51 protein-coding genes and 1 pseudogene (1 of these 52 only partly in view) are annotated in these 55,404 nt (G+C 67.0%); 23 read left to right on the forward strand and 29 right to left on the reverse strand.

Annotated elements, in window-relative coordinates; translation table 11 throughout:
* A partial coding sequence (locus ACN0SE_RS08505) for a helix-turn-helix domain-containing protein (RefSeq protein ID WP_417524088.1) occupies positions 1-312 on the reverse strand: 312 nt, incomplete at its 3' end.
* 184 nt (positions 313-496) lie between these two features.
* Positions 497-1,624: a DUF6456 domain-containing protein gene (locus ACN0SE_RS08510; RefSeq protein WP_417524089.1), complete on the reverse strand. Its 1,128-nt coding sequence runs from the start codon at positions 1,622-1,624 to the stop codon at positions 497-499.
* A gap of 206 nt (positions 1,625-1,830) precedes the next feature.
* Here ACN0SE_RS08510 and ACN0SE_RS08515 point away from each other — a divergent pair, with 206 nt between their 5' ends.
* The gene (locus tag ACN0SE_RS08515) at positions 1,831-2,115 is read left to right on the forward strand and encodes a DUF6477 family protein (RefSeq protein ID WP_417524090.1); all 285 of its coding nucleotides are present in this window, start codon (positions 1,831-1,833) and stop codon (positions 2,113-2,115) included.
* Between the two features lie 6 nt (positions 2,116-2,121).
* Here the strand turns inward: ACN0SE_RS08515 and ACN0SE_RS08520 are convergent, their stop codons facing one another.
* The 3 genes from ACN0SE_RS08520 to ACN0SE_RS08530 all read right to left on the reverse strand — a co-directional run bounded on the left by ACN0SE_RS08520 (position 2,122) and on the right by ACN0SE_RS08530 (position 4,516).
* Complete coding sequence (locus ACN0SE_RS08520; protein ID WP_417524091.1) at positions 2,122-3,666, reverse strand: trimethylamine methyltransferase family protein; 1,545 nt, start codon at positions 3,664-3,666, stop codon at positions 2,122-2,124.
* Positions 3,667-3,809: 143 nt separating this feature from the next.
* On the reverse strand, positions 3,810-4,172 hold the full coding sequence (locus ACN0SE_RS08525; RefSeq protein WP_417524092.1) for a Lin0512 family protein: 363 nt from the start codon (positions 4,170-4,172) through the stop codon (positions 3,810-3,812).
* Positions 4,169-4,516 carry a Lin0512 family protein gene (locus ACN0SE_RS08530; RefSeq protein WP_417524093.1) on the reverse strand — a complete coding sequence of 116 codons (348 nt, stop codon included), beginning with the start codon at positions 4,514-4,516 and terminating at the stop codon, positions 4,169-4,171. Before ACN0SE_RS08530 ends, ACN0SE_RS08525 begins: the two co-directional genes overlap by 4 nt.
* Before the next feature lie 137 nt (positions 4,517-4,653).
* Here ACN0SE_RS08530 and ACN0SE_RS08535 point away from each other — a divergent pair, with 137 nt between their 5' ends.
* The gene (locus ACN0SE_RS08535; RefSeq protein ID WP_417524094.1) at positions 4,654-5,352 is read left to right on the forward strand and encodes a DUF2270 domain-containing protein; all 699 of its coding nucleotides are present in this window, start codon (positions 4,654-4,656) and stop codon (positions 5,350-5,352) included.
* A gap of 759 nt (positions 5,353-6,111) precedes the next feature.
* Positions 6,112-7,683 (forward strand): glutamine-hydrolyzing GMP synthase, encoded by a 1,572-nt coding sequence (gene guaA, locus ACN0SE_RS08540; protein ID WP_417524095.1) that lies wholly within the window; start codon positions 6,112-6,114, stop codon positions 7,681-7,683.
* Positions 7,684-8,145: 462 nt separating this feature from the next.
* Here guaA and ACN0SE_RS08545 read toward each other — a convergent pair whose 3' ends face one another.
* Positions 8,146-11,373 carry a DUF3971 domain-containing protein gene (locus ACN0SE_RS08545; protein ID WP_417524096.1) on the reverse strand — a complete coding sequence of 1,076 codons (3,228 nt, stop codon included), beginning with the start codon at positions 11,371-11,373 and terminating at the stop codon, positions 8,146-8,148.
* Positions 11,374-11,600: 227 nt separating this feature from the next.
* On the opposite strand from ACN0SE_RS08545, the gene ACN0SE_RS08550 reads away from it, so the two are divergent.
* The 4 genes from ACN0SE_RS08550 (at position 11,601) to ACN0SE_RS08565 (ending at position 14,928) form a co-directional block, all read left to right on the forward strand.
* The gene (locus ACN0SE_RS08550; protein WP_417524097.1) at positions 11,601-12,074 is read left to right on the forward strand and encodes a peroxiredoxin; all 474 of its coding nucleotides are present in this window, start codon (positions 11,601-11,603) and stop codon (positions 12,072-12,074) included.
* Positions 12,071-12,889: a ferritin-like domain-containing protein gene (locus tag ACN0SE_RS08555; protein WP_417524098.1), complete on the forward strand. Its 819-nt coding sequence runs from the start codon at positions 12,071-12,073 to the stop codon at positions 12,887-12,889. The genes ACN0SE_RS08550 and ACN0SE_RS08555 overlap by 4 nt, the downstream gene beginning before the upstream one ends.
* A gap of 217 nt (positions 12,890-13,106) precedes the next feature.
* On the forward strand, positions 13,107-14,420 hold the full coding sequence (locus ACN0SE_RS08560; protein ID WP_417524099.1) for a DUF5930 domain-containing protein: 1,314 nt from the start codon (positions 13,107-13,109) through the stop codon (positions 14,418-14,420).
* Entirely contained in the window at positions 14,410-14,928 is a 519-nt protein-coding gene (locus ACN0SE_RS08565) for a bactofilin family protein (protein ID WP_417524100.1), read from the forward strand. The genes ACN0SE_RS08560 and ACN0SE_RS08565 overlap by 11 nt, the downstream gene beginning before the upstream one ends.
* Positions 14,929-15,026: 98 nt before the next feature.
* Here ACN0SE_RS08565 and ACN0SE_RS08570 read toward each other — a convergent pair whose 3' ends face one another.
* On the reverse strand, positions 15,027-16,562 hold the full coding sequence (locus ACN0SE_RS08570; RefSeq protein ID WP_417524101.1) for a hypothetical protein: 1,536 nt from the start codon (positions 16,560-16,562) through the stop codon (positions 15,027-15,029).
* Between the two features lie 86 nt (positions 16,563-16,648).
* Positions 16,649-17,233, reverse strand: a complete 585-nt coding sequence (locus tag ACN0SE_RS08575) for an HNH endonuclease (RefSeq protein ID WP_417524102.1) — start codon at positions 17,231-17,233, stop codon at positions 16,649-16,651.
* Between the two features lie 261 nt (positions 17,234-17,494).
* On the opposite strand from ACN0SE_RS08575, the gene ACN0SE_RS08580 reads away from it, so the two are divergent.
* Entirely contained in the window at positions 17,495-17,911 is a 417-nt protein-coding gene (locus ACN0SE_RS08580) for a VOC family protein (protein WP_417524103.1), read from the forward strand.
* Positions 17,912-18,102: 191 nt separating this feature from the next.
* Here ACN0SE_RS08580 and ACN0SE_RS08585 read toward each other — a convergent pair whose 3' ends face one another.
* The 7 genes from ACN0SE_RS08585 to ACN0SE_RS08615 form a co-directional block, all read right to left on the reverse strand.
* Positions 18,103-18,768, reverse strand: coding sequence for an alpha/beta hydrolase (locus ACN0SE_RS08585; protein ID WP_417524104.1), 666 nt, complete (start codon positions 18,766-18,768; stop codon positions 18,103-18,105).
* Positions 18,768-19,400, reverse strand: a complete 633-nt coding sequence (locus ACN0SE_RS08590) for a DNA-3-methyladenine glycosylase family protein (RefSeq protein WP_417524105.1) — start codon at positions 19,398-19,400, stop codon at positions 18,768-18,770. The genes ACN0SE_RS08585 and ACN0SE_RS08590 overlap by 1 nt, the downstream gene beginning before the upstream one ends.
* Positions 19,388-20,119 carry a precorrin-6A/cobalt-precorrin-6A reductase gene (locus ACN0SE_RS08595; protein WP_417524106.1) on the reverse strand — a complete coding sequence of 244 codons (732 nt, stop codon included), beginning with the start codon at positions 20,117-20,119 and terminating at the stop codon, positions 19,388-19,390. Before ACN0SE_RS08595 ends, ACN0SE_RS08590 begins: the two co-directional genes overlap by 13 nt.
* A 120-nt stretch (positions 20,120-20,239) precedes the next feature.
* The gene (locus tag ACN0SE_RS08600) at positions 20,240-21,331 is read right to left on the reverse strand and encodes an alpha/beta hydrolase family esterase (RefSeq protein WP_417524107.1); all 1,092 of its coding nucleotides are present in this window, start codon (positions 21,329-21,331) and stop codon (positions 20,240-20,242) included.
* A gap of 27 nt (positions 21,332-21,358) precedes the next feature.
* Positions 21,359-21,775: a CopG family transcriptional regulator gene (locus ACN0SE_RS08605; protein WP_417524108.1), complete on the reverse strand. Its 417-nt coding sequence runs from the start codon at positions 21,773-21,775 to the stop codon at positions 21,359-21,361.
* A 304-nt stretch (positions 21,776-22,079) separates the two neighbouring features.
* A complete protein-coding gene (locus ACN0SE_RS08610; RefSeq protein ID WP_417524109.1) occupies positions 22,080-23,552 on the reverse strand; it encodes a hypothetical protein in 1,473 nt (490 codons plus the stop codon).
* Between the two features lie 21 nt (positions 23,553-23,573).
* Positions 23,574-25,466 carry a hypothetical protein gene (locus ACN0SE_RS08615; RefSeq protein WP_417524110.1) on the reverse strand — a complete coding sequence of 631 codons (1,893 nt, stop codon included), beginning with the start codon at positions 25,464-25,466 and terminating at the stop codon, positions 23,574-23,576.
* A 210-nt stretch (positions 25,467-25,676) separates the two neighbouring features.
* Between ACN0SE_RS08615 and ACN0SE_RS08620 the strand changes: the two genes are divergently transcribed.
* Entirely contained in the window at positions 25,677-26,906 is a 1,230-nt protein-coding gene (locus tag ACN0SE_RS08620) for an MFS transporter (protein ID WP_417524111.1), read from the forward strand.
* A gap of 4 nt (positions 26,907-26,910) precedes the next feature.
* On the opposite strand, the gene ACN0SE_RS08625 is transcribed toward ACN0SE_RS08620, so the two are convergent.
* The 5 genes from ACN0SE_RS08625 to ACN0SE_RS08645 form a co-directional block, all read right to left on the reverse strand.
* Entirely contained in the window at positions 26,911-27,675 is a 765-nt protein-coding gene (locus tag ACN0SE_RS08625; protein ID WP_417524112.1) for a squalene/phytoene synthase family protein, read from the reverse strand.
* Positions 27,672-29,282 carry a citramalate synthase gene (gene cimA / locus ACN0SE_RS08630; protein WP_417524113.1) on the reverse strand — a complete coding sequence of 537 codons (1,611 nt, stop codon included), beginning with the start codon at positions 29,280-29,282 and terminating at the stop codon, positions 27,672-27,674. Before cimA ends, ACN0SE_RS08625 begins: the two co-directional genes overlap by 4 nt.
* Positions 29,283-29,381: 99 nt before the next feature.
* Positions 29,382-30,743 (reverse strand): cysteine--tRNA ligase, encoded by a 1,362-nt coding sequence (cysS, locus tag ACN0SE_RS08635; RefSeq protein WP_417524114.1) that lies wholly within the window; start codon positions 30,741-30,743, stop codon positions 29,382-29,384.
* A gap of 148 nt (positions 30,744-30,891) precedes the next feature.
* Positions 30,892-31,803 carry a DMT family transporter gene (locus ACN0SE_RS08640; protein ID WP_417524115.1) on the reverse strand — a complete coding sequence of 304 codons (912 nt, stop codon included), beginning with the start codon at positions 31,801-31,803 and terminating at the stop codon, positions 30,892-30,894.
* The gene (locus ACN0SE_RS08645) at positions 31,796-32,170 is read right to left on the reverse strand and encodes a VOC family protein (protein ID WP_417524116.1); all 375 of its coding nucleotides are present in this window, start codon (positions 32,168-32,170) and stop codon (positions 31,796-31,798) included. Before ACN0SE_RS08645 ends, ACN0SE_RS08640 begins: the two co-directional genes overlap by 8 nt.
* Before the next feature lie 93 nt (positions 32,171-32,263).
* Here ACN0SE_RS08645 and soxR point away from each other — a divergent pair, with 93 nt between their 5' ends.
* The 3 genes from soxR to ACN0SE_RS08660 are packed head-to-tail and all read left to right on the forward strand — an operon-like array spanning position 32,264 to position 33,494.
* Entirely contained in the window at positions 32,264-32,722 is a 459-nt protein-coding gene (gene soxR, locus ACN0SE_RS08650) for a redox-sensitive transcriptional activator SoxR (protein WP_417524117.1), read from the forward strand.
* A 36-nt stretch (positions 32,723-32,758) separates the two neighbouring features.
* Positions 32,759-33,127, forward strand: a complete 369-nt coding sequence (locus tag ACN0SE_RS08655; protein ID WP_417524118.1) for an MmcQ/YjbR family DNA-binding protein — start codon at positions 32,759-32,761, stop codon at positions 33,125-33,127.
* Between the two features lie 31 nt (positions 33,128-33,158).
* Entirely contained in the window at positions 33,159-33,494 is a 336-nt protein-coding gene (locus ACN0SE_RS08660; RefSeq protein ID WP_417524119.1) for a TfoX/Sxy family protein, read from the forward strand.
* A 3-nt stretch (positions 33,495-33,497) separates the two neighbouring features.
* Here the strand turns inward: ACN0SE_RS08660 and ACN0SE_RS08665 are convergent.
* The 3 genes and pseudogenes from ACN0SE_RS08665 to ndk form a co-directional block, all read right to left on the reverse strand.
* A pseudogene (locus ACN0SE_RS08665) lies at positions 33,498-33,965 on the reverse strand (VOC family protein).
* The gene (locus tag ACN0SE_RS08670; protein WP_417524120.1) at positions 33,932-34,480 is read right to left on the reverse strand and encodes an NUDIX hydrolase; all 549 of its coding nucleotides are present in this window, start codon (positions 34,478-34,480) and stop codon (positions 33,932-33,934) included. The pseudogene ACN0SE_RS08665 and the gene ACN0SE_RS08670 overlap by 34 nt, the downstream one beginning before the upstream one ends.
* A gap of 98 nt (positions 34,481-34,578) precedes the next feature.
* Positions 34,579-35,001 (reverse strand): nucleoside-diphosphate kinase, encoded by a 423-nt coding sequence (gene ndk / locus ACN0SE_RS08675; protein WP_417524121.1) that lies wholly within the window; start codon positions 34,999-35,001, stop codon positions 34,579-34,581.
* A gap of 208 nt (positions 35,002-35,209) precedes the next feature.
* On the opposite strand from ndk, the gene ACN0SE_RS08680 reads away from it, so the two are divergent.
* The 3 genes from ACN0SE_RS08680 to ACN0SE_RS08690 all read left to right on the forward strand — a co-directional run bounded on the left by ACN0SE_RS08680 (position 35,210) and on the right by ACN0SE_RS08690 (position 38,467).
* Complete coding sequence (locus ACN0SE_RS08680) at positions 35,210-37,075, forward strand: ABC-F family ATP-binding cassette domain-containing protein (RefSeq protein ID WP_417524122.1); 1,866 nt, start codon at positions 35,210-35,212, stop codon at positions 37,073-37,075.
* A gap of 125 nt (positions 37,076-37,200) precedes the next feature.
* The gene (locus ACN0SE_RS08685; RefSeq protein WP_417524123.1) at positions 37,201-37,842 is read left to right on the forward strand and encodes a MarC family protein; all 642 of its coding nucleotides are present in this window, start codon (positions 37,201-37,203) and stop codon (positions 37,840-37,842) included.
* 43 nt (positions 37,843-37,885) lie between these two features.
* The gene (locus ACN0SE_RS08690; RefSeq protein WP_417524124.1) at positions 37,886-38,467 is read left to right on the forward strand and encodes a retropepsin-like aspartic protease family protein; all 582 of its coding nucleotides are present in this window, start codon (positions 37,886-37,888) and stop codon (positions 38,465-38,467) included.
* Here the strand turns inward: ACN0SE_RS08690 and ACN0SE_RS08695 are convergent.
* Complete coding sequence (locus ACN0SE_RS08695) at positions 38,451-41,477, reverse strand: caspase family protein (protein WP_417524125.1); 3,027 nt, start codon at positions 41,475-41,477, stop codon at positions 38,451-38,453. The two genes, ACN0SE_RS08690 and ACN0SE_RS08695, sit on opposite strands and share 17 nt — an antisense overlap.
* Positions 41,478-41,561: 84 nt before the next feature.
* Here ACN0SE_RS08695 and ACN0SE_RS08700 point away from each other — a divergent pair, with 84 nt between their 5' ends.
* On the forward strand, positions 41,562-41,933 hold the full coding sequence (locus ACN0SE_RS08700; RefSeq protein WP_417524126.1) for a VOC family protein: 372 nt from the start codon (positions 41,562-41,564) through the stop codon (positions 41,931-41,933).
* Between the two features lie 767 nt (positions 41,934-42,700).
* Here ACN0SE_RS08700 and ACN0SE_RS08705 read toward each other — a convergent pair.
* Together ACN0SE_RS08705 and ACN0SE_RS08710 are read right to left on the reverse strand one after the other, a co-directional pair.
* Positions 42,701-43,159 carry a DNA polymerase III subunit chi gene (locus ACN0SE_RS08705; protein WP_417524127.1) on the reverse strand — a complete coding sequence of 153 codons (459 nt, stop codon included), beginning with the start codon at positions 43,157-43,159 and terminating at the stop codon, positions 42,701-42,703.
* Positions 43,160-43,163: 4 nt separating this feature from the next.
* Positions 43,164-44,642, reverse strand: a complete 1,479-nt coding sequence (locus ACN0SE_RS08710) for a leucyl aminopeptidase (protein ID WP_417524128.1) — start codon at positions 44,640-44,642, stop codon at positions 43,164-43,166.
* A 164-nt stretch (positions 44,643-44,806) separates the two neighbouring features.
* Here ACN0SE_RS08710 and lptF point away from each other — a divergent pair, with 164 nt between their 5' ends.
* The 7 genes from lptF to ACN0SE_RS08745 all read left to right on the forward strand — a co-directional run bounded on the left by lptF (position 44,807) and on the right by ACN0SE_RS08745 (position 53,056).
* Positions 44,807-45,949, forward strand: coding sequence for an LPS export ABC transporter permease LptF (gene lptF, locus ACN0SE_RS08715; protein WP_417524129.1), 1,143 nt, complete (start codon positions 44,807-44,809; stop codon positions 45,947-45,949).
* Positions 45,946-47,040 (forward strand): LPS export ABC transporter permease LptG, encoded by a 1,095-nt coding sequence (gene lptG / locus ACN0SE_RS08720; RefSeq protein WP_417524130.1) that lies wholly within the window; start codon positions 45,946-45,948, stop codon positions 47,038-47,040. The genes lptF and lptG overlap by 4 nt, the downstream gene beginning before the upstream one ends.
* Positions 47,040-49,166, forward strand: a complete 2,127-nt coding sequence (locus ACN0SE_RS08725) for an LPS-assembly protein LptD (RefSeq protein ID WP_417524131.1) — start codon at positions 47,040-47,042, stop codon at positions 49,164-49,166. The genes lptG and ACN0SE_RS08725 overlap by 1 nt, the downstream gene beginning before the upstream one ends.
* Entirely contained in the window at positions 49,154-50,386 is a 1,233-nt protein-coding gene (locus ACN0SE_RS08730) for a peptidylprolyl isomerase (protein WP_417524132.1), read from the forward strand. Before ACN0SE_RS08725 ends, ACN0SE_RS08730 begins: the two co-directional genes overlap by 13 nt.
* Positions 50,383-51,351 (forward strand): 4-hydroxythreonine-4-phosphate dehydrogenase PdxA, encoded by a 969-nt coding sequence (pdxA, locus tag ACN0SE_RS08735; RefSeq protein WP_417524133.1) that lies wholly within the window; start codon positions 50,383-50,385, stop codon positions 51,349-51,351. Before ACN0SE_RS08730 ends, pdxA begins: the two co-directional genes overlap by 4 nt.
* A gap of 28 nt (positions 51,352-51,379) precedes the next feature.
* The gene (rsmA, locus tag ACN0SE_RS08740; RefSeq protein WP_417524134.1) at positions 51,380-52,228 is read left to right on the forward strand and encodes a 16S rRNA (adenine(1518)-N(6)/adenine(1519)-N(6))-dimethyltransferase RsmA; all 849 of its coding nucleotides are present in this window, start codon (positions 51,380-51,382) and stop codon (positions 52,226-52,228) included.
* Positions 52,229-52,315: 87 nt separating this feature from the next.
* Complete coding sequence (locus ACN0SE_RS08745) at positions 52,316-53,056, forward strand: transglutaminase-like domain-containing protein (protein ID WP_417524135.1); 741 nt, start codon at positions 52,316-52,318, stop codon at positions 53,054-53,056.
* A gap of 75 nt (positions 53,057-53,131) precedes the next feature.
* Here the strand turns inward: ACN0SE_RS08745 and ACN0SE_RS08750 are convergent, their stop codons facing one another.
* From ACN0SE_RS08750 to prfA, 3 genes are all read right to left on the reverse strand, one after another.
* Complete coding sequence (locus ACN0SE_RS08750) at positions 53,132-53,845, reverse strand: DUF4167 domain-containing protein (protein ID WP_417524136.1); 714 nt, start codon at positions 53,843-53,845, stop codon at positions 53,132-53,134.
* Between the two features lie 245 nt (positions 53,846-54,090).
* Positions 54,091-54,921 (reverse strand): peptide chain release factor N(5)-glutamine methyltransferase, encoded by an 831-nt coding sequence (gene prmC, locus ACN0SE_RS08755; RefSeq protein ID WP_417524137.1) that lies wholly within the window; start codon positions 54,919-54,921, stop codon positions 54,091-54,093.
* Positions 54,918-55,404 carry the 3' end of a peptide chain release factor 1 gene (gene prfA, locus ACN0SE_RS08760; RefSeq protein ID WP_417524138.1) on the reverse strand. 566 nt of this gene lie beyond the right edge of the window, so 487 of the gene's 1,053 nt are visible here — the last part of the coding sequence; its start codon lies off the right edge, out of view; the stop codon is at positions 54,918-54,920. Before prfA ends, prmC begins: the two co-directional genes overlap by 4 nt.

The raw sequence follows: 55,404 nt of genomic DNA on the forward strand, positions 1-55,404 counted from the left end.
CGAGGCAAACCCCGAAAGGGGGCCTTGCTTGATCCGAGCCACGACGCTCTTGCAGAGTTCCGGGTGCCGGATCAGCTTGCGCTGAACCGTTCGGCGCCTCTGCGACTGCTGATGAGCGGCGGAGCCGAAGTAGCCCGCGTACTTCCTTGGCAAGGTTTCGTCGGCCCAAAAATTGCGTTTGATCTCGCGGTGGATGGTTGCTTTCGAGCGTCGCAGAACGCGCGCCATCTCACGGACGGGGACCTTTGCATGCCACCAATCCTCGATCCTCCGGCGTTCTTTCAGGCTCAGTTGCGTGTAGACAGCTCCCATGGCACAATCTCCTCATTAGATAACCCATTGGTTTCTAATAGGAGTCGCACTTCAAGGTAGCGCGCGCCTTTTGAAAATAAACCTGAGCCAGCGACCGAGTTATGTAAAGGAATATCTAACCGCCTGCATGTATCACATCCATTGCATGCATCTCAGTGTGCTATACACGCCGGCCTATTGGGCCTCAGCCAATCAGCGTGTCACCGCCCTGCACCTCGTCGTAGAAGCGGCGCAGGCGCTGCAGGGCGATGCGCAGCACGATCTTGCCCGAGCGGGCCGACCAGCCCATGCGTTTCTCGGTCACCTCGAGCCCTTCGAGATAGCAGCAGCAGCGCAGCGCCACGTCGCCGAGGCCGGGGCCGAGATCGCGCAGGGCACCGGCGACGCGGCGGCGCGCCTCGGTACTGGCCAGGGGCCCCTCGCCTGCGCCGTGGCCCTGGGTGCCGCCGGTCAGGAAGCTGTCCCAATTCTGGGTGGTGCGCGGCGCCATGCTGGCGATTTCGAAATCCTCGCGCAGGCGTTCGCCGGCGGCGACCAGATCGTCGCTCAGAAAGCGTTCGCCCTCCTTGTCGCGGCGCCGGGCCAGCAGGGTCAGCGGGGTTTCGTTGGCGCTGTAGCGGATGCGTTTGCGCGGCGGCGCGCTATCGGGCGTGGCGGCGGAAAAGGGCGCCTGCGCCTCGGCCATGCCCGGCCCGCGCGGGGTGCCGGTCTGCAGGCTGCTTTCCTCCTGCGCCAGGAGCTGGCTCAGCGCGGCGCGACCGGCCGGCGTGATGTGATAGCGCGCGATCCGCCCCGGCACCTTGCAGGCAATCCATTCCTTCAGCGCCAGCGCCTCGGCAATGTGAGTATCGACCACCGCCGTCCGCTGGGTGGTGCCAGAGGCGGTGTCGCGGACCACCACGGCTTTTTCCATGTCAGGCACCACCGCCAGCACGGCGCCGCTTTCACTCAGGCGGCGCAGGATGCGCCGAGCCTCGCGGTCGAGCGTTTCGTCATCGGTCTGGGAGCAATCGATCCGTGAGTGAGCCGCCATTGTATCGCCTTTCGCAGAAGACGCCTTTGCGGTGGTGGTCTTTCCGAGCTGTCGCAGCGCGGCATCGACAAGGGGATCGTCCCGACGGCTTTCGAGCCGCCTGACCTGGCGCAGAACGGTGGAGGGATGGCACCCGGAGAGTCGCGCCAGTTCGCGCAGCGAGAGACCATGTTCCACGTGCCGGATGTAATGCGCAGCGGCGTCAGGCACCCAGCCGGGCCAAGCCCGGGCAGCGGGCCAATCGATGATCTGCGAGGATCCGGTCTCGTTCTTGTGCAAGGCACCTATCCCACGTTTTCTTCAAGATATCCACAACCTAAAGGCGACAAGGTTACTCATTGGTTAACAGTTGCCGCATGTAGGACATCATTGTTTCTAAAGGATAAACAAATCTGAGGGCGGCGCACTCTCCGGAGTGGCCGGGCGCAACACCCGTAAAAAGTGTGCAAGCCTTGACGAAACCATGTCGAGCGAGAGGACACGCCATGCAAGACGCCCTGACCCTTCTGCGCAAGCTGCGCCGCCCCCGGTTGCTGATCCGGGCCGCCCGTGCCGGTCTGGCCGATTACCGCCGCGAGGTGCACCTGCGCCGCTCGCTCGGCACCGAGCCGCCGCGCCGTGCCGGCCCCGCGCTGATCCGGCTGATAGAGATCGAGACCGATCTCAACGACGCGCGCCTGCGCAAATGCGCCAGCTACAGCGTGGCGCGCCATGTCGAGGTTCTGGTGGCAATGATGGGCGAGGCGCAGCTGATGCGCCCCGCCGCCTGAGCGCGATCAGGTAAAGGAATCGCGCATCGAGGCCTTCTTGTTGGCGACATAGCCGGCCAGGGCCTCGTTCACGCCGGGATCGATCATCGGTTGCTGATAGTCGTTCAGCATCCGCTCGACCCGTTCGGCGGCCAGCGTCATGGTATCGCGCGCGCCCTCTTCGTCCCAGGTCTCGAAGGGTTTGTAATCGAGCAGCTGGGTCTTCCAGAAGGCATCCTGGAAATTTGCCTGGGTGTGGGCGCAGCCGAGGTAATGGCCGCCGGGGCCGACCTCGCGGATCGCGTCCATCGCCTGGGCATTGTCGTCGATGGCGATGCCGGCGGCCATCTTGTGCAGGGTGCCGAGCTGATCGGCATCCATCACGAATTTCTCGAAGCTCGACACCAGCCCGCCTTCGAGCCAGCCGCAGGCGTGCAGCATGAAGTTGACACCACCGAGCAGCGCGGCGTTGAGCGTATTGGCGCTCTCGTAGGCGGCCTGGGCATCGGGCAGTTTCGAACCGCAGAGCCCGCCGCCAGAGCGATAGGGCAGCCCCATGCGTCGCGCCAGCTGGCCTGCGCCATAGAGGATCTGGCTGGCCTCTGGCGTGCCGAAGGTGGGGGCGCCAGACCCCATGTCGATCGAGGTCACGAAGGTGCCGAAGATGATCGGCGCGCCGGGGCGGACCATCTGCGAATAGGCGATCCCGGCCAGCACCTCGGCCAGCACCTGGGTCAGCGTGCCTACCACCGAAACCGGCGCCATGGCGCCGCCGACGATGAAGGGCGAGATGATGCAGGCCTGGTTGTTTTTCGCATAGACCTCGAGTGCGCCCATCATCACGTCGTCGAACGTCATCGGCGAGTTGACGTTGATGAGCGAGGTCATCACGGTGTTTTCCTGCACGAAATCCTTGCCGAAGAGGATCTCGCACATATCGACCGAATCCTGTGCCCGCGACGGCTCGGTCACCGAGCCCATGAACGGCTTGTCCGAGAGCGTCATATGGGCGTGCAGCATGTCGAGGTGACGCTTGTTCACCGCCACGTCGGTGGGCTCGCAGACCGTGCCGCCGGAATGGTGCAGCCACTTGGACATGTAGCCCAGCTTCACGAACTTGCGGAAATCCTCCATCGTCGCGTAGCGGCGGCCGCCGGCCATGTCGCGCACGAAGGGCGGGCCGTAGACCGGCGCGAGCACGAGATTGCGACCGCCGATCACCACGTTGCGCTCGGGGTTGCGGGCGTGCTGGGTGAATTCGCGCGGCGCGGTGGCGCAGAGCTTGCGCGCCAACCCGCGCGGGATGTGCACCCGCTCGCCCTGAACATCGGCACCGGCCTCTTTCCACAGCGCACAGGCGGCGGGGTTGTTGACGAAGTTGACGCCGATCTCTTCCAGCAGGGTCTCGGCGTTGGTCTCGATGATCTCGAGCGCCTCTTCGGTCAGCACCTCGAAATTCGGGATGTTGCGCTCGATGTATTTCGCGGTCTCGAAGCTCACGGCCGACCGGGCCGCGCGTCGTGCCGCGCCGCCTCCGCCCCGGGCCCGTCTGCGGCCTGCTACGTCTGACATATGCTCACCCTTTCGTCTTTCCCGGGCGTCTGCCGGTGGTTACCCCGGATTTACAGCAGGCTCCTCAACGCGCGTGTGGGGAATCCGCCCTTTGAGGCGGGAAAACGACATGGGGCTCGGGTCAGTCGCGACTCAGGCGTGTCTCACCTGCCCGATTCCCGCAGTCGCCAGCCGCTCTGTTCCGGCAGAAAGACCTCGATCGCGGCGCTGGCCACCACCTGAGTGTCGCCATCGTCATGGATCAGGTCCATGCCACCGGACACGGCGGTGATCGTCACCTTGCCGAAGGGGAACTTCGCCTTGAGCCCCTCGGTCTCTACTACCGTGGGCTGTTGCACGCCCAGCGTCACCTTGATCTGTACATCGTCGGGGGGCAGCTTCAGCGTTTTGACGATATGCAGGCTGGAGTGGCGCAGCGCGTCGTCGATCGCCCGGCCTGCGGCCTTGGTGTAATCCCGCCCGTGCAGGTCGACGCCCTGCCCCATCTCGATGATCAGCCGTCTCATGCCACCCGCTCCATGTCGAACGACACCGTCAACGCCACATGGGCGATCACCGTCGGATTGCCCTCGCCCTCGGGGCGCGGAATGTCGAGCCCGCCCGCCACCACGGTGACCTGCGGCGCGCCATAGGGAAAGACCGCAGCCACCGTCGCCACGTCCACCGCCTCGGGGCGTTGCACGGCGATCTGCACCGCGATCCGCATGTCGCTCTTGTCGAACCCGAAGAGCTCGGCCGCATTGATCGAATTGTGCCACAGCGCGTTTTCCACCGCGCGTTTCGCCGCCTGGGTGTAATCGCCGCGCCGCAGCGAGGTGCCCATGCCGAATTCCGTCAGTATCCGTTCCATGAAGGTCTCCGTGATGATGGCGGCAGGCAGGCACGAAGCGCCGCCCGAGGTCAACGCTGAATCGCCGCAGGACCCTTTGACCCGCACAAGGGCAATGTGCATGATGAGCGCGGGGAGCGGGCAGGAACGGTGGCGCAATGACGACCCAGACCGAGGCCCGGACGACGCGAGACGAACGCAAGACACTGACATCGCCGGAAATCACGGCGGTGGCACACCTTTATCGCGGCGAGGTCTATCGCAGCACGATCTGGCGGACGCGGCTGGACACCACGACCAACTGGTCGGTGGTGACGCTGGGGGTGGCGCTGTCGATCTCCTTCTCCTCGCCAGAGGCCTCGCCCCTGCCACTGGTGCTGGTGGGCGTCTTGATCATGCTGTTCCTGTTTCTGGAGGCGCGGCGCTATCGCTATTTCAACGTCTGGCGGGCGCGGTGCCGCTGGCTCGAGAACCATTTCTACGCGCCGATGCTCTATGACGGCGACCTGCATCTCGAGGAGAACTGGCAGAAGACCCTGGCCGAGGATTACCTGCGGCCGCGCTACCACGTGTCCTTTCTGGTGGCGATCGGGCGGCGCATCCGGTCGAACTACCTGTGGATCCTGCTGATCCAGACGCTGGCCTTTGCCGGCAAGATCGCGGTGCATCCGACGCCGATCACCGGCTGGAGCCAGGCGATCAACCGCGCCGACGTGGGCCCGATCCCCGGCGAGGTCCTGATCGCCGGCGGGATGCTCTACGTGACGACCTGGACCGGACTGGCGATCTGGTCCTACCGCCGCGACGCCAGACGCGCGGCGCAAAGGCGGCGGCCGAGGTCGGATTCCATGGGGTGACAAGCAGCAGGCCGTGGCTCTTGTTCCTGTGCCCTCCCCCCGCCCCACCGCCGTCCCGGACTTGATCCGGGACCTCCCCGCCAGCCATACCACTCAAGCCGCGCCATCTCCGCCCCGGGGGGCGGGTCGGCGATGGCGCAGCGGCCTGCGGCCTTGATGCCGCGCCAAGGACGTGACTCCGTCGTCCCGGACCCCGATCCGGGACCTAACCGCCAGCCCAAACCCCCAAAGCCGCGCCATCGCCGACCCGCGGGGTGGCGTTCCCACCTCTGTTCGACAGCACTTTATCCCAGTCAAGTCCGCAAAAGATCAGATCGAGGCACTCAGCTCAGACAAATCGCCGCCCCGGGGGGCGGGTCGGCGATGGCGCGGCGGCCTGCGGCCTTGATTCCGCGCCTGACCACAATCCCACCGCCGTCCCGGACCCCGATGCGGGACCTCACCGCCAGCCCAAACTCCCAAGCCGCGCGATCGCCGACCCATGGGGTGGCGTTCCCACATCTGTTCGGCAGTACTTCATCCCAGCCAAATCCGGAGATGCTCCGAGCGATGCTCCTACCTCAACCAAATCGCCCCCCTCGGGGGCGGGTCATGCCGAAGGCATGCCTCTGGCATGACGATGGCGCGGCGGCCTGACGGCCTTGATTCCGCGCCGGCCACAATCCCGACGCCGTCCCGGACCCCGATCCGGGACCTCCTCACCGCCCAAAACGCATTGACACTCTTGCCCTCTCCCCCGCAGCCGCCTAAAGCGCTCACATGACACCCGAGACCCATGACCGCCTTCTGATCATCGACTTCGGCAGCCAGGTGACGCAGCTGATTGCGCGCCGCCTGCGAGAGCTGAATGTCTATTGCGAAATCCACCCCTACCAGAACGTGACCGACGGCTTTCTGGCCGACTTCGCGCCCAAGGCCGTGATCTTTTCCGGCGGGCCGGATTCGGTGATGCGCGAGGGCTCGCCCCGGCCGCCGAAATCGGTCTACGAGCTGGGCGTGCCGATCCTTGGCATCTGCTATGGCCAGCAGGTCATGATGCAGGACCTCGGCGGCAAGGTCGAGGCCGGCGAACATGCCACGGCCGAGTTCGGCCGCGCCTGGGTGACCCCCACCGAGACCCGGCCCGATCTGCTGACCGGCTGGTTCATGGATGGCTCCGGCCGCGAGCAGGTCTGGATGAGCCACGGCGACCACGTTTCTGAAATCGCGCCCGGTTTCCAGGTCTACGGCACCTCTCCCGGCGCGCCCTTCGCGGTGACCGCCGATCTCGAGCGGCGGTTCTACGCGGTGCAGTTCCACCCCGAAGTGCACCACACGCCCAACGGCAAGACGCTCTACGAGAACTTCATTCGCGACGCAGGCTTCACCGGCGACTGGACCATGGATGCCTATCGCGACGAGGCGATCCGCAAGATCCGCGAACAGGTCGGCGACAAGAAGGTGATCTGCGGCCTGTCCGGCGGTGTCGACAGTTCGGTCGCGGCGGTGCTGATCCACGAGGCGATCGGCGACCAGCTCACTTGCGTCTTTGTCGACCACGGTCTGCTGCGGCAGAACGAGGCCGACGAAGTCGTGACGATGTTCCGCGACAACTACAACATCCCGCTGATCCATGCCGACGAGGCCGAGCTCTTCCTCGGCGAACTCGAGGGCCAGAGCGATCCCGAGACCAAGCGCAAGATCATCGGCAAGCTCTTCATCGACGTCTTCCAGAAATACGCCGGCGAGATCGAGGGCGCTGAATTCCTCGCTCAGGGCACGCTCTACCCCGACGTGATCGAATCGGTGTCCTTCTCCGGCGGGCCCTCTGTGACGATCAAGTCGCACCACAATGTTGGCGGTCTGCCCGAAAAGATGGGCCTGAAACTGGTCGAGCCGCTGCGCGAGCTCTTCAAGGACGAGGTGCGCGCCCTGGGCCACGAACTGGGCCTGCCCGCGTCCTTCATCGGCCGCCATCCCTTCCCCGGTCCCGGCCTCGCGATCCGCTGCCCCGGCGAGATCACCCGCGAGAAGCTCGAAATCCTGCGCAAGGCGGACGCGGTCTATATCGACCAGATCCGCAAGCACGGTCTCTACGACGAGATCTGGCAGGCTTTCGTGGCGATCCTGCCGGTGCGGACCGTCGGCGTGATGGGCGACGGCCGGACCTATGATTTCGCCTGTGCCTTGCGCGCGGTCACGAGCGTCGACGGGATGACGGCGGATTACTATCCGTTCAGCCATGATTTCCTGGGCGAAACCGCGACGCGGATCATCAACGAGGTCAAGGGGATCAACCGGGTGACCTATGACGTGACCTCGAAGCCACCGGGCACGATCGAGTGGGAATGAGCCTTTAGTCAGGCATTTGCCAACGCCCTCGCGATCCGTCGCGGGGGCGTTTGTCGTTTCAGTACGCGCCGCGCCATCACCGGGCCGCGGCGCGGCGAGCCATCGGCTGGTCTGTGCGCTTTATCCCCACCACTGGCGCGCTTTGAATGAACGGCGCGCCTACGTCACCCAATCGCCGTGCCGTGGGGGCGGGTCATGCCAAAGGCATGCTTTCAGCATGGCGATGGCGCGGCGGCCTTTGGTCTGGCTCCGCGCCTTGCACCAGACCCACCACACAAGCCGCGCCATCGTCGGGCCGCGGCGCGGCGAACCAACGCTGGTTCTGCCCATTTTATATCTGCCACTGGCGCGCTACCAACGTGCGGCGCGCTTACGTCACCCAATCGCCGGGCCATAGGGGCGGCCCGGCGATGGCGCGGCGGCCTGCGGCCTTGTTCCGCGCTTGAAGCGCTCTGACCATCCCTATTCCGGCAGTGTCGGCACCGGCCGCCGGAAGATCTCCCTGAACATCCCCGGCGTCAGAGCCGACAGCGGATTGACCGAGATCTGCGGCGCCGAAGCCTTGCCCCGCAGATTGAAGTTGAACCCGAACAGCCCCTCGCCCTTGCGCGAAAACAGCTGGCCCACGAAATTCACCACGTAGATCGGCGACAGCACGCCCTGCATGTCCATCGTCTGGCTCGCCAGATCGTAATAGCCGTCGAGGGTGATCCCCATCGACGGGCCCACAGCGCTCGACCGGGTCAGGATCACCTGCTTCGGCGTCAGCCGGAACCGCGCCTCGACCTCGGGAAAGGAGATACCCTGGCCGCCCAGCTGCTCGAGCAGGCCGATCACCGAGATCGCGCTCAGCAGCTCGGCCATCACCGGGGCATTGCGCAGCCGTGTGTTGCGGATGTCGAGCTCGCCATCGAAGGTGCCCGTCGCTCCGGTCGGCACCAGCTTGAGGTGAAAGCTGCCGCCGTGCACGTTCTTGACCAGCCCGGCGTCGCGCAGCACCGCGCCGGCGTCGTCGGCCTTGATCACGAAGCGGCTGCCCTTGCTGGTCGGGCTGACGCTGCCGCGCAGCGGCACGCCGCCGTTCAGCCGCGCCTGGAACTCGCCCTGCAACCCACCGCTCAAGGCAAAATCGCCGCGGAAATCCGACAGCACGATGCCATCGGTGATCTGCAGCCGATCGGGCGCCAGCACCAGCGGTCCCGGCGCCGCGCCGCCGGACCCGCCACTGCCCCGTGTCGAGGCAAAGGGCGCGTTGCGCATGTCGATCCGCCCGCCGGAGATCTGCACCGCCGGCGCCGCGCCGCGGCCGCGACCGGTCAGCGTGACCGGCGCATCGAGCCAGTTGCCGGCGCGCAACCGGCTGATCGCCAGCGATTGCAGCCCGCCGCCCTCGCGCAGGGTCAGCCGGCCTTCGAGGTCGAGGCCCGGGCCGTTCAGCGCCAGCCTGTCGATGCGCACCGGTTTGCCCAGGGTCCCCTCCAGCGCCAGCCTGCCGGTGGTCGTCTGCCCCATCGACCAGCCGATGGCATCGAGCCGCAGCCCCAGCCCCGCCAGATCGGAGGTCAGCGTGAACTTCGGCGCCCGCCCCTTGGCCAGCGCCAACTCCAGCCGCCCGCGGCCGCGCCCCGAGACCGAGCCAGGCGGCAGGGCAATGTCGAAAGCGTCGAGCCCCTCTGGCGACAGCGTCACATCTGCCACCACCGTCGACCCGGCCTCGGCCGCGCCGGGGCCAAGGCCGGTCTTCCAGCTGCCATCAAAAGGCACACCGTCCAGCGTGCCCTTGCCGGCGATCTGCAGGTGATCGTTGCTGGCGGTGAAATTGAGCGCGCTGGCCGAGATCACCTTGCCCGGCACGATCTGGCCGCTCGACACGTCGAACCCCCGGCCTTCGACGGCAAACTGCACCTCGCCCGGCGCAGGCTTGCGCTTCAGGGGAAAGTCGATCTGCCCGGTCGCCTGCACCCGCCCTTCGGCCAGGTCCACCGGCCGCCCGGCCTTGTCCAGCGCCGACATCGGCGGCTGGTTGAGCAGCCAGAGTGCCGCGTGCAGCGGCCCGGAGGCGCTCAGCTTCACCTGCGCCGGGCCCTGCCGCACCCGCACGTCGGGAATGGTAAAGACCGTGCCGGCGACATTGACCACGCCGCCCTCCTCGGCCACCAGCTGACCGCGATCGACGCTGACAGAAAGGCGACTGTCCTCGAACTGCAACAGCCCGGCCGCCTCGGTCACCGGCGGCAGGTTCCGCATGAAGCGGACCTTGGCCCCCGCCAGCTCGGCGCTGACGAACAGCTCTGGCGGGCCGCCCTGCGGATAGGCCCTGAGCCGCACCGCGAGGTTGCGCAGGCTGCCTTCGAGCACGTTGTCGGCAATCCAGTTGCGGGTCTTGGGTTTGAACCGCGCGGGCCAGAAGCCCAGCAGCCGCTCGGGCGTGATCGCGTCGAGCTGGCCCATGACCGAGATGTCCCAGCCTTCGGGCGCGGCGGCCACCCGGCCGCGCGCCCGCAGGGTCCGGCGGGTGTCAGACAGCGCCAGCCGCCCGATGCGCAGCACGAAAGGATCAAGCGCCAGGTGGAAATCCAGCGCCGCCGAGGTCAGCTCGTGCGGCGCGTCAAACAGGCCCACCGGGTTGGCGCTGATACCGCCGAGGCTGACCTGCCCCTGCAGTGCCGAGGGCCGGCCGCGGGCGTTCTCTTCAAGGATCGCCGTGCCGTCGCCGCTGGCATTGAGCCAGTCGCTGACCACCGCGATCTCGTTGAAGCGCAGGGTTTCCTCGGAGGGGTCATAGGTGAAATAGGTCCGCGCCGAGGAAAACGGGATCGGCCGCGTCGCATCGCTGGGCTGCACCACGCCTTCGCCAATGCTGAGCGTCGCGCTCAGCCGCCCCAGCGTGCCGTCATCGAGGAACGAGGTCCGCAAGGAACCCGAAATCGGCGCCCGCAGCACCCCCAGCCAGGCCAGCGCGGCGCTCTGGCTGGCGATATCGCCAGAGGCCACGTCGGTGACGCTGACGCCAAGGCTGACGGCATTCGAACCGATGGCGCTTTCGCCAAAGACCTCGAGCGTGGCGGCGTAGGAGCGGCCGCTGAGCAGGGCAAAATCACCGCGCATCTGCAGGATCTCGGATTCCCGCGACAGCGCCAGCCGGCCGCCATCGACGGTCCAGGTGCGGCGCGCGCGGGCGTCCTGATATTGCAGGGTGACGGCGTTGATCTCGACCTCCTGCAGGGCCGAGAAATGCGGCATGTAGAGGATGTCATCGACCGTACCGACCAGCCCGTTCAGCCCGATGCCGGCGCCGCCCAACCCGTCGCCGAAGGCCACGTCAAAGGCCCCATCGGCACCGCGTTTCAACCGCAGGAAAACCCCCGCCACCGAGACGCTGCGCGGCTGGATCTGGCCCTGAAACATGGCGCGGCGCGAGATCTTGACGTCGGCCCGCGACAGCTCGATCAGTCGCCGCCCGGTGCCGGCCTGACGCAATTCGACGTTCGAGAGCGAAATCTCGGGCCGCAGGTCGCGCTGAACGAACAGCGTCATCTCGTCGAAGTTCAGCTCGAACCCCGGCATCTGACGGGCGATCCGCGCCTCGATCTCGGCGCGCAGCCAATCCGGCGCATCCAGCGGCTTGCCCAGCAGTGACAGCACCCCAAGCGCCAGCCCGCCCAGCACCAGCGCCGTCCAGACTACCATGCGCACCGCGGCCCACGCCACGATGACCCGCTTGCGCGGCGCCGGGCGCTTCTCGCGTCCAGCCCGCGTTTCGGCAGGGGCGTCCCCGGACGGAACCGGGGGCGTATCTTCTTGTGCGCTGCTCACCGGCTCTGGCGGCCTCCAGGGATTTGACAAGCGTTTGTTTTTCTGGCCTGCCCCGCCCTAATATTGGGTGTAGGCCCGGCAACCAAGGGAAAGCGGATCACATGAGCACTGGCATCCTTCAAACCGGCGAAATCGTGCCGGACATCACCCTGCCCCGCGACGGTGGCGACGACGTGGCGCTGAGCGCGCTGCGCCCGGCCCCGGTGGTGCTGTTCTTCTACCCCCGCGACCTGACCTCGGGGTGCACGAAAGAGGCGATCGCCTTTTCCCGCCTGAAGCCCGAATTCGAGGCGGCGGGGGCGAAGGTCTTCGGGATTTCCAAGGATTCGGTTCAAAGTCACGACAAGTTCGTTGCGAAACATGAGCTGACTGTACCGCTTCTGTCCGACGAAGCTACGGATATCGCCGAAACTTTCGGCGTCTGGCAGGAAAAGAAGATGTACGGCAAGACCTTCATGGGCATCGTGCGTTCGACCTTCCTGATCGACGGCGAGGGCCGGCTGGCGCGCGAGTGGCGCAATGTCAAGGTCGACGGCCATGCCGTAGAGGTGCTCGAGGCGGTGCGCGCCCTATGAGTAAATGCCTGGCCGAGATGGCGGTCGAGGTGCTGAGCACCGCCGACGGTCGCGAAAAGACCCGTCTGTCGCGCCAGCATGCCGCCACCTGGCTGGCGGCACGGGCCGCGGACACACTTCTGCCGGTCGGTCAGGCCAGCCCGCCACTGCGCCCGGCACGGCCCGACAAACCCGAGCTGCTGTCGCCCCGCGACGTGCCCAAACGCAAGCCCGGCAGCCCTGCCGGGCGCATCGCGCTGCTGCATGCGGTTGCACATATCGAACTTAACGCCGTCGATCTGCACTGGGATATCATCTCGCGCTTTACGGAAACGCACATGCCACCCGGATTCTACGATGACTGGGTCAAGGCGGCGGATGACGAGTCCAAGCACTTCAACCTGATGTGTGATTGCCTTGAATCCGAGGGCAGTTTCTACGGTGCCCTGCCCGCCCATGCCGGCATGTGGCGCGCCGCCGAGGACACCGTCGACGACATCCTCGGCCGGCTGGCGGTGGTGCCCATGGTGCTCGAGGCGCGCGGGCTCGACGTGACGCCGGGCATGATCGCGATCTTCGAAAAGGCCGGCGCGACACAGGCGGTCGAGGCGTTGCAGGTGATCTACCGCGAAGAGGTGGCGCATGTGGCCTATGGCTCGAAGTGGTTCCACTTTCTCTGCGGTCGCCACGACCTCGACCCCAAGGACGTCTTTCACCAGCTTGTCACGAAATACTTCAAGGGCCCGCTGAAGCCACCTTTCAACGAGGAAAAGCGCGCCGAGGCCGGAATCCCGCCGGATTTCTACTGGCCGCTGACCGAAGAAGGCACCGTCTGAGCCGGCAGCTTGCGGTTGCCGGACGGCATGCCTTACGTAACGCAAACCCTTCCGATATCGGCAATTTTTCGCCCATTGGCCCATTTGAGCGCCGCTTTGCCGAGGCAAAAGACTTGCAAACTTGCACGGGTGTAAAGGTCTGGTTAAGGAAGCCTAGGGGCAAGCAAGGTGCTGGGGACAACGCACCGCTTGAAAGAACTATAAAGGGACAGCTGCGGTGCGGACACGGCTAGCAATCAAGACTCATGCGATCCTGGAACGGTATTTTCCGGAACGCCGCCTGTTTTTGCGATCGGACACCGACACCCGGTTCATCCGGCTGAAACCCGAAACCCAGTTCATCGCCTTTGCCGGCTCGGGTCTGGTGATCGCCTGGTCGATCATCGCCACCGCGATCCTGCTGATGGATTCGATCGGTGCCGGCAACTTCCGCGAACAGGCTCGTCGCGACCAGCAGACCTACATGTCCCGCCTCAATTCGCTCAGCCAGGAACGCGACGCCCGCGCCGCTGACGCCCTCGCCGCCCAGGAACGCTTCAATTCCGCGCTCGAACGCATCTCGGTGATGCAATCCGAGCTGCTCGGATCGGAAATTCGCCGCCGCGAGCTGGAAACCGGCATCGAGGTGGTCCAGGCAACCCTGCGCGAAGTGATGACCAACAAGAAGGTGGTCGAATCCGAATATGCCGCGCTGCAGTCGGCGATGGAAAACGGCGGCCCCCTGCCCGGCCAGTCCGGCGGCGCCGACAGCGAGACCGTCGATCTTCTGGCCACCGCGCTGGAACGCACCGCCAAGGAACGGGACCGCGTGGTTGCCGACGCGCAGCAGGCGCTGATCGCCGCCGATGCCATGGCCACCGAACTGCGCAGCATGGAAGAGAAGAACGACGCCATCTTCCGCCAGCTCGAAGAGGCAATGACCATTTCGGTGACGCCGCTCGACAAGATGTTCAAGGCCGCCGGCATGAACCCCGACAACATCCTCAACAAGGTACGCGCCGGCTATTCCGGCCAGGGCGGCCCGCTGATGCCGCTCAGCTTCTCGACCAAGGGCGGCGATCTGACCGAGGACAGCAAGCGCGCCAATCGCATCCTCAACCAGATGGATCGGCTCAACCTCTATCGCATCGCCGCCGCCAAGGCGCCCTTTGCCAATCCGCTCAAGGATTCCTACCGCTTTACCAGTGGCTTCGGCTATCGCTGGGGCCGGCTGCACGCCGGTGCCGATTTCGCCGGCCCGCATGGCACGCCGATCTATTCCACCGCCGATGGCGTGGTCATTCACGCCGGCTGGCAGTCGGGCTATGGCAAGCTGGTCAAGATCCAGCATGAGTTCGGCATCGAGACACGCTATGCGCATATGTCGAAAATCCACGTGAAGAAGGGCCAAAGGGTCTCGCGCGGTGATCGCATCGGTGATATGGGAAACACAGGACGCTCCACCGGCACGCATCTGCACTATGAGGTCCGTGTTGGCGGCAAAGCCGTCAATCCAATGATTTATCTGAAGGCTGCGAAAGATGTTTTCTAAAAGCAAAATCAATGAGCCCGGCCCCAAGGCCGATGACGCTGCAAGACCTGCGGCCGCAGAACAGAAGAAGCCTACAATGCCTCCACAGCCCGAATACAAGCCCTCTTCCGCGCCCAAGGCCAAGCCGCCGGCATCGGTCCTTTCGGCCGATCTGCACGTCGTCGGCAACATGAAGACCACCGGCGACATCCAGGTAGAAGGCACTGTCGAAGGCGATATCCGCGCCCACCTGCTGACCATCGGCGAGACCGCGACCATCAAGGGCGAATGCGTCGCCGATGACGTCGTCGTCAATGGCCGCATCGTCGGCCGCGTGCGCGGCCTCAAGGTCCGCCTGACCGCGACCGCGCGGGTCGAGGGCGACATCATCCACAAGACCATCGCGATCGAGAGCGGCGCCCACTTCGAAGGGTCGGTGCAGCGTCAGGACGATCCGCTGAATGCCAAGGGCAAGGCGCCGGCACAGCCGCAGCAGCAACAGCAGCAGCAGCGCCCCTCCGGCCAGTAAGCTCTTTTCCAGACGTTCGAAGGCCCCGCGATTGCGGGGCCTTTTTCGTTTCAAGGCTTGAGGTTACGCGGCGATCTTGAAGCGACTTTGCGTCCTTCTTAGACGATCTCCGCCACGTCCACCCCGGTCGCCTTGGCCACCTTCTTCAGCCGTTGCAGCACCGCGTCGCTGTCGGGGTTGCTGCGTTGATCGAGGATCCGCAACCGCACCGCATCCGCCTCGATCTCGAGCGTGGCATGGTCGAGGATCTCCGGCACCGCCGCCGAGAACCGATGCCCCAGCTGCATCACCCGCCCCAATATCTCGGCCCGCCGCAGGTCTGCCGGCGCCAGCAGCGCGTCTGTGACCGCGCGCACCTCGTCATCCAGCTTGCCGCCGTAACGACAGAGCAGCACCACCGCCAGAAAGGCGCGCTCGGGATGGGTGATCCCGACAAAGGGAAACTGCAGCAGCCGCTGAAAGCTCTCCTTGGCGCGGACCTTCTCGTGATCGCGCCAGCCGATATCGGTCAGCGCACAGGCCGCCAGCCGCAGCCGCCGCCCCGCCAGCGTCTCGCCCGGGAACAGATCGTCGGTCCAGCGCCCCAGCGCTTCGCTGAATTCCGGCACCCGCGCCACCGGCAGGCCGATCGCCTGGGCACATTCCAGCAGCGGATCGCGGTATTGCTCTTCGGCGTCGAGCTGCCGGTATATCCAGCCCTCGCGCAGCCCGAAGGCAGAAAACACCACCCGCTCCGGCGCCAGCTTCTTGAGCACCCGCGACATCACCAGCGCCGAGGCCGCCAGCGTCTCGATCCGCCGCCCCGGCACGTCGGGCAGCTCGGCCACCTCCTCGGGTGTCATCTTGGCGATGGCCTTGGCGAACTTGCGCAGCTCTTCCGCCGGCATCTCGAAACCATGCACCACGCTGATCGGCAGCCGCTCCTGAGCGATCCGCACCCGCGCCAGCGCCCGCCAGCCGCCGCCGATGGCATGGAACACCGGCTCGGTCAAAAGCGGCGGCAGGCTCTCGGCCAGGATACCGTCAACCCATTGCTTTGCCTCGGAATATCCCTCGTCGAGCCTGGCCTTCACCGGCAGCGCGCCCAGCGGCATGCTGGTCAGCCGGTCGCTCACCCGGTCGCCGATCACCTCGGCCACCTCGAGACTGCCGCCGCCGATGTCGCCAATCATCCCCTTCGGCTGAAAGAACCCGGAAATCACCCCGTAGGCGGTGAAATGCGCCTCTTCCTCGCCGGCCAGCACCCGCGGCTCAAGCCCGGTGGCCTCGCGGATCGCGGCGATCAGGTCATCGCCGTTCTTGGCCTTGCGCGTGGCCTCGGTGGCCAGCACGTCGATCCGCGTCACCTCCATCGCCTTGGCAATGGCGCTCATCCTGCTCACCGCGTCGACGGCGCGGGCGATGGTCTTGTCGGAAAACCGCCCGTCCTCGCCGATCCCGGCCCCCAGCGCCACCAGTGATTTTTCGTTGAACCTCGGGAACGGCGCGCGGCTCAGGTCGTCATAGACCACCAGCCGGATCGAGTTGGAGCCGACGTCAATCACGCCGTAATGCTCCTGTCTGCGGTTCAGAATTCGTCGGGTCTCGATCTCGATCACCCGGTCGTCGAAATCGCCGCCTGCCGCACGTTGCATGATCCTGCCCACCTCCCTCGCCGATCTGTCCCGGCAAGGGTGGCATTTGCGCCCGGCCATTGTCTACAGGCTTGGTCGTCCAGCGATCAGGCCTCGAGCTCGGCATCCCAGTAGAGGAAATCCACCCAGCTTTCATGCAGGTGGTTGGGCGGAAACTTCCGCCCCATGTTGCGAAGCTCTTCCGCTGCCGGCTGGCGCGGCGGCTTGCGCAGGCTCATCCCGGCGCGAGCCAGCGATTTCGAGCCCTTCTTAAGATTGCAGGGCGCACAGGCCGCCACCACGTTCTGCCAGGACGTCACCCCGCCGGCGGCGCGCGGCACCACGTGGTCGAATGTCAGCTCGCGCTTGGTGCCGCAGTACTGGCAGCGGAATTCGTCCCTCAGAAAAAGATTAAAGCGCGTGAAGGCCACGCGCTTTTGGGGTTTAACGTAATCTTTCAGGACAACGACCGAGGGTATCCGGATCACCGTCGAGGGGCTTCGGACCTCGTGGTCGTATTCCGCCACGATGTCCACCCGGTCGAGCCAGGCCGCCTTGATCGCGTCCTGCCAGGGCCAGAGTGACAGGGGATAATACGACAGAGGCCGGTAATCCGCGTTGAGCACCAGTGCGGGGTATTGTCTCAGCGCCGATGGCTCGCGCACAAAATCCGTCCTGAAATCACCGTCCATGGGTCGTCACATCCTCTTGCTCGCTCCAATATGCCTCATGTTCGCGCTTCTTGAGATCGCTTCTGTGAGATCGACTATATCTCGCGTTTCCGATCAGGCAAGCGCCTAAACATGGCAAGTGCCCCAAGGGATAGGCCAGAGGCGTAACACCGCCATGACAGCATCCTCGCACCGCCCGCCCCGCCGAAAAAACCGGCAAACCCCGGCTTGGCGACTTGCACCCTCTCTTGCTAGGCTCCCCCCATGCAGACACCTCCCCCCATGCAGACACCTCCCCCGATCAGCGGCGTTCTCGAAGCCGCGCTCTATGCCGAGGATCTCGTCGCGGCCGAGGCCTTCTACGCCGGAAGCCTCGGTCGCGAGGTGGTGCTGCGCCTGCCAGGCCGCCACGTCTTCTTTCGCGCGGGTCCCACGATCCTGCTGGTCTTCGACCCCGGGGCCACCGCCAAACCCTCGCAGAACACCCGGATGCCGGTCCCGCCCCACGGCGCCCATGGCCCGGGCCATGTCTGCTTCCGCGCCTCCCGCGCCGAGATCACTGCCTGGCGCGCCCACTTCCAGGCACAAGACATCCCCATAGACGCCGAGTTCGACTGGCCCAATGGCGCCCGCTCGCTCTACATCCGCGACCCCGCCGGCAATTCCGTGGAATTCGCAGAACCCCACCTCTGGTCCTGAGCCAGCCCCCCCCCTGCTTCTTCTGTTCACAAATACCCTTGGGGGGAGGCCACAGGCCGGGGGGCAAAGCCCCCCTTCACATCAGCCGCCAAAAACCCCCGCCAACCATTCAGGCAGATGGGGGGTCTGGGGGGCGCAAGCCCCCCAGCCTGTCGACACGCGCAGGCGTGGCGAAACTCAAGGCTTTGAGATCAGAACCCGCATTTGTCCCGCAGAAAGGCCAGCGCCACGCCCAGACCGTCCGGCGCGATGCCATGCGCCGTGCCCTTCATGATATGGGCGAACACTTCCTTGAAACCCGCCTTCTGCAGTGCCTCGGCGGCCTCCGGCATTGATTGCACCGGCACCACGTCGTCCTGGTCGCCATGCACCAGCAGCACCGGCGGAAAGCTCACCGCCTCGTCCTCGAGCAGCTCGGGCGCCAGCAGCCGGCCGGAAAAGCCCACCACGCCCGCCACCGCATCCTCGCGCCGGGGCGCGACATGCAGGCTGATCATCGTGCCCTGCGAAAAGCCGAAGAGCGCCACCTGTTCCGGCAGCACGTCCTCGTCAACCATCACCGAATCGAGATAGGCGTTCAGGTCTTCCGCCGCCCGCGCCATGCCGGCCTCGGCCTCTTCCTGCGAAGAGCCGTCGATCCAGGGGATCGGGAACCACTGGAACCCCATCGGCGCGCCGGCACAGGCCTCGGGCGCGTCGGGCGACAGGAACAGCGTGTCGGGCAGATGTTCGCTCAGCGGGTCGGCCAGCCCCAGAAGATCGGCGCCATTGGCGCCGTAGCCGTGCAGGAAAATCACCACCGAGCGCACCTCGCCCGAAACAGGCTCCTTGCGGCCGGATGTCAGAACGCGAGTCATCAAATACCTTCCCTCGATTTAACATGCCTGTAGTAGGCCCAGAGCGCCCGGGCCGCAACAGAGCGCCAGGGCGACCAGGCCACGGCCATCTGTCGCAGGGCGCCGGCGCTGGGGCGTTCCGGCAGGTCGAAAAGCTGCCGCGCCGCCTCCTGCAGGGCCAGATCGCCGGTGGCAAGGACATCCGCCCGCCCGAGCGAGAACATCGCGTAGATCTCGGCGGTCCAGAGGCCGATGCCCTTGACCGCCACCAGGGTCTCGATCACCTCGGTGTCGCTGGCCTCGCGCAGCGCGGCAAAGTCGATCTCCGCCGCCGCCAGTGCCTGGGCATAAGCCGCCTTCTGCCGGCTCAGCCCGAGGTCGCGCAGGGCCTGTTCGTCGACGCCCAGAATGGCCTCTGGCGTCACCATGCCCGCCGCCTGCAGCCGCGCCTTGATCGCATTGGCCGAGGCGACCGAGACCTGCTGGCTGATGATCGCCCCCAGCAGTTCGGCAAACCCGTCGGGGCGCAGGCGCAGCGGCAGCGGGCCGCAGACATCAAGCGCCGGGGCAAAGCGCGGATCGGCTTCGCGCAGCCAGGCCGCGCCTTCGGCCACGCAGGCGTCGCTGGTGATGATCCGGCCTAGTCCAGCCATTCGGAAATCCTTGCCTTTGCCGCCGCCACATCGCGCACCACCGTCACCGCCGGTCGGGGCGGACGGTCGATCATCCCGACCCTGAGGCCCAGTTTCCGCGCCGCCTCCAGCTTGGGCCAGCCCCCCGGCCCGCCGGCATTGCGCAGGATCAGCCAGTCGATGCCCAGCCGGCGAAACAACGCCACTTCGCCCGCCACCGAAAACGGCGAGGCGCCGCGCAGGAACCGCCCGCGCGGCAGGGGAAAGGGATCGTGATGTTCCGAGAGCTGTCGGCTGATCACGTAGCAGTCGCGCAGGCAGGCAAAGCGCATCAGCCCCTCGCGCCCGGTGGCGAGAAACACCCGCGCGCCCCGCTCCACATGCTGCGCCGCCGCGGCCTCGTCGCGCAGGCGCACCCATCGGTCGCGCCGACCCGGCCGCCACGCCGGGCGTTCGAGACGAAAATGCGCAACGCCCAGAATTTGCGCAGCACTGGCGGCAATTTCAGCGCTTTGCCAATCGTTGGGATGGCTCGCATCGACGATCAGCCGCAGCCCGGCGCCCCGCCCGGTCAGCGCCGCGCGGCTCAAAGGCTCCGGCAGCAGAGGCAGAGGCCAGTCATGGACGCGCCGTTCCGGTCCCGGCAGGATCACCCGCGCGCGTCCGACGAGCGCATCGGCCAGCGCCCGCGCCTCGGCCGAGCCGCCGATCAGCAGAATGTCAGGGCCGGGCCGCTGCATGGCAGGTCAGGTCTCGCTCTTTGCGCCCGCCTTGGGACGGGATGTCAGGGGGTGAGGATTGGCCCGATCCCCGCCCCCCGTCAAGCGCAAGGCCCGGAAGAGCCTTGCGCCTTTGCTCGCTCACTCGCCGCGGCGCGGCAGATCGAGGAAGAAGCGCACCATCTCGGCGCTGGCATCGGGGCCTTGGGGGTCGGTATGGCTGCCGGAGCTGTCACCGCCGGACCAGGCATGGCCCAGCCCCTCGACGCGCCAGAATTCCATCATCGGCTTGTCGGCCTCGGACAACACCGAAGTGCGGGTGAAGCTGCGGCCGCCGGCATTGCCGCCGTCGATCACCTCGGCCCCGCCGGGGCGCGCCTCTTCGGCAATGCGACTGCCGTTGACCACGTCGACGGTGCGGTCGTCGCTGCCGTGAAAGACGATGGTCGGCAGCGGCCGCGCCGGCGTGGGCTGTGCCGCTGCCGGGCTGCCGCCCATGGCGGCAAAGGCCGCAGGCGCGGTGTTGGCCGCCTTGTAGGGCAGCCCGGAATGCACACCCACGCCGGCAAAGAGCTCGGGATAGGTCCGCCCGAGGATCACGGCCATCGCCGCCCCGGCCGAGAGCCCGGCGACAAAGACCTGCGAGCTGGGCACCTGGTGCCTGTCGCGCAGCTCTCGTGCCATTCCGGCAAGGATCGCCGGCTCGCCCGCGTCACGCTCCTGGTCGCCGGACTGGAACCAGTTCCAGCAGGCGTTCATGTTGGCGCTGCGCGGTTGCGCCGGGTAGACCACGATAAGCCCGTGTTGATCGGCCAGCCGGTTCATACCGGTGCCATTGGCAAAATCCACCGGGGATTGCGTGCAGCCGTGCAGCATCAGGATCATCCCCTTGGGCGCGCCCGACATCTGCGGCACGTAGACCCGGTAATCCCGGCTGCCGGCGGCGCAGGCAAAGGTGCCGGCGTCGAAGCTTGCGCCCTCTGGCAGCGGCGCTTCCTCTGCCGGGCTGCCCGGCATGCCCTTGGGCATCCGCGCCGCGAGGTCGGAGAGCGTCTGGCCCAGGCCCCGGCGCGGGCTCTTGCGCGCGGCGCCGGGGGTCGGCGCGGCGGTGGCGCCTGCGGTCTCGGGCGCGCTGCTCAGCGACGACCGGATCAGGTCTGTCGCGGCCGAGAGATCGCCCGAGCGCACAAGCTCGGTCGCACGGCGCATGGCCGCGTTGAATTGCGTTTTCATGTCTGTGTCCCTTTCAGGGGTTACTGCTCAGCCGATCCTGTCGCCCAAGGCTGTCTTTACCGCCGCGCTGGCCTGCAAGGCGCCCAGCACGGTGATAGAACCGATCGTGGCCCGTGCGAGTTCCGGTGTGACGTCATTTGCGATGCGCGCGAGGCCCACCACCTTGATATGCAGCACTTCGCCTGCGGCCTGCACCGCTTCGAGGTCGGCCGCGCGGTAGTCGCGCAGCCCGAGGTCCATGGTGTGACGCTCGATCGATTTCGTCACCGCGTCCGACTGGGTGTCGAGCTGGCGGCGGATCGCGGTGCGGATGAAATCGCTGCGGTTGGCATAGAAGCCCTCCTGCACCAGCAGATCGATGCGGCCGAGGTCGACATAGCCGAGGTTGATGGTGATCTTTTCGTTGTCCGGGGTCTTGTCGCGCAGGCGAGTTACGGTGGTCATGTGGTTTCTCCATCCATACGGATGGTATATGGATGGAATGCTGCACCTGCAAGGGTGACGTAGGGGTGCGCGGGGACCGACGTTATCGCAAGCCGCGCATCTCCGGCGCGCGCGGTGGCGATCCACCGACGTTCGGCAGCACTTTATCTCTGACGTTTCCGAATGAACTCCGAGCGAAGCGTGTACGTCAAATTATCGCCGCCGCGTGGGGGCGCGCCGGCGATGCGCGGCGGCCTGTGGCCTTGATTCCGCGCGGGGGCATTGTTCAGGCGATGGGAGCGATCTTCCGAGATCGGTGCTCCCCCTACGGTCCCGCGAAACTGAACAGGAAGCTGTAATCCGAGGCATACCCCCCGCCGGAAATCGCTGCGTTGGAATGGCACTCGACGCAGGCGGTCGACTGCACATAGGTCTCGAGCACCGGGTTCGAAACGGGGAATGCCGCCGGGTCAGGACGGAACGCCGTCTTCGACAGGGGCGCTTTCGGGCCGTCCTCGGGCCCTCCGGCGACCTTCACGTTCTCGTCCACCGGCGAATCCGACCACATCACGTTGATCAGCTGGTAGTACTGGAACACCGAGTCCGGATTGGCCGCCGCGATCATCTGCTGCGCTGCCGTGTTGGTTCGGACGATCGGGTTCTCGCCGGTGTCGGGCAGCGGATAGACCCGCGTCGCCTGGATCGGATAGGGCTGACAGGGCCCCTCGACCCGGCTGCCGACGAACTTGCTCAGCGCATAGGCGGGCGGCTGGTTGGGCGTGCAGGTGGTGCTGGCTGCGCTTTTGCCGGGGGCGAGGCAGGCCTGGGGCACCTCCTGCTCCTTGCAGGACGGGCTGTAGAACCGATAGTCACGCTCGGGCACCTGCCCCTGTGCCACGTCCGCCGCATCAGGCACGTTGTCGACATGGTCAAAAGTGGCCCAGGTCCAGGAGGCCTGCGAGGCGCTCTTGTGCAGGATATGCATCCCGACCAGCGCCAGAACCCGGCCCTCGCAAACCTCGTCAGCCTTGCCGACATCCGAGCAGAAGAACCCCTCGCTCAGCTTGTAGCGGCTCCAATCCTCAAGATTCGCGCCAACGGGCAGGCTCAGCCAGGCGGCCTTGATCTCGACCGCCCCGGACCCGCCCTCGACCGAGCCCTTGGGCAGGTCGATCCGACCGCCAGAGGCCATCAGCGCCTTCTGCGCCTCGGAGTTGTAGAGCTCGTGGTCGGTGAAATAGGTGTATTCCGCCTCGTTCACCACGATCTCGAAGAACACCAGGTTGCTCTTGGTATCCGCCAGCCAGGCCACATGCGGCGAGGCTTCGTTGATGTCCTTGTCGGGGATGAAGTTGCCGCCCAGCTTGGAGGCGCGGCTGATGATCCGGGCATTGGTCTGCGAGGTCAGCTCGGCCACCGTGGCCGGCGCCGAACCGGACTGGCCCCAGGGAGGCGGCGGCGTGCCATCGGCGTTCAGAAGGTCATGTATGTTCATGTAGCCCTCCCATGTCACCGGGGCCAGATCGTGCGGCGTGCCGAAGTTCTCGGCCCCGCCGGTCTTGGGCCAGTTGGCCGCAATGAACTCCGACCAGGCAAAGCAGTTGAACGAGGGCTGGTCGCTCAGCACCGTGTCGCCGGGAAACTCCGGCGACAGGCTTGGCGGGTTGAGGCAGGGGAAATCGGGCTTGGCTGCATGTTCGGCGGCGGGCGCCTTGCCTCCGGGGCCGAACACGCCAGCAAACAGGACGATGACAAGCACCGAAGCGGCGGCAAGAGCGAGGTAAAGGGTCTTTTTCATGATCTTTGTCCTGCTTCGGGGTCAGTTGACGTCGAGAACGATGAGGTTTGCGGGGGCTGGCACCTGCTCGGGCACGCCGGGATTGCTTACCCGTACGCCATAGCGCCCCGGCGGCACGTCGCTCTTGACGAAGATCTTCAGCTCATAGGTGATGTCTTCGTAGATGCCGAAGTCGTCGGGCTTGCTGTCGGCCGCCGGCGTGGCCGCCACCACCTCGACCCTGATGCCCTCGACCTTGGTGCCCGCGGCATCGGCATAGGTGATCTCGGCCGCCTCGGCGCCGTTCTCGACCATCAGCATCACCTCGGTCAGCTCGTGCCCCGGCGCCACCACCATCGGCAAGAGCGGGATGGTCGCGGCCGAGAGCGCGGGCGTGTCCTGCACCGCGGCCAGCACTGCCTTGGCCACCAGCGGCTGCGCCGCGCCATTGGTCGGCCCCGGTTTGCCGTCGACCGGCACTGGCGGATATAGCGTGTCATCGACGACCGGCAGATCGGCAAAGGCGGTGGCCGCCAGCGCCTGGTTGAAGGTCTCGGCGATCTGGCTGCCCCAGAGGATCGGCGTGCCGTTGATCTTGATGTCGCTCACCGTATAGCCCTTGTCCGCCGGCACCTCGAAACGGGCGTGCAGGATCTGGTCATAGGCCTGTCCCGCCTCCTCGGCGGTGCGGCCGCGCAGGATGTGAAAGAACTCGCGCGCGTCGGTGCCGTCCGGGGTGACATAGTTGGAGAAATCCGGCGTCTGCATGTAGAGCCCGATCGGGTTGGTCAGGGTCAGCCGCAGCTTGATGTTGCGGGTCACCTGATTGGCCTGCATTCCGATATTGGGGTCGGAGTTGCGGAACGAGCCGCCGTAGCGCGAGGCGCAGATGGTGTTGGCCGGGCTGTAGTCCTGATCGCCGAGGTCGCGCAGGATGGTCGCCGCGCCACCAAGGTAGATCTCGGCGCCGACGGTATTGGGCGGGCTGGTCAGATGGATGGCACCGCCGCCCTCGTCACTGGCGTGGTTGCCATAGTTCCACTTGTTCAAGGGGTTGTAGGCCGGCTTGCCATTGGCATCGGCGATGGGAAAGCCCGCCTTGTCCTGCAGTTGAAGGTCCTCGATCTGCACGTCGCGGCCGGTCAGCTCGCGGTAGAGCGCCAGCACCTTCTGCGGATCGACCTCCCAGAGGGTGAACCAGTATTCCGGGTTCTCGGCGGTGAAATTGGCGGCGATGATGTCGCCCTCGGCGTTCCGCTCGACCACCCATTCGTTGTATTCGTCCTTCCAGCCGCGCGGGCCGGAGACGCGCTCGCTGTAGAGCTGCCAGCCGTCGGCGTCCTGCGCCCAGTTCACCAGAGGGCAGATGTCGGTCGGGATCTTGACCGGGGCAAAGACGCTGAGATCGGTGCTGGCAAACTCCGGGTGCAGGTCAAGCACCTCGTCGAGGTTCTTGCGCGTTGCCTCGCCGCTGATGTCGAGCCAGCGCTGCATCGGCAGGCTGTCACGCAGCAGCCGCCCCTCGTCGGCCAGCGGATAGACCAGCGCGCCATCCAGCTTGAAGGGGTTGTTCTGGCTGGTGTGGAAATACCAGGTCACCTTGTTGGGAAAGGCGGTCCAGGTGATCGGCTGCACCACCTCCTGTGCATCGTCGGGAATGCTGGCGTAATCGACGAAGTTCGGCCGCGGCGCGTCATGCTCGCTGGTCCAGGGATTGCCGGTGATCGCCATGTCGACAAAGGCCGGCATGAACTGGTTCCACAGGGTCAGCAGCTGCGCCTGCTTGTCCGGTGCCTCGGGGAAATCATCGATCGCCGCCGGGGTCTGGTAGAGAAACTCGGCCTGCTGGGCCATGCCCGGCAGCGGCAGCGCAAGCGCCGCGAGACAGGCCAGAAGGCGCGGCGCGGGAAGGACGGTGAAGGGAACGACTGGCACGGGGGCACCTCCTGTGAGACCGCGTCGCAACGCGTGCTGGCTGGCAGGCTGGCGGGGGCCTGAGCCGCCCTCGACCCTGCCCGGAAACCAACACACAACCCTGAATTGCTCGACGCTACCCTAAATCGCGCAAATCATGTGTGACGTTGATCACCATGGCGCAGGCATTCAGCGCTTGCCGCTCCCCGCCGCTCGGATTACCGATTGGCCATGACCGATCTCTCCGCCCCTGCCCCCGCTTCCGACAGCCGCGCCCGGCGCAATGTCATCGTGCTGGTCCTCGCCCAGGCGATCCTCGGCGCGCAGATGCCGATGATCTTTACCATCGGCGGGTTGGCCGGTCAGTCGCTGGCCTCGAACATCTGTTTCGCCACGCTGCCGATCTCGCTGATCGTGATCGGCTCGATGGTGACGGCGACGCCGATCTCGGCCTTCATGCAGCGCTATGGCCGCCGCGCCGGTTTCTTTGTCGGCGCGCTCGGCGGCGCGCTCGGCGGTCTGATCGGCGCCTACGGGCTCTATCTGCAGAGCTTTCCGATCTTCCTGCTGGGGTCGTTCTGCACCGGTATCTACATGTCGGCGCAGGGCTTCTACCGCTTTGCCGCCGCCGATACCGCCTCTGACAGCTTCCGCCCCAAGGCGATTTCCTACGTCATGGCCGGCGGTCTGGCCTCGGCGATCTTTGGCCCGCAGCTGGTCAAGGTCACCGCCGACGCCTATGTCATCCCCTTCATCGGCACCTATGCGGCGGTGATCGCGGTCAATTTGCTGGGCGCGCTGCTGTTTCTCTTCCTCGACATCCCCAGACCGCCGAAACCCGCCGCCGATGCGCCCAAGGGCCGCTCGCGCTGGGAGCTGCTGACCACCCCGCGCATCGCCGTCGCGGTGATCTGCGCCATGGTCTCCTACGCCCTGATGAACCTGGTGATGACCTCGACACCGCTGGCAGTGGTGGGCTGCGGCTTTGACAAGAACAACGCCGCCGATGTGGTCACCGGCCACGTGCTGGCAATGTTCGCGCCGTCGTTCTTTACCGGCCACCTGATCGCCCGCTTCGGGGTCGAGCGGATCGTGGGCCTCGGCCTGCTGATCCTCGCCGTCGCCGGTGGCGTCGGCCTCGCCGGTGTCGCGCTCGAGAACTTCTTTATCGCGCTGATACTGCTGGGGCTCGGCTGGAACTTCGGCTTCATCGGCGCCACCACCATGCTGGCCGGGGCCCATGCGCCCGAGGAGCGCGGCAAGATGCAGGGGCTCAACGACCTGATCGTCTTTGGCGGCGTCTCGGTGGCCTCGCTGGCCTCCGGCGGGCTGATGAACTGTTCGGGCGGCACACCCCAGGCCGGCTGGACCGCCGTCAACATGGCAATGGTGCCCTTCCTCGTGCTGGCCGGCGGCGCGCTGCTCTGGCTGATGCTGCGGCCAAAGCCCGAGATGGCCTGAGCCCTCAGACCCGGCGCGTGAGCGCCCGCCAGATCAGCCTGGCCCGCTTGCCGGCATCCGAGAGGCCCAGGCTGCCCCGCGCCACCCGCCCCGGGTCGGCCACGACCTGTTTCAACAGCGTCTCGGCCTGCCAGGTGCTGCGCAAGGGCTCAGACAGCCCCGGTTTCAGCGCCCCGCGCCCGCGCCTGAACCGCGCCAGCGCCGCCTCTGCCAGCTCGCGCACCGCCTCTGGCCGCCCATCCATCAACGGCATCCGCCCCCGCGCCTCGAGCTCCGGCACCGCGCAGAGGTACTGCGCCACACCGGCGCCAAAGCCAATGTCGCGCACCGCCGTCTCCTGAGAGGCCCCGAACCAGAGCGTCGCCGCATAGAGCAGATTGCCCGAGGTCGCGTCGATATAGCGCTCGAACGCCGCCTGGTCTTCGAACCCCTCACGGCTGATATCCTGCCGCCGCGCCTCGATCAGCCCGTCCAGCAGACCCACCTGCTCGGCCAGAAGCACACCGGCCAGAGGTGTCACCACCTCGTGCCGCCGCACCAGGCCGCCTTGGGCAATCTCGCCCAGCGCATCGCGCCACCATTGCAGCCGCATCTCGGCGATCATCGGCTCCTGGGTCAGCCAGGGCGCCCGCGCCACCTCGAGGTTGAAGGCAAAAAGCGGAAACAGCCGCGCCCGCGCCGGCAGGGCACAGGACATCACCGCCATGAACCGGTCGGGATCGCCCTTCTCCACCAGCGCGGCGCAGGCCTGCCAATCCAGCGCGCTCATCCGGCGTCGCGGATCAGCTTCCAGCGGATCGCATCGAGCAGCGCCTCCATCGAGGCGTCAACGATATTGGGCGAAACCCCCACCGTCGACCAGCGCCGCCCCTTGCCATCCTCGCTGTCGATGATGACCCGGGTCACCGCCTCGGTGCCACCTTGGGTGATCCGCACCTTGAAATCCACCAGGTGCATGTCGTCGATCGAAGCCTGGTACTTGCCCAGATCGCGCTTCAGCGCCTGGCTCAGCGCGTTCACCGGCCCGCGGTCATTGCCCTCGGCATCATGGCTTTCGCTGACCGAGAGGATCTGCTCGCCGTCGATGGTCACCGCCACCACCGCCTCGGAGGCGCTGACGATCTGGCCCAGCGCATTGCGCCGCCGTTCCACCGTCACCCGGTAGCGGTCCAGCTCGAAGAACCGCCGGGCCTGCCCCAGTTCCTCGCGCGCCAGCAGCTCGAAAGAGGCCTGCGCCCCGTCGTAGGAATAGCCCTCGCTCTCGCGCTCCTTGACCCGGTCGAGAATGCGGCTCAGCGCCGGATCGCCCTTCTCCACCGCCAGCCCGGCCTCTGACAGGCGCCGGCGCAGGTTCGACTGGCCGGCCTGGTTCGACATCGGGATGATCCGCACGTTGCCGACAACCTCGGGGTCGATATGCTCATAGGTCGTCGGGTCCTTGAGGATGGCACTGGCATGCAGCCCGGCCTTGTGAGCAAAGGCCGAAGCGCCGACATAGGCCGCCTGCCGCATCGGCACCCGGTTGAGGATCTCGTCAAGCATCCGGCTGGTCTGCAACAGGGTCGAGAGCGCCTCCTGCGGCACGCCGATCTCGAAACGGCCGGCATAGGGTTCCTTGAGCATCAGCGTCGGGATCAGCGTCGTCAGGTTGGCATTGCCGCAGCGCTCGCCCAACCCGTTGAGCGTGCCCTGCACCTGCCGTGCTCCGGCCATCACCGCCGCCAGCGCGCCGGCCACCGCCGTCTCGGTGTCATTATGCGTGTGGATGCCCAGCTTCTCGCCCGGAATACCGGCGGCAATCACCTCGCCGACGATCTGCCCGATCTCCTCGGGCAGCGTGCCGCCATTGGTGTCACACAGCACCACCCAGCGCGCCCCGGCCTCCAGCGCCGCGCGACAGGCCTCCAGCGCATAGTCCGGGTCGGATTTATAGCCGTCAAAGAAATGCTCGGCATCAAACAGCGCCTCGCGCCCCTGGGCCACGATATGCGCTACGGATTTCGCGATATTCTCGGTGTTTTCCGCCTTGCTGATCCCCAGCGCCGCCTCGACGTGATAAGTGTGGCTCTTGCCCACCAGGCAGACCGCCCCGGTGCCGGCATTCATCACCGCCGCCAGCACGTCGTCGTTCTCGGCCGAAATCCCCGCCCGCTTGGTCATGCCAAAGGCGGTGATCCGCGCCCGTGTCTCCGGCGCCACCTCGAAGAACGCGCTGTCCGTCGGGTTCGCCCCCGGCCAGCCGCCTTCGATGTAATCCACCCCCAGCCGGTCCAGCGCCTCGGCAATCCGCACCTTTTCTGGCGTCGAGAACTGCACCCCTTGCGTCTGCTGCCCGTCGCGCAGGGTGGTGTCATAGATATAAAGCCGCTCAACCATGACAGCCCCCCATGCTTCTTCTGTTCAAAAATACCCTTCGGGGGGAGTCCGCATCTGCGGACGGGGGGCAGACAGCCCCCCAGCAACGCCGATCCAACATCACAACCCCTCCAGCCTCGCGGCATCAAACCCCGGCCCCGGCACCAGCTCGACACCGGATTTGCTCATCCGCACCTCGACCCCGGCCGCGATCAACCCCTGTTTCAGCGCATCGACGCCGGAGAAATCCTTGCTCTCCATCGCCCTGGCGCGGGTCTCGTTGAGCCGGGTCACGTATTTCGACAGGTCCACCTCGACCTTGTCCCAGCCGCCCAGCGCCTTGCCCAGCAAACCGAGCAACGCCGCCCCGGCCTTCAGAGCCGGGGCCTCCCCCGCTGCCGCGAGGCGATGCAGCTCGGCAATCGCGCCGGCGGTGTTGAGGTCATCGGCCACCGCCCGCAGCACCGCCTCGGGCACCGGGCCCGGCTCGACACCCTCGCAGAGCCCGCGCCACTTGCGCAGCACCGCCTCGGCCTCGTCGCGCTTCTTCGCGGTCCAGTCCATCGGCTTGCCGTAATGCGTGCTCAGGAAGACAAAGCGGATCACTTCGCCCGGCACGCCCTCGTCAAGCAGGTCACGGACGGTGAAGAAGTTGCCCAGCGACTTGGACATCTTCCTGCCCTCGACCTGCAGCATCTCGTTGTGCAGCCAGACCTTGGCGAAATCGCCCTCGGGATGCGCGCAGCAGCTCTGGGCGATCTCGTTCTCATGGTGCGGAAACATCAGGTCGTTGCCGCCACCGTGGATGTCGAAACTCGCGCCAAGCAGCGCATAGGACATTGCCGAGCACTCGATATGCCAGCCCGGGCGGCCGCGGCCCCAGGGGCTCTCCCATCCCGGCAGATCGTCGGAAGAGGGCTTCCACAGCACGAAATCCATCGGATTTCGTTTGTAGGGCGCCACCTCCACCCGGGCGCCGGCGATCATGTCATCGACCGACCGGCCGGACAGCGCGCCGTAGTCCTTGTAGCTCTCCACGGCAAAGAGCGCATGCCCCTCGGCCGCATAGGCGTGCCCCTTGGCGATCAGCCCCTCGATCATCTCGATCATCTGCGGGATGTATTGCGTCGCCCGCGGCATGTTCGTCGGCTCCAGCGTTCCCAGCGCAGCCATGTCGTCGAGATACCATTGCGTGGTTTCGGCGGTGATCTCGGCGATCGACCGCCCGCTTTCGGCGGCGCGGGCGTTGATCTTGTCATCGACGTCGGTGAAGTTGCGCACGTAGGTCACGTGACCCGGCCCATAGACATGGCGCAGCAGCCGGAACAGCACGTCGAACATGATCACGTTGCGCGCATTGCCCAGGTGAGCGCGGTCATAAACCGTTGGCCCGCATAGATAAATCCGCACGTTGGCCGGATCGATCGGGTCCAGGACCTCCTTTCGGCGGGTCCTAGTATTGTGCAGTCTGATCTCGGTCATAACCTCTCCTCACGGGCGTGGCGTCTGGTCCACGGACGCTCGCGGCGGGCTTAGCAAGATCGGTTCACAAAGGAAAGAAGAGCAGGCCCGCCGACATGTGTCAGCGGATAATGCAGCAAATGATGATTGCCTTGGTGCTCATGCCCTCTCAGGTAGCACAGGGTTTGCCCTGCGCCAAGCGCGCTTTTGCCGGTGTGCGCTGGTCGAGCAGGGTAAAGCCCACGCCCAGCGCGATCAGCCCGGCGCCGGCCCAGGTCAGCGGACCATAGCGCTCGCCCAGCAGCAGCACCGCCGCCGCCATGCCGGTGGCCGCCGCCACATAGCCGATCTGGCTCAGCATCACCGGCCCGCCCATGCGTTGCAGCCGGAAGAAGGCCGGAAAGGTCACCCCCGCCACCAGCATCTGCACCAACGCTACCGAGGGGATCTCGGCCACCGCGGCAAACGGGATGTGACCCCGGGTGACCAGCAGGATGCCGACAAAGGTCACGGCCGAGGTGACATGGCTCCAGAAGGCCAGCACCACCGGCTCGGCCCCCTCGGGCCAGTCGAGCGTGCGATAGACATTGCCCACCGCCAGGATCACCGGGATTGCCACCGCCGCCAGCGCCCAGAGCGAGATGCCGGCGACATCGCCACGCCCCAGCGCCACCAGCATCGCCCCGCCCATGCCGAGCGCGATGCCCACCAGCCCCAGCACCCGGGGCGCGCGCAGGCCAAAGACCAGCGACAGCCCCAGCGTGAAGACCGGCGAGAGCGCGAACATCATGCCCACCTGCCCCGCACCCACATGCGGGATGGCGGCAAAGACCAAGAGGTTGGCCCCGACAAAGGTGATCAACCCGGCCAGCACCACGTACCGCAGGGTAGCGCCGCGCGGCACGAACAGCGCCCGCCGCGCCAGCAGCCCCGGCAAGAGCGCAATGGCCGCCCCGAGCGAGATCAGCAGCGCCCAGAGCGCCGGCGGCACCTCGGCCGCGCCGGCGAGTTTGCCCAAGGGAAAGTTCAGACCGGTCATCACGCCCACGTAGACCAGCAGGAAAGGCACCGAATTAAGCATAGCTGACCACCTCGTATTCCACGCCATCGGGACCGTCGAAATAGAACCGCCGTCCCGGTTCGTAATCGCCGTGATTGCCCGGCGCATAGCCGGCGGCGATCACCTTGTCCTCGGCCGCGTCGATATCCTCGACCACGATGCCGATGTGATTGAGCGCGCCCAGCTGGCTGTAGCGCTTGCTCTGCCCCTCGGACCGATCGCTCGGCGCATAGAGTGCCAGATAGCTGGTCTCGGTGCCCACATGCAACGCGCGGCCCTTGGGGCCCTCGCCTTGCCAGCGGATGCGCCAGCCAAAGAGCTCCTGCAGGACCGCGGCCGTGGCCTGCGGGTCGTCGACGGTTATGTTCACATGCTCAAGATAGGCCATGCCTGCCTCCTTTGTTGATCATGGTCACAGGCTAATGTCTCAACTATACTTAAGCACAACAGGCAAGTTTCATTTAAATTCAAGAGGTAACCCATGGTGAAACGCGGATTGAGCATCGGATTCGTGGCCGAGCGCACCGGTCTCGCGGTCTCGGCGGTGCGCTATTACGAGGAACAGGGGCTGGTCCATCCCGATCGCAACGCCGGCGGGCAGCGCAGTTTCGAGCGCTCGGACATCCGCCGGCTGAGCTTTGTGCGCATCGCGCAAGGCCTCGGGTTTTCCATCGCCGAGATCCGCGCGGCGCTGGCCTCGCTGCCGGAAAACCGCACGCCCACCAAGGCCGACTGGGAGCGGATTTCCAACGAATTTGGCCGGGTGCTCGACGCGCGGATCGCGCAGATGCAGGCGCTGCGGGCCAATCTCGACGGCTGTATCGGCTGCGGCTGTCTCTCGCTGGAGCGCTGCAAGCTCTACAACCCGGACGATCGCGCTGCCAGGCTGGGCGACGGCCCGCGATTCCTGCTGGGCGACCGACCGTCGGACGCGGAATGACTTGCGCGGCGGGCGGCCAGCGGCCAGTCTGATCCCATGTCACGCGAGTTGGTAAATGCGATCTGTGCCACCCTGCCCGGCGCCGAGGTCTCTGACCCCTGGGGCGGCGGCCATGACGCGTGGAAGGTCGGCGGCAAGATGTTTGCCAATACCGGCGCCATGGGCGATGGCGTTTCGCTCAAGACCGCCGACACCGAGACCGCGCAGGCGCTGATCGAGATGGGCCGCGCGATCAAGGCGCCCTATTTCCACCGCTCGTGGGTGAAGTTGCCCTTCGATCAATTCGGCCCCGAGGGCATTACCGAAGACGAGCTGCGCGACAGGATCGTCACCTCCTATCACCTGGTCCGGTCGAAGCTGCCCAAGAAGGTGCAGGCCACACTGGCAGAGGCCGACGAGACATGAGCGCGTTCTGCGACATGCGGGCGATGGCGCCATGAGCGATCCGGTCAGTTCGATCCGCAATCTCGGCCCGGCGATGGAGACCGCCTGCGCCCGCGTCGGCATCAACAGCGCCGAGGAGCTGCGCGCACTGGGGGCGGATGCGGCCTATGGCAAGTTGATCGCCAGCGGCATGCGGCCGCATTTCATCGGCTACTACGTACTGGTCATGGCGCTGCAGGGCCGGCCGTGGAACGATTGCCAGGGCGAGGAGAAGAAGGCGCTGCGCAAACGCTTCGACGCGCTGAAGAAGGCCCATGCGCCGGCCAAGGCGCCCGACAGCGGCATCGAGCGCATCCTGAACGAGATCGGCGTGATCGAACGACGCTGAGGCTTAGCCCGCCGGCCAGATCAGCTCCAGCCGGATGCCGCCGGGTTCGGCGAACATCATGTGGCGGCGCGGACCGCTGCCCATGAGCTCCGGCATGAATTCGACCTCGACGCCTGGATAGGCGCTGACCTTTTCCGCCAGAGCATCGAGCTTTTCCGAGCTCTCGACCTCCAGCGCCAGGTGATGCAGACCGATGTTGTGGCGCCGGTCGAAGGCGGTGATCTCGGACGTGGAGTCGACCTGCCAGAGGGTCAGGCGCAGATGCCCATCGGTCACCTAATTGCGCGGATAGCTATCGTCGCGGGCGACCTCCTGCCAGCCCAGCACCGAGGTCAGGAAATCGGTGGTTCTGTCGAGGTCCCTGACCGCGAGGCCGAGGTGGTTGAGCCCTGAAGTGTCTGCCATCTGCCGCTGTCCTTGCCTGGGGTCGGCACAGGTTAGCGGGGAAGCTTCATTCGTGCAAAGGCCCATGCGGCGGCCATGTGGGTGATGGCAAAGCGCGGCGTGCCGAGGGCGGCGTCGAGCTCCTCGGGGCTGGCAAAGCTGACCTCCATCTCCTCGAGGTCGCCGGGGTCTGCCTCGGCCACCTTTTCGCAGTCGAGCGCGAGGAAGTAGGTCCCCGAACAGCCGCGCTGGTTGCCGTTGTCGACGTAGCTGCCCATCGGAACGAAGGCGCCGGCGCGGTAGCCGGTCTCTTCCATCAACTCGCGGCGCCCGGCCTCCTCGGGCGCTTCGCCCTCGTCGACAAAGCCACCGGGGAAGGTGATCGAGACGCAGCGCGGCCCGTGCTTGTATTGCTCGAGGATCAGGATGCGGCCCTCCGGCGTGACCGGCACGACCGAGACGAAGGGGCGCAGGTGGACCTGGTAGAAATCATCGATCACCCGTCCATCGGGCAGTTCGACGCTCTCGCGCGCGACCTGCAGATAGGGCTCCGCCGCATAGACGATGTCCTTCTGAAGGGTCTTCCAGTGCCTGTCTGCCATTGTCCCACCTCACCTTGTCACTTGCATCTGTCTTGGAAACGGAAAACGCCGCCCCGCTGCCGGGGCGGCGCCTGTCGCGGGACCCGGGGTCTGCCGGCTCAGCCGACCAGTTCGAGACCCGAGAAGAAGTAGGCGATCTCGACAGCGGCGGTTTCCGGCGCGTCGGAGCCGTGGACAGAGTTCTCACCCACGGATTCGGCAAACTCGGCGCGGATGGTGCCGGCGGCCGCATCGGCGGGGTTGGTGGCGCCCATCACTTCGCGGTTCTTCTGGATCGCGTCCTCGCCTTCGAGAACCTGCACCACCACCGGCTCGGAGGCCATGAATTCGCAGAGCTCGTCATAGAAGGGACGCTCGGCGTGCACTTCGTAGAACTTGCCGGCCTGTGCCTTGGTCAGCTGGATGCGCTTTTGCGCGACGATGCGCAGGCCTGCGTCCTCGAACTTGGCATTGATCTTGCCGGTGAGGTTGCGGCGGGTGGCGTCGGGTTTGATGATGCTGAGCGTGCGTTGAACTGCCATGGGGGCGGTCTCCTGTTGAAACGCCGGGATGCGCCCCGGCCGGTCTGAAATCGGGCGTGCGATAACACGGGTCTCCCGGCTTGGGAAGGGGGGCTCTGGCGTGAGACGGGGATGGGGGCTTTGCCCCCTTGCCCCCCAAGGTATTTTTAAACAGAAGAAGCTCGGGGCGTGGCTGGTGTGTGGGTCGCGGCTCTGCTAGAGCGCGGCCATGCTGACGATTGATGACATCACCTACTCGGTAGAAGGGCGCCTGCTGCTTGACGGCGCCAGCGCGCGGATTCCGGCGGGCCACAAGGTCGGCCTGATCGGCCGCAACGGCACCGGCAAGACCACCCTGTTCCGGCTGATCCGCGGCGAGCTCGCGCTCGAGGGCGGGGCGATCACCCTGCCCCAGCGCGCCCGCATCGGCGGCGTGGCGCAGGAGGTGCCGGCCAACGAGGTGTCCCTGCTCGACACCGTGCTGGCCGCCGACACCGAGCGCGCCGCGCTGATGGCCGAGGCCGAACACGCCCAGGACGCCACCCGGATCGCCGAGATCCAGACCCGGCTGGCGGATATTGACGCCTGGAGCGCCGAGGCGCGGGCCTCGTCGATCCTCAAGGGCCTGGGGTTCGACGATGCCGAGCAGCTGATGCCCTGCTCTGCCTTTTCCGGTGGCTGGCGGATGCGGGTGGCCTTGGCGGGCGTGCTGTTCGCGCAGCCCGACTTGCTGCTGCTCGACGAGCCGACCAACTATCTCGACCTCGAAGGCGCGCTCTGGCTGGAAAGCTACCTGGCGAAATATCCCCATACGGTGATCATCATCAGCCACGACCGCGGGCTGTTGAACCGGGCGGTGGGCGCGATCCTGCATCTCGAGGAGCGCAAGCTCACCTTCTACCAGGGCCCCTACGACCAGTTCGCCCGCCAGCGCGCCGAACAGCGCGCGGTGCAGGCCTCGATGGCCAAGAAGCAGCAGGCCCGGGTGGCGCATCTGCAAAGCTTCGTCGACCGCTTCCGCGCCAAGGCCTCGAAGGCCAAGCAGGCGCAGGCGCGGTTGAAGATGATCGAGAAGATCGACCTGGTGGCCGCGCCCGAGGAAGTGGCGCGCCGGGTCTTCACCTTTCCGCAGCCCGAAGAGCTGTCGCCGCCGATCATCTCGATCGAGGGCGGCGAGACCGGTTATGACGGCAAGCCGGTGCTGCGCGGGCTGAACCTGCGGATCGACCATGATGACCGCATCGCGCTGCTGGGCAAGAACGGCCAGGGCAAGTCGACGCTGTCGAAGCTGCTGTCTGACCGGCTGCCGCTGATGTCGGGCAAGATGACCCGGTCTGCCAAGCTGCGGATCGGCTATTTCGCCCAGCACCAAGTGGACGAGCTGCATATTGACGAGACGCCACTGCAGCACTTGCAGCGTGAACGGCCCGACACGATGCAGTCGAAGCTGCGCGCCCAGCTCGCGGGCTTCGGCCTGGGTGCCGATCAGGCCGAGACCGAGGTCGGCCGGCTGTCCGGCGGCCAGAAGGCGCGGCTCTCGCTGCTGCTGGCAACGCTCGATGCGCCGCACCTGCTGATCCTCGACGAGCCGACCAACCACCTAGATATCGAGAGCCGCGAGGCGCTGGTCGAGGCGCTGACCGCCTATGGCGGCGCGGTGATCCTCGTCAGCCACGACATGCACCTGCTGTCGATGGTGGCCGACCGGCTCTGGCTGGTTTCGAACGGCGGGGTCAAACCCTTCGAGGACGATCTCGAGGCCTATCGCCGCCTGCTGCTGTCCTCAGACAAGCCGGCAAAATCCGACAAGCCCAAGGCTGCCAAACCCAAGGACGACAAGCCCCGCCGCGCCACCCGGGAAAAGCTGATGGCACTGCGCGCCGAGGTGCGCAAATGCGAGGACCGGGTCGAAAAGATCACCGACATGCACGGCAAGCTGCAGCGCAAGCTGGCCGATCCGGCGATCTACGACGACGCCAAGACCGCCGAGCTGGCCGAGTGGAACCGCAAGTTCGCCGAGGTCGAGGAAGGGCTGAAGCGCGCCGAGGCGCTGTGGATGGCGGCGCTGGAAAAGCTGGAGAAGGCGGGCGGGTAAGGCGCGCGCCGCCCCGGGCCTGACCCGGGGCCTCACCACAAAGCTGCAACAAACGTGTCGCGGCAACCGCTTCGTCTGTCGTCTTCGCCCCTTGCCGAATCCCGCCTGCCGTGGTGCCTAGGGCCATGGACAGCGCCTTTCTCATCTCCGCCTTCGTCACTCTTTTTGTTGTGGTCGATCCCATAGGTCTCACGCCACTTTTCGTGGCGATGACCTCGGGCATGTCGTCCCGCGCACGCCGGGCCATTGCCATCCGCGCCTGCGTGGTGGCCGTGGCGATCCTCGCGCTCTTCGGCGCGCTGGGGGAATCGGTGCTGGGCTTTATCGGCATATCCATGCCGGCCTTCCGCATTGCCGGCGGGCTGCTGTTGTTTCTCACCGCGCTCGACATGCTGTTCGAGCGCCGCACCAAGCGGCGCGAGGACCGTGCCGAGGAGGCCGAGGAAGAGGACGACGGCCATGATCCTTCGGTCTTTCCGCTAGCCATTCCGCTCTTGGCCGGGCCCGGCTCGATCGCCTCGATGATCCTGCTGACCGGCGCGCGGCCGGGGATCGAGGGCTATCTCTGGGTGACCGGCGTGATGCTGGCGGTGGTGGCCATCGCCTTTCTGCTGTTCCTGATCTCGGGCTTCCTGGAACGGGGCCTCGGGCGCACCGGCATCGTCGTGGTGACGCGGCTTCTGGGCATGTTGCTGGCGGCGCTGGCGGTGCAATTCGTGCTCGACGGGCTGCGCGATTACGGATTGGCCTCGGGGCTGGCCTCGTAAAGCCGCGCACCCCGCCCTATGTCATGGACAAAGGAGCGCGCGCATGTCGGCCATGGACACCGGACACCTGATCTATCTCGTGATGCTGCTGGCGGCGGTGGTCTTCTGGTTCGTGGTGGCGAACCGCAATTCGCTGGGCAAGATGTTGCAGCACGCCGCGCTCTGGGGGCTGATCTTTCTGGGCGCGATTGCCGCGGTCGGGCTCTGGGGTGACATCCGCCAGACGGTGATGCCACGGCAGGCGGTGTTTTCCGACCAGGGCCGGATCGAGGTGCCGCGCAGCCCCGACGGGCATTACTACCTGACGCTCGAGGTCAACGGCCATCCGACGCGCTTTGTCGTCGACACCGGCGCGTCGTCGATTGTCCTGCTCGAGGAAGACGCCCGCGCCGCAGGGATCGATCCTGCGCGCCTGCGCTATTCCGGCACCGCGATGACCGCCAATGGCGCGGTGCGCACTGCCCGGGTGGTGCTGGACGAGATCGGTCTGGAGGACATGATCGACCGGCGGGTGACCGCCTTTGTCAACGAGGGCGAGATGGCCGAGAGCCTGCTCGGCATGTCCTACCTGCAGCGCTTCGACCGGCTCGAGATCACCGGAGGCAGGCTCATTCTGGAGCGTTGAGCGCGGCCAGCGCCTCTTCGAGATAGGCGCTCCAGCCGTCGGCCATCGGCAGCAGCTGCCCTTCGCGGCGCAGGGTGCTGACGATTTCCATGGCCTCGGTCAGATGCGCCTCGGCGTTGTCGCCGCTCAGCGCCAAATTAGACAGGGTCAGCGCCAGGTCGTGGCGCCACCTGGCATTGGCCGGATCACGCGCCACCAGCGCCCGCTGCAGCGCCAGCGCCTCGGCAAAGGCCGCCTGCGCCGCCGGGGCATCGCCCTGCGCCACCGCCACCGTCCCGAGATTGCCGAGGCTGTAGGCCACGTCCTGCTGCCAGAGCGTGTTGCCGGGGTTTGTCGCCAGCAGCCCCGCCCGCAGGTCATGCGCGGCGCCAAAGGCCGTGGCGGCCGCTGCAAGATCGCCCCCCGCCTGCGCCAGCCCGCCCAGCCGGTCATGGCTCAGCGCCAGGCTGCGCTGCCAGGTGCGGTTGCCGGGATCGCGCGCCAGCAGATCCTGCAGCAGCGCCAGCGCTTCTTCAAACGCCCCCCGCGCCGCCTCCAGATCGCCGGTCTGCCAGAGCGCGATGCCCAGCAGATCGTGGCTGATCGCAAGATCGCTCTGCCAGACCGTATGCGCCGGGTTGCGCGCCACCAGCGCCTGCATCGGCGCGAGACCCGCGCGAAAGGCATCGCGCGCCGCCTCCGGGTCGCCCTGCGCCAGCGCCGCCTGGCCGATCTTGTTGTAGGTGATCGAGACGTCGCGCTCGAGCCCCGGGGTGGCCTCTGACAGAGGCAGGATGATGCTCTGCGAGCGTTCATAGGCCGCGCGCGCTGCCGCCGCATCGCCCAGCGCCAGCGCCACGTCGCCGGTCAGGTTGTGGCCGATCGACAGGTCGCGCTGCCATTGCGCATTGGCCGGATCGCGCGCCGCCAGTTGTTCGCGCACCGCCAGCGAGGCGGCGATGGCCGCTTGCCCCGCCCGCAAATCGCCCACCTGCTGCAGCACGCTGCCGGATTTCTCGTAGGCGATGGCAAGGTCGCGCTGCCATTCGGTCTGGCCGGGATCGCTCTGCGCCAGCGCGCGAGAGACCGCGAGAGCGGCGGCGAAATGCGCCTGCGCCGCGCTGAGGTCTCCCTGCGCCAGCGCCATCTCGCCCAGCTTGGTGCGGATGATCGACAGGTCACGCTGCCAGAGCGGCTCGTCGGGTTGCGCGGCGGCCAGCGTCTCGAAGACGCCGAGCGCGCGCTCGTAGCCCGCCTGCCCCGCCGCGACCTCGCCCAGCCCCACCGCCACATCCGCCAGCCGCCGGTACGACAGGGCAAGCCCGCGCTGCCAGTCGGTATTGCCCGGGTCCGCTGCCACCAGAACCTCCGACAGCGCCAGCGCTGCCTGATAGGAGGCGCGCGCCTCAGCCAGTGCGCCGAGATCGAGATGCACCAGCCCCAGGCGTTCGTGGCTGATCGCCAGATCGCTCTGATAGGCCAGGGTCTCGGGGTCGGCAGCGGCAACCTCGGCAATCACCGCCAGTGCCGCCTGAAAGAAGCCGGCCGCCCCGTCCACGTCACCCGCCAGCCGCGCCACATCGCCCAGCGCAGTTTGCGCCACCCAGACCGCGCGCCGCCGCAGGATGTCGTCCGGCGCCTCCGCCAGTCGCGCCTGTGAGGCCGCAAGGCCTTGGCCAAAGGCCTGTTCCGCCGCCGTGAGGTCGCCGGTGGTCATCAGCACCCGCCCCAGCTGGTCGGTCACCAGCCGCAACTGCTCGGGCGTCTCGCCGCCCAGCGCCGCGACCTCGGCAAAGAGTTCCGCTGCCCGGCGGTAGTCGGCAATCGCCAGATCGCGGCGCAGGTCGGCCTCTGCGGCGCGGGCGTTGAGGCTGTGGGTCTCGGCCTCTGACAGGGTGCGCGCGAGGTAGTTTTCCTTCAACGTCTCGCGAGAGCCACGGTCGATCCCGGCGGCCTCGGTCAGCCGCGCGCGGGCGGTGTCAAAGGCACCAAGCTCGAGATGGCGCTCGGCCTCCTGCCGCAGGGCGGTCACTGCCGGATCGTCAGAGGCCAGCGTCGTCATGTCCCGGCGCAGCTCGGTAAAGGCCCGGGCGGCGGCGGTCAGCTCGGCGGTCTGGTCCGGCGGCGTGCGGCTGGCGAGATCGGCCGACAGGAAGGCACCGAAGAGCGGAGCCAGCGGCATGTCGTTTTCCGCCGCGATGCGCTCGATCAAGCCCCGGTGAGCCGGCTGCAACCCGGCCATGGCCAAAAGCAGCGACTCGCGTTCCGGCAGCTCCGAGAGGCCGCCGGCAAAGACCAGTGCCGGCAGGCCGCTTTCCACATAAGGCAGCTGGCGGCCACGGGTGCGGTCGTAGACGTCCTGCTGCACCAGGGTCAGCACCTGCCGGATCTCCAGCCCCGGGGTGGCGAGATGCCGGGCCAGCGCCTCGGTGAAGGGCGAGTTGTCGCCGCTGCCGTCCAGCGCCGCCTGGCCGGGCGCGGCGGCGAAGGCATAGAGCAGGTTGTCGGACCGTCCGAGCCGCGCCAGCCCCGGCCTGACCTCGGCACGCTTGCCGAGCACGCTGGCGCCGCGCCCCTCGTCGCCGAAGGGATCGGAGCGGCAGGCATCGACGATCAACAGCCCCACCGGCGCCACCTGCTGCAGCACCTCTGCCACCTCGTCGAGCGCCAGGGCACCTTCCTGAAGCTCGGCCACCGAGCCTGTGGGCGCATCCACGGGCAAGAGCAGGTTGCGCCCGCCCACCTCCATCCCGTGGCCGGCAAAGAACACCAGCGCCACATCGGCGCCTTCGGCGTCATAGGCGAAATCCTCGAGCGCGCGGCGCATCCGGCGCAGGTCGCGGTTGGTCTCGACAAAGACCTCGAAGCCCAGCGCCGTGAGCCTGTCCTCGAGCACGCGGGCGTCATTGACCGGGTTGGCCAGCGGGCGCAGCGCCTCGTAGCGCTCGGCCGCGAGGATCAGCGCGGCGCGGGTTTCGCCGAGGGCAAACCCCGGCAGGAGCAGCAGGAGAATCGACAAAAGAACGCGCATGCCGCAGGGTAACCCGGGGGGCTGGCCGCTCAAATGATTTCTGCCGTCATGTCGGGACGGCCGTGCTACGGGAAAGGAAAGATCATGAAACTGGGTGCGTTTTCGGTAAGCCTCGCGGTCAAGGACCTCGAGGCTTCGCGGGCGTTCTATGAAAAGCTCGGGTTTTCGGTGATGGCCGGAGAGGCCGAGCGCGGCTACCTCATCCTGAAGAACGACGCGGTGGTCATCGGGCTGTTCCAGGGGATGTTCGAGCGCAACATGCTGACGTTCAATCCCGGCTGGGACCAGAGCGCGCAGCCGGTCGAAGGGTTCACCGACGTGCGGGATCTGCAGGCGGCGCTGAAGGCCGAAGGGGTGGCGTTTGCCCAGGAGGCCGATCCCGAGGGGGCGGGTCCGGCGAGCTTCGTGGTGATCGATCCGGACGGCAACCCGGTGCTGGTGGATCAGCACGTGTGAATGCGGCTTGGGTTGGGTGCCGCGTGCTCCGGAGCGGGTCGCTCGCCGGGCCAGCGGCTGCCCGCGGGGTGCCGCAGCGACCTTTGTTCAGAAGCACTTTATCTCAGCCAGATCCGGGAGTCCTTCGAGCGGAGCATCAAGTTTAGCCAAAGCGGCAGCCCGGTCGGGCGGGCAGCCGCTGGCCCGGCGGGCTGACGCCCGTGATTCCGGGCCGGGGCACCGATCAGCTGCAGTCAGCCACCCAGCGCCACATGCGTCGGGACTGCGGCTGCCTGCGGGGTGCCGCTGCGGCGGAAGTTCTGCAGCGCTTTATCTCGGACAAGTCCGGAAGACATCAGAGTGAGGCGCATACGTGAACCAAAGCGGCAGCCCGGTGGGGCGGGCAGCCGCTGGCCCGGCGGGCTTGCGCCCTTGATTCCGGGCCCGGGTACCAATCAACTGCACTCAGCCATTTGGCGCCACATGCGTCGGGCCAGCGGCTGCCCGCGGGGTGCCGCAGTTACGGGCGTTCAGCAGCGCTTTATCCCAGCCAGCTCCGGAAAACCTCCGAGCGAAGCGCCAAACCCAGCCGAAGCGGCAGCCCGGTGGGGCGGGCAGCCGCTGGCCCGGCGGGCTGAAGCCCTTGATTCCGGGCCTCGGCACCAATCAATCGTTGCCAGCCACCCAGCGGCCCGTGGTTCAGGGCTGCGGCTGCCCAGGAGGCCGCTTGCCCGGCGGGCTGAAGCCCTTGTTCCGGGCAGGGGCAATGACCGCCCGTAACTCCGACCTTACCCCGTCTCCGCCTTCTTCTCCCAGCGGCCGCTCTCTTCGGACCAGTATTGCGCGGCGCAGCCTGCCGCGGTCAGGGCCTTCCACTGCGCCCGGGCGCGGTCCACGGCCTCGGGGTCGCTGCCGTCGAACAGCACGCAGACCCGCTCAAGCGCGCTCACCTCTTCGGGCGTCACCAGGGCGCCGTCCACCAGCATCAGGCACTGCGGGTCATTGCCCGCCGCCCCTGAGGTCAGCAACACCGGCTGCAGCGCATCATGCGGCCCGCCGGCGCGGCCATGTGGCAGGAAACTGTCCTCGGGCCCCTGCCACAGCTTTTCGTCCAGCCAATCGAGCCGGCCTTCGTCCACGCCGCGCACCGCGACGCGCCAGCCGGCGCCGCGGGCTTTCTCCAGCAGCATCGGCAGGGTCGCCTCGAGCGGCCTCTGCGTCAGGTGATAGAAGAACGCGGCGCCCAAGGTCTCAGCCCTGCTCGAAACGGTCGCGCACCAGACGGTCAAGCGCCATGACGCCCCAACCCGTCGCCCCCTTGGGCGCCAGGTCGGTGTCCTTGGAGACCTGCGCCACGCCGGCGATGTCGAGGTGAATCCAGGGCGTCTCTTCCTTGACGAACCGCTGCAGGAACTGCGCCGCGGTGATCGAGCCCGCGGGCCGGCCGCCGACGTTCTTCATGTCGGCCTTCTGGCTCTTGAGCTGCTCGTCGTAGCTCGGGCCCAGCGGCAGACGCCAGGCGCCCTCGCCCTCGGCCTCGGCGGACTTCAGGAAATCGTTGCAAAGCCCGTCGTTGTTGGAAAACACCCCGGCGTTGTCATGGCCCAGCGCGATGATCACCGCGCCGGTCAGCGTCGCCAGATCGATCATCCCGGCGGGCTGGAAGGTCTCCTGCGCGTACCACATCACGTCGCAGAGCACGAGCCGGCCCTCGGCGTCGGTGTTGATCACCTCGACGGTGTCGCCCTTCATGCTCTTGACGATATCGCCGGGCCGGGTGGCATTGCCCGAGGGCATGTTCTCGACCAGACCGACAAGGCCGACGACATTGGCCGGTGCCTTGCGCAGGGCCAGCGTCTTCATCACGCCCGACACCACGCCGGCACCGCCCATGTCCATGGTCATGTCTTCCATGCCGGCGGCGGGCTTGAGCGAGATGCCACCGGTGTCGAAGACCACACCCTTGCCGACCAGCGCCAGCGGCGCCTCGCCGCCTTGCGTGCCGCCCAGCCATTTCATCACCACCACCTTGGAGGGGCTGTCAGAGCCCTGCCCCACGGCCAGAAGCGCGCCCATGCCGAGCTCGGCCAGCCTGTCCTCTTCCAGCACCTCGACCTCGACACCGAGATCGCGCAGCGCCTCGAGCCGGTTGGCAAATTCGGTGGTGGTCAGCACGTTGGCGGGCTCGCTCACCAAATCGCGGGTGAAGAACACGCCCTCGGCCACGGCGGCCATCGGCGCGAACTCGGCCTCGAGCTCTTCGGGCTTGGAGCACATCACGGTGACCTTGGTCTCTTTCGGCGCGTCGCGGCCGGTCTTGTGATCGGCGAATTCATAGCCGCGCAGGGCGATGCCCATGGCCAGATCGGTGATCTTGGCCCGGCCCCCGGCCAGCAGCAGCAGATCGGCCTCGCCACGCGCCTTGGCCAGCGCCGCGCCAGCCTTGCGGGCGGTCACCACGTCGGGGCGGCGCGGCAGCTTTACCACGTCGAGCGCATCGGCCGCCATGCCGGTGGGCGAGGCCAGCGTCGCCATCTCGCCGAATTTGAGATCGGCAAACGCCTTGCTCTCGGCAAAACGGTTCAGCGCCTGCCGGGTCAGCCGGTTGACGCGCCGCGCCCCGGGGTCGAGCCGGCCCTCCTCATCGATGATCACGGCCACCCGCCCGGGCGCTTCGGCCACGAGGTCCAACTCGGTCTCGGCAAAGGTGATCTTGGCGGGGGTGGTCATTGTCAGGTCTCCGGTACGAGGAACATTACGGTGAGTGCCACTAGTCCTAGTGCGCGGACCCCCGCTGAACCACCCCTTTATGTGTGGGCGCCGGCAATATCCAGTTTTCCCTTGGGGAGAAATCTTTTAGGGTCGCGGAAAAGGTAAGAGGTTGGGGAAACCTGTTGGCCAGATTCGACAGATACATGCTGTCGCAGCTCTTCATGCTCTTCGGCTTCTTCGCGCTGGTCTTGGTCGCGGTCTACTGGGTCAACCGGGCGGTGATCCTGTTCGACCAGCTGATCGCCGACGGCCACTCGGCCTTTGTCTTTCTCGAATTCACCGCCCTGTCGCTGCCGCAGGTGATCGGCATGGTGCTGCCGATGGCGGGCTTTGCCGCCTCGATCTATGTCACCAACCGGCTCTCGGCTGACAGCGAACTGACGGTGATGCAGGCCACCGGCTTTTCGCCCTGGCGGCTGGCGCGGCCGGTGCTGGTCTACGGGCTGCTGCTGGCGGTGATGATGTCGGTGCTGACCCATCTGCTGATCCCCGCCAGCCTCGAGCAGCTCAAGGAGCGCGAGCGCGAGATCGCCGGCTCGATCAGCGCCCGACTGCTGCGCGAGGGCGTCTTCCTGCACCCCGCCGATGGCGTGACCTTCTACATCCGCGAGATCTCGCCCCAGGGCGAGCTGGCCGATGTCTTCCTGTCGGATGTGCGCAACGACAAGCGCCACATCACCTATACCGCCGAACGCGCCTACCTGCTGCGCGACGACGAGGGCCCCAAGCTGATCATGCGCGATGGCATGGCGCAGGTGCTGAGCCCGGATACCGGCCAGCTCTCGACCACCAATTTCGCCCAGTTCTCGCGTGATATCAGCGGGTTGATCGCCCAGGGCGGGCAAGGCTCGCGCAAGCTGCGCTACATTCCGACGCTGGAGACCCTGTTCGACACTCTGGCGGTGTCGGAAGAGGTCAACGACCCGCCGGGCGAGGTGCTGCTCGAAGGGCATCAGCGCATCTCCTCGGCGCTGGTCTGCATCGTCGCGGCGCTGATCGGCCATTCGGCGCTGCTGGCGGGCGGCTTCAGCCGCTTCGGCGTCACCCGGCAGATCGTGCTGGCAATCTTCCTGCTGGTGGTGGTGCAGCTGATCGAAGGCGCGATGACCGAGCCGGTGCGCGGTGACATGACGCTCTGGCCGCTGGCCTATGTGCATGTGCTGATCGGTCTGGTGATCGCCCTTGCGCTTTACTGGCGGGCCGATCATCCGGCGGCCTTTCGGCGCAAGCCCCCGGGCAGCCCGGCGGCGGAGGGTCTGGCATGACGCTGCACGCCTATTTCGCCCGCCGCTATGCCACGATCTTCGGCGGCATGCTGGCGATCTTCTTTCTCTTCGTCATGCTGCTCGATCTTGTCGAGCAGCTGCGCAATCTCGGCAACGAGGTGAGCTTTGGCCAGGTGCTGCAGGTGACCCTGCTCAACACCCCCGAGGGGCTCTACCAGATGCTGCCACTGGTGATGATCCTGTCGTCGATCGCGCTCTGCCTGGCGCTGGCGCGCTCGTCAGAGCTGGTGGTCAGCCGCGCCGCCGGGCGCTCGGGCCTGTCGGCACTGACCGGCCCGGTGCTGGTGGCGGCGCTGATCGGCGGCATCGCGGTGGCGGCCTTCAACCCGATCGTCGCCGCGACGTCGCAGCGCTACCACGACCTGCGCGAGCTTTATGACAGCGGCGGCACCTCGACCCTGTCGATCGGCCGCGAGGGGCTCTGGCTGCGGCAGGGTGATGTCATGGGACAGACGGTGATCCATGCTGCCCGCTCGAACCCGACGGCAACGGTGCTGCATGACGTGACCTTTACCGCCTATGCCGCCAGCGGCGGGCCGGTGCGCCGGATCGCGGCCGAGGAAGCGGCGCTGATGACCGGGCAATGGGTGCTGACCAACGTCAAGGTCTGGCCGCTGGTGGCCGGGCTCAACCCCGAGACCAATTCCTCCACCCACCCCGAGCTGCGCGTGCCCTCGACCCTGACGCAGGAGCGCATCCGCGACAGTTTCGGCAAGCCTTCGGCGGTGTCGATCTGGGACCTGCCGGATTTCATCGCCCAGCTCGAAAAGGCCGGCTTCTCGGCGCAGCGCCACGCGGTCTGGTTCCAGATGGAGCTGGCGCGGCCGGTGTTTCTGGTGTCGATGGTGCTGGTGGGCGCGGCCTTTACCATGCGCCACGCCCGTTTCGGCGGCACCGGTCTGGCGGTGCTGATGGCGCTGATGCTGGGCTTCGGCCTCTACTACCTGCGCAACTTCGCGCAGATCCTTGGCGAAAACGGCCAGGTCCCGGCCCTGCTGGCCGCCTGGGCGCCGCCGGTCGCGGCGGTGATGATCGGCCTCGGCCTCATACTTCAGATGGAGGACGGCTGATGCTGCGCCGCCTGACTTTCGCGCTGTATCTGATGCTCTCGCCGCTGGCGATCTCGGCGCAGGGCACCGACGCCGACCCGGCGCTGCTGGTGGCCGATACCGTGGTGGTGACGCCCGATGAACGGCTGATCGCCGAGGGCAATGTCGAGGCGCTTTACGACGGCACCCGCATCTGGGCCAGCCGGATCATCTATGTCAGAGAGACCGACAGCCTGATCATCGAAGGCCCGATCCGCATCGACGATGGCGAAAGCTCTGTCGTGCTGGCCGACCGGGCCGAGCTGGACAGCGATCTGGAAAACGGGCTGATCAGCGGCGCGCGGCTGGTGCTCGACCAGCAGCTGCAACTGGCGGCAGTGCAGCTGGCCCGCGTCGAGGGACGCTACACCCAGCTTTCCAAGGTCACCGTCACCTCCTGCCAGATCTGCGGGCCGCAGGGCGTGGCGCTCTGGTCGATCCGGGCGCGGCGGGCAATCCACGACGTCGAGGAACAGCAGCTCTACTTCGACGGCGCGACCTTTCGCGTGCTCGACGTGCCGATCATGTACATCCCGCGCCTGCGCCTGCCCGATCCGACGCTGGAACGCGCCCGGGGCTTCCTGTTTCCCTCGATCCGAACCACCACCGAGCTCGGCACCGGCATCAAGCTGCCCTACTTCATTCCGCTGGGCGATCACGCCGACCTGACGGTCACGCCTTACCTGTCGCAGGAGACCCGCACCGTCGAGCTGCGCTATCGTCAGGCGTTCCGCACCGGCGATATCGAGCTGAACGGCGCCGTCACCAACGACACGCTGCTGCCCGACGAGACGCGCGGCTATCTCTTCGGCGAAGGTGCCTTCGATCTGGGCAACCGCTACAAGCTGAGCTTCAACTTCGAGGTGACCACCGACGAATCCTACCTTTCGGAATACGATTATTCCGGCAAGGACCGGCTCGACAGCGAGGTCACCCTGGCCCGCACCACCCGGCAGAGCAACCTGCTGGCCCAGCTGGTGCATTACAACACCCTGCGCGACAACGAACTGAACTCGACCCAGCCGACCATCATCCCCGACCTGCGCTACGAGCGGCGTTACCAGTTGGACAATGCGCTTGGCGGCGAGTTCCGACTGGGTCTGCTGGGCCACAGCCACATCCGTTATTCCAGCTCTGACGTCAGCGGCCGTGACGTGGGCCGCGCCGGCGTCGAGGGCAGCTGGCTGAACCAGTGGACCTTCGGGTCCGGCCTGCAGGTCGCGGCCCAGGCCGGGCTGGCGTTGGATCACTTCTCGACCGGCGACGATTCCACGGTGGCGGACTACGACAGTTCCGTCACCCCCTCGGCCGCGGTGACCCTGCGCTATCCCTTCCTGCGGCGCGGGGCTGGCGGCGCGCGGCAACTGCTGGAACCGGTGGCGCAGATCGGCTGGGTCGGCGGCGCCGATGCCGATGTCGCCAATGACGAAAGCACCCGCCAGGAGCTGGACGAAGGCAACCTGCTCTCGCTCTCGCGCTTTCCGGCCGAGGATCGGCGCGAACGCGGTCTGGCCACGGTGCTGGGGCTGCGTTTCCTTCACAAGGCGGCCAGCGGCTGGGAGGCCGGGCTGGCGGTGGGCCGGGTCTACCGCGCCACCGACAACAGCGACTTCACCGCCACCTCGGGGCTGGGCGAGGCCACGTCGGACTGGCTGCTGGCCAGTCACTTCCGCAACACCGACGGGCTCTACATCCAGTCGCGCACGCTGGTGAAGGAAACCGGCGAGGTCAGCCGCTCGGCGGCGCGCGGCGCCTGGTCGAACGACCGGCTCGATGTCGGGGCGTCCTTCATCCTGTTGCCGTCCGATTCCGACGAGGACCGCAACGAGAAGGTGGCGGAATGGTCGGTCGACGGCTCCTACCGGTTCAACACCCATTGGACCGTCTCAACCGATGCGCAATACGACATCGCCGACAATCGCGCCGTCGAGGCCGGGATCGGCCTCGCCTATCGCAACGAATGCGTCGAGGCGGCCTTTACCGCCGACCGCACCTTCGCGGATTCATCCAATCTGGACCCATTCACCACTTTCGGGCTAACTATATCGCTAAAAGGGTTCAGCACCGGCGGCGACGCAGGCAGCTACAGCAGGACATGCAGACAATGATTTCACGATTCCTCAGAACCGCGGCCGCGGCGCTTCTGCTTGCGCCGATGGCGCCCCTGACCGCACCGGCCCAGGGGCTGTTCTCGCCGGCCGTCAAGGTCGACGAGATGGTCATCACCAACTACGAGATCAACCAGCGGCTGGCCTTCCTTCAGGTGCTGCGCGCGCCCGGCGATGCCCGCAAGCTGGCGCGCGAGCAGCTGATTGACGATCGGCTGAAGATGCGCGCGGCGCAGGAGCTTGGCATCACCGTCACGCCGGAACAGATCGCCGCCGGAATGGAGGAATTCGCCGGTCGCGCCAACCTGACCGCCGATCAGCTGATCGGCGAGCTGTCCAAGCTCGGGATCGCCACCGAGACCTTCCGCGACTTCGTCGAGGCCGGCATGGCCTGGCGCGAGGTGGTGCGGGTGCGTTTTGCCGGACAGGCCCAGGTCAGCGAAGCCGAGATCGACCGCGCGGTCAGCGCTGGCGGCGGCGGCTCTTCGGTGCGGGTGCTGCTGTCGGAGATCATCATGCCGGCCCCGCCGCCAGAGGCAGAGGCCGTGCTGGCCCGGGCGCAGCGGATTGCCCAGACCACGTCGGAGGCCGAGTTCTCTGCCGCGGCGCGGCAGTATTCCGCCACCGCCACCGCCCGCGCCGGCGGCAAGCTGCCTTGGCAGAAGATCGAGGACCTGCCGCCGGTGCTGCGGCCCTTGGTGCTGGCGCTCTCGCCCGGCCAGGTGACCGATCCGCTGACCATTCCCAATGCCGTGGCGCTGTTCCAGTTGCGCGCGCTCGAAGAGACCGCGTTCACCCGTCCGAGCTATTCGGCGGTGGAATATGCCGCCTATTACATGGCCGGCGGTCGCAGCCCGCAGACCCTGGCCCAGGCGGCCGAGATCGAGGCGCGGGTCGACACCTGTGACGACCTCTACGGCGTGGCCAAGGGCCAGCCCGAGGAAGTGCTCGACCGCAACGCGCTGCCGCCAGAGCAGATCCCCACCGATATCGCGCTGGAACTGGCCAAGCTCGATCCCGGCGAGACCTCGACCGCGCTGACCCGCGCCGGCGGCCAGACGCTGGTGCTGCTGATGCTCTGCGGCCGCAGCCCGGCCACCGACGAGGCGCCCGACCGCGAGGCCGTGGCCACCGGGTTGCGCAATCGCCGCGTCGGCGGGCTGACCGAGAGCTACCTCGAGCAGCTGCGCGCCAATGCGCGGATCGTGACCGTGGAATGAGCCTGTCCGTTGCGCTGAGCTGCGGCGAGCCGGCGGGCGTGGGCCCCGAGCTGGCGGTCAAGGCCTGGGAGGCGCTGCGCGAAGAGCTGCCGTTCTTCCTGATCGGCGATGCCAGGCACCTGCCGGAGGGCGCGCCGCATCTGCGCATCGACGACCCGTCAGAGGCCGCGGTGGCGATGGCCCATGGCCTGCCAGTGCTGCACCGCGATTTCGGCCCCCCGGCAACGCCGGGCCAGGCACAGGCCGCCCATGCCCAGCCGGTGATCGACGCCATTGCCGAGGGTGTCTCGCTGGTGATGGCGGGACAGGCGTGGGCGCTGTGCACAGCGCCGATCCACAAGCAGGCCCTGGCCGAGGGGGCGGGCTTTGCCTATCCCGGCCATACCGAATACCTGGCCGCGCTGGCGGGTGTCGAGCGGGTGGTAATGATGCTGGCCGCGCCGGCGCTGCGCGTCGTGCCGGTAACCATCCACCTGTCGCTGGCCGAGGTGCCCGCCGCGCTGACACCGGCGCTGCTGGAAGAGACCCTGCGCATCACCCACGCCGGGCTTGTCGAGCGCTTCTCGCTCTCCGCGCCGCGGATCGCCGTGGCTGGCCTCAACCCGCATGCCGGCGAAGGCGGGCGGATGGGGCGCGAGGAGATCGAGGTGATCACCCCGGTGCTCGACCGGCTGCGGGCCGAGGGGCTGACGATTGCCGGGCCGCTCTCGGCCGACACGATGTTCCACCCGCCGGCGCGGGCGCGCTATGACGTGGCGGTCTGCATGTACCACGACCAGGCGCTGATCCCGATCAAGACGCTGGATTTCGACGGCGGAGTCAATGTGACGCTGGGCCTGCCCTTTCTGCGCACCTCGCCGGACCACGGCACCGCCTTTGACATTGCCGGTCGCGGGGTGGCCAGCCCGGCCTCGCTGATCGCGGCGCTGAAGATGGCGGGTGCCGCGCGGGCGCCGAGGGCGTGAGGCGTATTTTGGAAAGAGAAGAAGCCTGATGGGGACGATTGACGATCTGCCGCCGCTGCGAGAGGTGATCACCGATCACGGGCTGGTGGCCAAGAAGGCGCTTGGGCAGAACTTCCTGCTCGACCTCAACCTGACCGCCAAGATCGCGCGGCTGGCGGGCGAGCTGTCGAATTGCGACGTGCTGGAGATCGGTCCCGGGCCCGGTGGTCTGACCCGGGGGCTGCTGGCCGAGGGCGCGCGCAAGGTGCTGGCGATCGAGAAGGATGCGCGCTGCCTGCCGGCGCTGGCCGAGATCGCGGCGCGCTATCCCGGGCAGCTCGAGGTGATCAACGGCGACGCGCTGGAGGTCGACCCCGGGCAATATCTGATGCCGCCGATCCGCATTGCCGCCAACCTGCCCTACAACGTCGGGACCGAGCTCCTGGTGCGCTGGCTGACGCCGCCAGCGTGGCCGCCGTTCTGGCAATCGCTGACGCTGATGTTCCAGCGCGAGGTGGCGCAGCGCATCGTCGCCGAGCCAGGCTCGAAGACCTATGGCCGGCTGGCGATCCTGTCGCAGTGGCGCAGCGATCCGCGAATCGTCATGCATCTGCCGCCAGAGGCCTTCTCGCCGCCGCCCAAGGTATCCTCGGCCGTGGTGCATCTGACCGCCCTGCCAGAGCCGCGCTTTCCGGCCGATGCCAAGGTGCTGCAGGAGGTGGTGGCCGCCGGCTTCAACCAGCGGCGCAAGATGCTGCGCGCCAGCCTCAAGGGGCTGCATCCGGCGGTCGAGGACCTGTTGCGTGCCGCCGGGATCAAGCCCACCGATCGCGCCGAACAGGTGCCGCTCGAGGCCTTCTGTGCGCTGGCGCGAGAGCTGGTGGCGGCGCGCCGCTGATCGCGGGTCACGGCCGGAAATAGCGCTTGAGTATACAGCGGGGGTGGCCTCTAGAAAAAGAGGCCATTGTCCTGGACGAGTCTCTTGATGCAGCGATTTGACCCTCTGACCGCCCCGACCCCCCTGCTCGATTTCACCACGCCCGCGCTGACCAGGCTGATCGCCGAGCGCGGCTGGACCCGCCTGCCCGCCACCGCGCGGCTGGCTGCGGCCTATGACTTCGTGCGCAACGACATCGCCTTTGGCTATAACCGCGCCGATGACATTCCGGCCAGCGCCGTGCTGCGCGACGGCTATGGCCAGTGCAACACCAAGGGCACGCTGCTGATGGCGCTGTTGCGGGCGCTGGGGCTGCGCTGTCGGTTGCACGGCTTCACCATCCGCAAGGCCCTGCAGCGCGGCGTGGTGCCCGAGTTGGTCTATCCGCTGGCGCCGCGCGAGATCGTGCATTCCTGGGTCGAGGTCGAACACGAGGGCCGCTGGATCACGCTCGAGGGGTTCATCCTCGACCAGGCCTTTCTGAGCGCCCTTCAGAGCGCCTTTGCCGGGCGGCGGGCGCTGTGCGGCTATGGCGTCGGCACCGACCGGCTGGATGCGCCGCCGGTGGTCTTCGAGGGCGGCGATACCTTCATCCAGAAGACCGGGATCGCGCGGGATTTCGGCATTTTCGACACGCCGGACCAATTCTATGGCCGGCACCGGCAGCAGCTGGGCTGGTTTCGCGAGCGGGCCTATCGCGGGGTGATCCGGCACTGGATGAACGCCAGGGTCAGGGCGATCCGGCGGGGGCATGTGCCACAGGTGCCGGGACTGGCGCAGAACCGCTAACGGACAAGGAAAAGGGCCGACCGGAGGATCCGGTCAGCCCTTGAAAGTCTGGGTCAGAGAGCCTGCGAGGCCGGCCTACTCGGCGGCCTGCGACGGCTCGTCAGAGGCCGGGGTGTCAGACGGTGCCGCCTCGGGTGCGGGCGCCTGGGCCTTGGGCTTGCGCGGGCGTTTGGCCTTGGGCTCGGGCTGGGCGTCGGACTGGGCCTCATTGGCAGAGGCCTCGCCCCCCTCGCCCTTGTCAGCAGCCTCGTCACCCTGGGCGGGCGCGTCGGACTTCTTGCGCGCAGGCTTGCGGCGCGGACGCTTGGGCTTGTCTTCCTCGACGCGGCTTTCCGGCGTTTCCACCAGGTTGTCCGAGGAATCGTCGTCAAGGTCGAGCACGTCGGGCTGCGGCGCATCGGCCGGATCGGAGCTGTCCTGCGGTGCCGGACTGTCCTGACCGCCGGAGGAATCGCGTTCCTGCCGTTCGGCCCGCTCGCGGTCACGCTGCGCCTGGCGCTCGCGGTTCTGGCGTTCCTGCTCTTCGCGCTTGGAGTCCTGCTCCTTCTGGGCCTCGCCCAGAAGCCTCAGGTAGTGCTCGGCGTGCTGCTGAAAGTTCTCGGTTGCCACCCGGTCACCGGCCAGTTGGGCATCACGTGCCAGCTGGTTGTACTTGTCGATGATCTGCTGCGGCGTCCCGCGCACCTTGCCCTCGGGACCGGAGCTGTCGAAGACCCGGTTGATGATGTTGCCACCAGAAGGCTTGTTGCGGTTCGATCGCGACCGCGACCGTGACTTGGATGATCTCATTATACTGTTATCCAGCCCGTTTTTGGATAGTCTCTAGCCGGTGTGCCAAACGCGGTGCAGAGGCGCGATGCATTCGACAATCATGCTCTTGTGCGGCGAGTGTCTCGCGGGGCGCGGAGCGCGACCCATCTGCGACGACACCCAAGCACTAACCACGACAAGACCGTCCTTACAAGGGGGTAATTGTCGCACAAGCGGTCCGAAACCGGCAAAAGCGGCACTTTTGCACCGATTCTGACGCAAACTCACTGAATGTTGCGAGCGCTAACGGCCCTGTCGCGGCCATCGAGATCCTGCACCACCACGACCTCGGACAAGCCGCCCTCGGTCGTCAGGGCCGAGACGGCGGCGGCCTGCTGCCAGCCGATCTCGACCAGAAGCCGCCCGCCGGGTTCGAGAAACTGCCGCGCCCCGGCGGTGATCGCGCGATAGGCCGAGAGGCCGTCGGCCTCGTCGGTGAGCGCCAGCCGAGGTTCGTGCGCAAGCTCGGGCGCCAGGGCTGCCATCTCGTGATCGGCGATATAAGGCGGGTTCGAGACGATCAGGTCGAAGCTGCCGTCGACCTGGGTGAACCAGTCGCTCTGCCGCAGCAGCGCGCATTCCGAAAGCCCCAGCGCCGCGCGGTTGCGGGCCGCCACGTCGAGTGCTGCGGGCGAGAGATCGACGCCGAGCCCCCAGGCGCCCTGGCTCTCGGCCAGGAGCGTCAGCAGGATGCAGCCGGTGCCGGTGCCAAGGTCGAGCACCCGCTCGAAGGGCTGCGCCAGCGCCGCCTCGATAAGCGTTTCGGTTTCCGGCCGCGGGTCGAGCACATCCGGCGTCACCTCGAACTCGCGGCCGTAAAACGCCCGCTTTCCAGTAAGATGCGAGACAGGTTCGCGGGCCACGCGGCGCGCGATCAGCGCCTCGAAGCGACTGGCGATCTCCGGGTCGACCGGTTCCGGCAGCACCAACGTCAGCCGCCCGGCGTCCTCTCCCAGCGCGTGGGCCAGAAGCCTGCGGGCATCGCGCCCGGCCCCGTCGATCCCGGCGGTCTTGAGCGCACGGGTGGCCCGCGCCAGCAGTTCAGAGCCGGTCATGTCATCGCCGCCAGCAGCGTCGCCTGGGCATCGGCGGTCAGCGCATCGACGATCTCGTCAAGATCGCCCTGCATCACCTGGTCGAGCTTGTAGAGCGTCAGGTTGATGCGGTGATCGGTCATGCGACCTTGCGGAAAGTTGTAGGTGCGGATGCGTTCGCTGCGGTCGCCCGATCCCACCTGCGCCTTGCGGTCGGCCGAGCGTTCGCTGTCGACGCGGCTGCGTTCCAGATCGAAAAGCCGTGATTTGAGCACCTGCATGGCGATCTCGCGGTTGCGGTGCTGCGACTTCTCGGAGCTGGTGACCACGAGGCCCGTGGGGATGTGGGTGATGCGCACCGCCGAATCGGTGGTGTTGACGTGCTGGCCGCCGGCACCGGAGGCGCGCATGGTGTCGATGCGGATGTCGCCCGGGTCGATCTGGATATCGACATCCTCGGCCTCCGGCAGCACGGCCACGGTGGCGGCCGAGGTATGGATGCGC

Source organism: Marinovum sp. (genome assembly GCF_048263515.1).
In the GTDB taxonomy this organism is placed as follows: domain Bacteria; phylum Pseudomonadota; class Alphaproteobacteria; order Rhodobacterales; family Rhodobacteraceae; genus Marinovum.

What these genes read in the sequence shown, in the direction of transcription:
- ACN0SE_RS08515 (WP_417524090.1), top strand. Translation starts at nt 1,831, where the DNA reads ATGCAAGACGCCCTGACCCTTCTGCGCAAGCTGCGCCGCCCCCGGTTG.
- ACN0SE_RS08520 (WP_417524091.1), bottom strand. Translation starts at nt 3,666, where the DNA reads ATGTCAGACGTAGCAGGCCGCAGACGGGCCCGGGGCGGAGGCGGCGCG.
- ACN0SE_RS08525 (WP_417524092.1), bottom strand. Translation starts at nt 4,172, where the DNA reads ATGAGACGGCTGATCATCGAGATGGGGCAGGGCGTCGACCTGCACGGG.
- ACN0SE_RS08530 (WP_417524093.1), bottom strand. Translation starts at nt 4,516, where the DNA reads ATGGAACGGATACTGACGGAATTCGGCATGGGCACCTCGCTGCGGCGC.
- ACN0SE_RS08535 (WP_417524094.1), top strand. Translation starts at nt 4,654, where the DNA reads ATGACGACCCAGACCGAGGCCCGGACGACGCGAGACGAACGCAAGACA.
- guaA (WP_417524095.1), top strand. Translation starts at nt 6,112, where the DNA reads ATGACACCCGAGACCCATGACCGCCTTCTGATCATCGACTTCGGCAGC.
- ACN0SE_RS08545 (WP_417524096.1), bottom strand. Translation starts at nt 11,373, where the DNA reads ATGGTAGTCTGGACGGCGCTGGTGCTGGGCGGGCTGGCGCTTGGGGTG.
- ACN0SE_RS08550 (WP_417524097.1), top strand. Translation starts at nt 11,601, where the DNA reads ATGAGCACTGGCATCCTTCAAACCGGCGAAATCGTGCCGGACATCACC.
- ACN0SE_RS08555 (WP_417524098.1), top strand. Translation starts at nt 12,071, where the DNA reads ATGAGTAAATGCCTGGCCGAGATGGCGGTCGAGGTGCTGAGCACCGCC.
- ACN0SE_RS08565 (WP_417524100.1), top strand. Translation starts at nt 14,410, where the DNA reads ATGTTTTCTAAAAGCAAAATCAATGAGCCCGGCCCCAAGGCCGATGAC.
- ACN0SE_RS08570 (WP_417524101.1), bottom strand. Translation starts at nt 16,562, where the DNA reads ATGCAACGTGCGGCAGGCGGCGATTTCGACGACCGGGTGATCGAGATC.
- ACN0SE_RS08575 (WP_417524102.1), bottom strand. Translation starts at nt 17,233, where the DNA reads ATGGACGGTGATTTCAGGACGGATTTTGTGCGCGAGCCATCGGCGCTG.
- ACN0SE_RS08580 (WP_417524103.1), top strand. Translation starts at nt 17,495, where the DNA reads ATGCAGACACCTCCCCCGATCAGCGGCGTTCTCGAAGCCGCGCTCTAT.
- ACN0SE_RS08585 (WP_417524104.1), bottom strand. Translation starts at nt 18,768, where the DNA reads ATGACTCGCGTTCTGACATCCGGCCGCAAGGAGCCTGTTTCGGGCGAG.
- ACN0SE_RS08590 (WP_417524105.1), bottom strand. Translation starts at nt 19,400, where the DNA reads ATGGCTGGACTAGGCCGGATCATCACCAGCGACGCCTGCGTGGCCGAA.
- ACN0SE_RS08595 (WP_417524106.1), bottom strand. Translation starts at nt 20,119, where the DNA reads ATGCAGCGGCCCGGCCCTGACATTCTGCTGATCGGCGGCTCGGCCGAG.
- ACN0SE_RS08600 (WP_417524107.1), bottom strand. Translation starts at nt 21,331, where the DNA reads ATGAAAACGCAATTCAACGCGGCCATGCGCCGTGCGACCGAGCTTGTG.
- ACN0SE_RS08605 (WP_417524108.1), bottom strand. Translation starts at nt 21,775, where the DNA reads ATGACCACCGTAACTCGCCTGCGCGACAAGACCCCGGACAACGAAAAG.
- ACN0SE_RS08610 (WP_417524109.1), bottom strand. Translation starts at nt 23,552, where the DNA reads ATGAAAAAGACCCTTTACCTCGCTCTTGCCGCCGCTTCGGTGCTTGTC.
- ACN0SE_RS08620 (WP_417524111.1), top strand. Translation starts at nt 25,677, where the DNA reads ATGACCGATCTCTCCGCCCCTGCCCCCGCTTCCGACAGCCGCGCCCGG.
- ACN0SE_RS08625 (WP_417524112.1), bottom strand. Translation starts at nt 27,675, where the DNA reads ATGAGCGCGCTGGATTGGCAGGCCTGCGCCGCGCTGGTGGAGAAGGGC.
- cimA (WP_417524113.1), bottom strand. Translation starts at nt 29,282, where the DNA reads ATGGTTGAGCGGCTTTATATCTATGACACCACCCTGCGCGACGGGCAG.
- cysS (WP_417524114.1), bottom strand. Translation starts at nt 30,743, where the DNA reads ATGACCGAGATCAGACTGCACAATACTAGGACCCGCCGAAAGGAGGTC.
- ACN0SE_RS08640 (WP_417524115.1), bottom strand. Translation starts at nt 31,803, where the DNA reads ATGCTTAATTCGGTGCCTTTCCTGCTGGTCTACGTGGGCGTGATGACC.
- ACN0SE_RS08645 (WP_417524116.1), bottom strand. Translation starts at nt 32,170, where the DNA reads ATGGCCTATCTTGAGCATGTGAACATAACCGTCGACGACCCGCAGGCC.
- soxR (WP_417524117.1), top strand. Translation starts at nt 32,264, where the DNA reads ATGGTGAAACGCGGATTGAGCATCGGATTCGTGGCCGAGCGCACCGGT.
- ACN0SE_RS08655 (WP_417524118.1), top strand. Translation starts at nt 32,759, where the DNA reads ATGTCACGCGAGTTGGTAAATGCGATCTGTGCCACCCTGCCCGGCGCC.
- ACN0SE_RS08660 (WP_417524119.1), top strand. Translation starts at nt 33,159, where the DNA reads ATGAGCGATCCGGTCAGTTCGATCCGCAATCTCGGCCCGGCGATGGAG.
- ACN0SE_RS08670 (WP_417524120.1), bottom strand. Translation starts at nt 34,480, where the DNA reads ATGGCAGACAGGCACTGGAAGACCCTTCAGAAGGACATCGTCTATGCG.
- ndk (WP_417524121.1), bottom strand. Translation starts at nt 35,001, where the DNA reads ATGGCAGTTCAACGCACGCTCAGCATCATCAAACCCGACGCCACCCGC.
- ACN0SE_RS08680 (WP_417524122.1), top strand. Translation starts at nt 35,210, where the DNA reads ATGCTGACGATTGATGACATCACCTACTCGGTAGAAGGGCGCCTGCTG.
- ACN0SE_RS08685 (WP_417524123.1), top strand. Translation starts at nt 37,201, where the DNA reads ATGGACAGCGCCTTTCTCATCTCCGCCTTCGTCACTCTTTTTGTTGTG.
- ACN0SE_RS08690 (WP_417524124.1), top strand. Translation starts at nt 37,886, where the DNA reads ATGTCGGCCATGGACACCGGACACCTGATCTATCTCGTGATGCTGCTG.
- ACN0SE_RS08695 (WP_417524125.1), bottom strand. Translation starts at nt 41,477, where the DNA reads ATGCGCGTTCTTTTGTCGATTCTCCTGCTGCTCCTGCCGGGGTTTGCC.
- ACN0SE_RS08700 (WP_417524126.1), top strand. Translation starts at nt 41,562, where the DNA reads ATGAAACTGGGTGCGTTTTCGGTAAGCCTCGCGGTCAAGGACCTCGAG.
- ACN0SE_RS08710 (WP_417524128.1), bottom strand. Translation starts at nt 44,642, where the DNA reads ATGACCACCCCCGCCAAGATCACCTTTGCCGAGACCGAGTTGGACCTC.
- lptG (WP_417524130.1), top strand. Translation starts at nt 45,946, where the DNA reads ATGACGCTGCACGCCTATTTCGCCCGCCGCTATGCCACGATCTTCGGC.
- ACN0SE_RS08725 (WP_417524131.1), top strand. Translation starts at nt 47,040, where the DNA reads ATGCTGCGCCGCCTGACTTTCGCGCTGTATCTGATGCTCTCGCCGCTG.
- ACN0SE_RS08730 (WP_417524132.1), top strand. Translation starts at nt 49,154, where the DNA reads ATGCAGACAATGATTTCACGATTCCTCAGAACCGCGGCCGCGGCGCTT.
- pdxA (WP_417524133.1), top strand. Translation starts at nt 50,383, where the DNA reads ATGAGCCTGTCCGTTGCGCTGAGCTGCGGCGAGCCGGCGGGCGTGGGC.
- rsmA (WP_417524134.1), top strand. Translation starts at nt 51,380, where the DNA reads ATGGGGACGATTGACGATCTGCCGCCGCTGCGAGAGGTGATCACCGAT.
- ACN0SE_RS08745 (WP_417524135.1), top strand. Translation starts at nt 52,316, where the DNA reads ATGCAGCGATTTGACCCTCTGACCGCCCCGACCCCCCTGCTCGATTTC.
- ACN0SE_RS08750 (WP_417524136.1), bottom strand. Translation starts at nt 53,845, where the DNA reads ATGAGATCATCCAAGTCACGGTCGCGGTCGCGATCGAACCGCAACAAG.
- prmC (WP_417524137.1), bottom strand. Translation starts at nt 54,921, where the DNA reads ATGACCGGCTCTGAACTGCTGGCGCGGGCCACCCGTGCGCTCAAGACC.